Genomic DNA, 55,266 nt, shown 5'->3' on the forward strand with positions numbered 1-55,266 from the left:
GCGCGACAACTACCTGGTGCTGCACCGCGCGATGGGCGACGAGCCCTTCGACTCTCTGGCCCGGGCCTACATCGCCGCGCATCCGTCACCCCACCGCTCGATCCGCTGGTTCGGCGACCGGCTCGCCAAGTTCATGGCCACGCAGCCGCTGCCGCATGAGGCCCTCGTCGACCTGGCCCGCATGGACTGGGCGCTGCGCGCCGCCTTCGATGGTCCCGACGACGTACCCATCGACGCCGCCGCATTGCACGCGCTGCGGCCCGAGCAATGGCCGTCGCTGGTCTTCCGCCTGCACGGCTGCGTGCAACTGCTGCCGCTGGCCTGGGCGGTCGAGCCCGCCTGGCGGGCGCTGCGCGCACATGATCCCGAGTCGGGCGACGCTGCGCCCGAACTGCCAGCGCCCGAGGCTGCGGCCCACGCACTGCTCGTATGGCGCCAGAGTCTGGAAACGCACTGGCGCACGCTGGCGCCGCACGAGGCCGAACTGCTGGGTGCAGTGGCCGCCGGCAGCAATTTCGAAGCTATCTGCGCGCTCGCTGCCAAGTCAGCGGCCGAGGACGATCCAGCGGCCGTCGTCGTCGGTCTGCTCCAGCGCTGGCTAGCCGATGGCCTGCTGACGGCGGTGCTCGTTCAGGACCCGGCGTCGTAGCTCGCGGCCAAGCCGACGCTGCGGGTCGCCACGATCCAACCGTGCTGATTCAAGGTCGGAGCCACTGTGCCCTCCACGGTGATCACCCAGTTCAGCGTCAGCGAGCAACTGGCCACTGGCGACGTCAGCGGGTCGTTCTTGTTGGCGGCCACACTCGCGTCGTTCAGAGCCTTGTCCAGCGCCAATGTTGAGATGTGGAAGGTGCTGGCGTCAGTGGTGTCCTGCTGACGGTTCAGCCCCACGCCCTTGCTGGTGAAGTTGCTGCGATCCGAGCGCGTGCAATTGGCATCGACGGCCAGCCCGACGCTCTGCAGGTTCTCGGAGGCCAGCTTCACGTCGAACTGGCCAGTCGATCGGCGGATCTGCGGCACACCGGTCGGCGACACGATGGAGAAGGGCTTGGGCATGGTCACCACATTCGGGTACGTCTGCCCATTACGCACGAAATTGACGGTGATGCGCGGCTGCGCACTGGCATCGCTGAAATCGGTGACCCAGCTCAACCGGTTGCCGGACGCATCGCGCAACGCCACTGGCGGCACGTCGCCATCGCTGGCCGTCAGGCTGTCGCCGGGACTTGGCATTAGCGTGGTCAGCAGATTGGCGCTCTGGCCCAGCCAGGCGTCCACGTGAACCTTGCCGCTCACCTGCGTGATCGTGAAACGCGGGCTGACGTTGTCCGTTGAGACCGTGTTTGACTCCTTGCAGTTGTTCAATGCACAGGTATAGCCATCAAGGAGGGGCTCGCCTATGTCCCCGCCGCCCCCACATCCCGTCATCAGCATGGCCGTCGTCACCAAGACCCATCTTCTAAACATTTCGCTCCCCTTCATTGGTCAGTCGCTATTTGTTAAGTTTTTCTTCCGCGGCGCGATTCTGCAGAACTTTTCTAGCCGAGGCATGATGCGGGCCGGACCGTACCCAGAAAGCCCGACATGACTCGTTTCGCAAGCTTCTTCACCCTCATCGGCCTGGCGCTGGCTGCACAGCACGCCTCGGCCGCACTGGCCGTCGGCGCGACGGCACCGACCTTCACGACCGAGGCGGCCGTTGGCGGCAAGGCCTTCAAGTTCAGCCTGACCGACACCTTGAAGCAAGGCCCGGTCGTGCTGTACTTCTATCCGAAGTCCTTCACCCAGGGCTGCACGGTGGAGGCGCACAACTTCGCCGAGGCCACCGACAAGTTCAAGTCGCTGGGCGCTACCGTCATCGGCATCTCCACCGACAACATCGAGACGCAGAAGAAGTTCTCGACCGAGGAATGCCGCGACAAGTTCGCCGTGGCCGCCGATGCGGACGGCAAGGTCGTCAAGGAATACGACTCGGCGCTGAAGATCATGCCGGGCCATGCCGACCGCGTGTCCTACCTGATAGGCCAGGACGGCAAGGTCGCCGCTGTTTTCTCCAGCCTCAGCCCGGACGGTCACGTCGAGACGATGCTGAAGGCCGTCGAGCAACTGCGCGACACCAAGAAGCGCTGATCAAAAAGGCTACGAAACCTTAGCCGGCGCGGCTTTGCCGCCACGCCGGCCGACCTGATCCGCGCCAAAATGCCACCGACACAAGGTGGGAGTGGCTTCAACGATGATGGTCGAACAGGAATCCGCGCTGCCGGCACGGACGAAGCTCGTGGACGAGGTGGCGCGCGTGCTGCGCCAGCGCATCTACGGCGGCGTCTATCCACCCGGCGAACTGCTGCGCCAGGTGCAGCTCTCGCAGGACCTGAACGTCAGCCGCACACCGCTGCGCGAGGCCCTGCGCCTGCTGCAGAGCGAAGGCCTGGTGGCGGCCGAGGGCGCCCGTGGCGTCAGCGTCGCCCGCGCCGATCGCGGCCGGCTGATCAACGCCTATTCGCTGCGCGAGATGCTCGATGGCCTGGCCGCCCGCCAGGCGGCCGAGAAGAACCCCGGCCGCGCCCGCGAGCGCCTGGAGCCGCTGCTCGAGCAGCAGTTCGCCACGCTCTCGCCCTGGTCGCCTGCGGACTACGTGCGCTTCAACGTCGACTTCCACATGGCCGTCATCGAGCTGGCGGAGAACGAATTCCTCGCCGCCCAGGCCGCTGTCGTGCGGCTCACGGCCACGGTGTTCGCGCCATCCGTGCTGGTCTGCAGCGAACGCGCCCGCCCGGCCGTCGACGAGCACCGGCTGGTCCTCGAGGCCATCGCCAGCGGCGACGGCGACGCTGCCGAGCGGGTCAGCCGCGCCCACATCCGCGCGACCATCGAGTGCCTGAAGGCGGACCACCGGGAGCGATGAATCCCATCTTCCTGGCGCGGCGTCTGCTGACCCTGCTGCTGACCCTGTTCGTCGCCTCGCTGCTGATCTTCGGTGTGCTGGAGCTGCTGCCCGGCAACGCCGCGCAAGTGCTGATGGGCCCCGACGCGGCGCCCGAGGCCGTGGCGGCGCTGACCGAGAAGCTGGGGCTCAACGACGCCGCTATCACGCGTTACTTTCATTGGCTCTCCGGCATGCTGCGCGGCGACCTGGGCGAGAGCTACGCCTATGGCTCGCCGGTGGCGACCTTGATCGCAGAGCGGCTGGCGCTGACGGTGCCGCTGGCGCTGCTGTCGATGGCCTTGGCCGCGCTGCTGGCGCTGGTGGCTGGCGTGTTCGCCGCCTCGCGCCACAACCGCCTGGGCGACTGGCTCGTGTCCGCGCTGAGCCAGCTGGGCATCGCGCTGCCGAACTTCTGGTTCGCGATCCTGCTGATCCTCGTCTTCTCGGTGGGCCTGCAATGGGTGCCGGCCGGTGGCTTTCCCGGCTGGAGCGAAGGCATGGTCCCGGCGCTGCAGGCGCTGGCGCTGCCGGCCGTGTCGCTGGCCGTCGTGCAGGCGGCGATCCTGGCCCGCGTGACGCGCGGTGCCGTGCTGGAGCAGCTGCATGAGGACTATGTGCGCACCGCGCGCGCCAAGGGCCTGTCGCGCCGCGGCGCGCTGTGGGGCCACGTCTTGCGCAATGCGATGGTGCCGGTGACGACGGTGATGGGCCTGCAGTTCGCCAACCTGCTGGCCGGCACGATCGTGATCGAGAACGTGTTCTACCTGCCGGGCCTGGGTCGGCTGATCTTCCAGGCCATCGCCAACCGCGACCTGACGGTCGTGCGCGACTGCGTGATGCTGCTGGCGGCCATGGTTGTGGCCGTCAACTTCGTCGTCGACCTGCTGGCCGCCTGGATCGATCCGCGGCTGCAGCAGCAGGGGGCCGGCGCATGAGGCGTATCCGCACCAACACCAAGCTGAGCCTCGGCTTCGTGCTGACGGCCGTGCTCTTGCTGACCGCGCTGCTGTCCACCGTCTGGACGCCCTGGCCGACCGGCGAACTCGACGTGCTCGACAAGCTGCAGCCCCCCGGCGAGGCGCATTGGCTGGGCACCGACAGCCTGGGCCGCGACGTCGCCAGCCTGCTGATGGCCGGCGCGCGCGTGTCGATCGAGGTCGGCGTGATCGCCGTGGCGATCGGCCTGGGCCTGGGCACGGCGCTGGGCCTGCTGGCGGCGGCGCGCGGCGGCTGGATCGACGAGCTGCTGATGCGCGGCGCCGACCTCGGCTTTGCCTTCCCGGCCATCCTGACCGCGCTGCTGTTCACGGCGGTGTTCGGCCCCGGGATCGAGATCGCCATCGCGGCGATCGGCCTGCATGCGGTGCCCACCTTTGCCCGCGTCACGCGCGCCTCGGCCCGCGAGGTCTGGTCGCGCGACTACTGCCTGGCGGCGCGCGCCTGCGGCCGCGGCGCCTGGGACATCACCCGGCGCCACGTGCTGCCCAATGTGCTGCCGGTGCTGATCGTGCAGGGCACGATCCAGTTCGCGCTGGCGATCCTGGCGGAGGCCGCGCTGTCCTACCTGGGTCTCGGCACCCAGGCGCCGCAGCCCTCCTGGGGCCGCATGCTGGCCGAGGCGCAGACCTTTCTGTTCAGCGCGCCGCTGCTGGCGGTGTTCCCCGGTCTGGCGGTGATGCTGGCCGTGCTGGGCCTGAACCTGCTGGGCGACGGTCTGCGCGACCTGGTCGATCCACGGCTGGCGAGGGTGCGCTGATGCTGGAGGTGGACGACCTGCGCATCCGGCTGCATGGCACCGAGCTGGTCCGTGGCCTCTCGTTCACGCTGGCCGCCGGCGAGACGCTGGGCCTGATCGGGGAATCGGGCAGCGGCAAGACGCTCACCGCGCTGGCGCTGATGGGCCTGCTGCCCGAGGGCGCGGAGCTGAGCGGCAGCATCCGCTTCAAGGGTCAGGACTTGACGGGACTCAAGGACAAGGCCTGGGGCGCGCTGCGCGGCCGGCACATCGCGATGGTGTTCCAGGAGCCGATGACGGCGCTGAACCCGTTGCACCGCGTCGGCGACCAGGTGGCGGAGCCGCGCCGGCTGCACCTCGCACGCCGCGCGGGCGAGGCGCGGCAGGAAGCCGTCGAGCTGCTGCGTTATGTGGGCCTGGGCGATCCCGGGCGGATCGCCGACTCGTACCCGCACCAGCTCTCCGGTGGCCAGCGGCAGCGGGTCGGCATCGCGATGGCGCTGGCCTGCGGGCCGGAGCTGCTGATCGCCGACGAGCCCAGCACCGCGCTGGATGCCAGCCAGCAGGCCCACGTGCTCGCCACGCTGGCCGCGATGGCGGCCGAGCGCGGCATGGCGCTGCTGCTGATCTCGCACGACCTGGCCCTGGTCGCGCGGCAGGCGCAGCGCCTGCTGGTGATGTATGCCGGCCAGGGCGTAGAGCAGGGGCCGGCCGCGGCGCTGCTGGGCGGCGGCGCCGCCCATCCGTACACGCAGGGCCTGCTGGCCGCGCGACCGCGCATCGGCGTCGGCCGGGGCGAGCGCCTGCCGGCCCTGCCCGGCGCGGCGCCGGAGCTGGCCGAACTGCGCGGCGGCTGCGCCTTCCGCGAGCGCTGCCGGCTGGCGCAGGAGGCCTGCCGCAAGAGCCCGCCGGTCTTCGCCCTCGATCCGGCCCATTGGTCGCGCTGCCTGCGCGTCGAGGAGGCGCTGCGTGAGCACTGACCCGTCGACCCTGCTGCGCGTCGAGGCGCTGTCCTGCAGCTACGCCCTGCCGCGCCGCCTGCCCTGGCGGCCCGCGGGCCGCGTGCAGGCGCTGCGCGACATGAGCTTCGAGATCGCCTCGGGCGCCTCGCTGGGCATCGTCGGCGAATCGGGCTCGGGCAAGAGCACCTTGGCGCGCACGGTGATGGCGCTGCAGGCGCCCGACGCCGGCCGCGTGCTGCTGAAGGGCCGCGACCTGCACCAGCTCGACGCGGCCGCGCTGCGCAAGGCGCGCTCTGACATGCAGATGGTGTTCCAGGACCCGTATGGCTCGCTCGATCCGCGCATGAGCATCGCCGAGATCGTCGCCGAGCCCATCCTCACGCGCAGCGGCTTCACCAAGGCCGAACTGCACCAGCGCGTGCGCGAGGCGCTGGAGGCGGTGAGCCTGCGCGTGGCCGACATGAAGCGCCGCCCGCACGAGTTCTCCGGCGGCCAGCGCCAGCGCATCGCCATCGCCCGCGCGCTGGTCACGCGGCCGCGGCTGATCGTGATGGATGAACCGGTCAGCGCGCTCGATGTTTCGGTCCAGGCCCAGGTGTTGAACCTGCTGCAGGAACTGGCCAAGTGGCAGGGCCTGTCCTACCTGATCATCAGCCACGACCTGGCCGTGGTGGACCACCTGTGCGGCGAGGTGCTGGTGCTGCGCGAGGGTCAGGTCGTCGAGCGCGGCACGCCGGACGCGGTGTTCGGCCGCCCGCAGCACGCCTACACGCAGGAGCTGGTCGCCGCGCTCCCTAGGTGATTCCTCGCGTGTCCCCATGCCAACCTGAGTGGACACTGACGCCACAACAGGAGACAAGCAGCATGCGGACAAATACGGTCGTCAGAAACCTCGCCGCCGCGTTCGCCGTGGCCCTTGCCATGGCCGGCGCGCAGGCCGCCGACTACATCGGCGTGCTGACCGGCGGCACCAGCGGCGTCTACTACCCGATGGGCGTGGCGCTGAGCCAGGTCTATTCGAAGGCGATGCCCGATGCCAAGGTCTCGGTGCAGGCCACCAAGGCCTCGGCCGAGAACCTGAACCTGCTGCAGTCCGGCCGCGGCGAAGTCGGCTTCACCTTGGGCGATGCGCTGTCCGACGCCTGGAAGGGCGATGCCGAGGCCGGCTTCGCCACGCCGTTGAAGAAGCTGCGGGGCCTGGCGGGCATCTATCCGAACTACATCCAGATCGTGGCCAGCGCCGAATCCGGCATCCGCACGCTCGCCGACCTGAAGGGCAAGCGCATCTCGGTCGGCGCGCCCAAGTCCGGCACCGAGCTGAACGCGCGTGCGGTGCTGAAGGCCGCGGGCCTCTCGTACAAGGATTTCGCCAAGGTCGAGTACCTGCCCTTTGGCGAATCGGTGGAGCTGATGAAGAACCGCCAGCTCGACGTGACCCTGCAGTCCGCCGGCCTGGGCGTGTCCTCGCTGCGCGACCTCGCGGTGTCCACCAAGGTCGTCGTCGTCGAGATCCCGGCCGACGTGGTGGCCAAGATTGGCGACCCGGCCTACCAGAGCGCGACCATCCCGGCCAACACCTACGAGGGTCAGGTCAAGGACGTGCCCGCCATCGCGATCACCAACTTCCTCGTCACCCACAGCGGCGTCAGCGATGACACGGTCTACAAGATGACCAAGTCGATGTGGGAGAACCTAGACGCGCTGGTGGCCGCGCACGCCTCGGGCAAGCAGGTCAAGCGCGAGAACGCGCTGAAGGGCATGCCCTTGCCGCTGCACCCGGGCGCAGAAAAGTACTACCGCGAAATCGGCCTGCTCAAGTGAGCTCGGATCACGATCTGGTACCGGGCCTGGCCCCGGAAGGCCCGGCCGACATTCCCGATGAGTTCCAGGAGCACGGCGCGCAGCGCAGCCTGAGCGGTTGGGCCGCGACGCTGCTGGCCGGCTCGGCGCTCACTTTCTCAGCCTACCAGCTGCTGGTCGCCGCCTTCGCGCCGCTGTCCAGCCTGGTGACGCGTTCCTTGCACGTCGGCTTCCTGCTGCTCTTGATCTTCTTGCTGTACCCGCTGGTCAAGCGCGGCGCGGCGATGACGAAGATCCCATGGTACGACGCGCTGCTGGCCGTCGGCAGCTTCGCGCTGGGCTGCTACCAGTGGGTGTTCGAGGCGGCGCTGATCCAGCGCTCGGGCGACCCGACGACGACCGATCTCGTCGTCGGCGCGCTGACGATCGTGCTGGTCTTCGAGGGCGCGCGTCGTGTGCTGGGCTGGGAGCTGCCGGCGCTGTGCGGCGCCTTCCTGCTCTACGGCCTGTTCGGCGAATACCTGCCCGACGCGATCGCGCACCGGCCCTATGCCTGGTCGCAGGTCATCGACCAGGTGGGCTTCGGCACCGAGGGCATCTACGGCATCCCGACGCTGGTCTCGGCCACCTACATCTTCCTGTTCATCCTGTTCGGCGCCTTCCTCGAACACGCGGGGATGATCCGCCTGTTCAACTCGCTGGCGCTGGGGCTCGTCGGCACCGCGCAGGGCGGGCCGGCCAAGGTGGCGGTGATCTCCTCGGGCCTGATGGGCATGATCTCCGGCTCCGGCGTGGCCAATGTGCTGACCGTCGGCCAGTTCACGATCCCGCTGATGAAGCGCTTCGGCTATTCCTCGGTGTTCGCCGGTGCCGTCGAGGCCACGGCCAGCATGGGCGGGCAGATCATGCCGCCGGTGATGGGGGCGGTGGCCTTCATCATGGCCGAGACGCTGAACGTGCCCTACGCCACCATCGTCAAGGCCGCGGTGATCCCGGCGCTGCTGTACTACTTCACCGCCTTCGTGATGGTGCACCTGGAGGCGGGCCGCGCCGGCCTCGTCGGCCTGCGGCGCGACCAGGTGCCCAACCCCTGGCACGCGCTGCGCGACAACTGGTACCTGGCGCTGCCGCTGGCCGCCCTGGTCTACATGCTGTTCGATGGCTTCACGCCGATGTTCGCCGGCATGGTGGGCCTGGCGCTGACGGCGATCATGATCCTGGGTGTCGCCATCGCCGCGCGCACCTCGGTCACGGCCTTCCGCTACGTGTTCTGGATCGCCGTGGGCCTGGGTGCCTCCACCTTCGCCAAATGGGGCATCCAGCCGGTGCTGCTGATGATCGCGGTGATGGTGGCCGTCTGCTTCTTCATGCCCGACGGCAAGAAGACCCTGGCCACGCTGAAGAGCAGCCTGGTCGAGGGCGCCAAGCAGGCGCTGGGTGTGGGCATCGCCTGCGCGGTGGTGGGCGTCATCATCGGCGTGCTGTCGCTGACCGGTGCGGCCACCACCTTCGCCGGCTTCATCCTGCAGGTGGGCGAGAAGAGCCTGTTCCTGTCGCTGCTGCTGACGATGATCGTCTGCCTGATCCTGGGCACCGGCATCCCGACGATCCCGAACTACATCATCACCGCCTCGATCGCCGCACCGGCGCTCTTGAAGCTGGGCGTGCCGCTGATCGTCAGCCACATGTTCGTCTTCTACTTCGGCATCATGGCTGACCTGACCCCGCCGGTGGCGCTGGCGGCCTTCGCGGCCTCGTCCATCTCCAAAGGCTCGCCCACGGCGACCGGCTGGAAGGCCACGCAGATCGCCATCGCCGGCTACGTCGTGCCCTTCATGGCGGTCTACGACCCGGCGCTGATGCAGCAGGGCGACGCGAGCCTGCTGGACGTGGCGCTGGTCACCTTCAAGGCCGTCGTGGCGATCACGCTGTGGGCGGTAGCCGTGGTCGGCCACCTGCGCGGGCCGGCATCCGGGGTCGAGCGCGTGCTCGCCTTCGTCGCCGCCGCGCTGCTGGTTGCGGCCGTGCCGCTGACCGATGGTGCCGGCTACGTGCTGGGCTTCGGCGTGATCGCCTGGAACTATTGGAAGGCGCGCCGCTGATGCCGCTGTGCCTGGCAGCCAGCACGCTCGCCGCGGTGCTGGCTGCCGATCACTTCACCTTGGCCTGGACCCATTCGATCGAGAAGATCCGCTGGGAAGAGGACTACCTTGTCGAGGGCCAGGCCTTGCGCCTGACCGAGGCACGCATCCGCGGCAGCGGCGCTGGCATGGAGCCGCCGGACGGCGCTGTGCTGGACGCGCACGGCGTCTGGCACTACACGCCCAAGCTCGCGCCGCTGGCGGTGCTGCGGATCACGCAGTCGCCGTACACCGCCGGCTACGAGCTGTGCAACGATGGGCGGTGCCGCCCGCTGGGCGAGCTGCTGCCCGGCCTGCCGGACGGCGTCGTCGAGCTGCGCGCCTGCGATTGAGCGAAGGCGAGCGGCATGCCGCCTGCTCCGTTATCGTTGCGCCCATGCTGAAGAGAATCCACCACGCCGCCATCATCTGCTCGGACTACGCGCGCTCACGGTCGTTCTACGTGGACACGCTCGGTCTCGCCGTCATCGCCGAGAACCACCGCACCGCGCGAGACTCCTGGAAGCTCGACCTGGCGCTGCCCGACGGTTCTCAGATCGAGCTGTTCTCCTTCCCGAATCCGCCGGCGCGGCCCTCGCGGCCGGAGGCGCAGGGCCTGCGCCATCTCGCGTTCTCCGTCGACGATGTGGCCGCTTGCAAGGCGCGGCTGGAAGGCGAGGGCGTCGCCGTGGAACCGATTCGCGTGGACGAATTCACCGGCCGGCGCTTCACCTTCTTCGCCGACCCGGACGGCCTGCCGCTGGAACTCTACGAGGCCTGAGGAATGATGATTGCGATGAGAGCACTTCTCGCACTGGCGCTGATCGCCATGACGATGACCGCGGCCCAGGCCGCCCGGCCCAACCTGGTGATGGGCATGACCCTGGAGCCCTCGGGCCTGGACCCCACAGCCAACGCCTCCTCGGCAATCGCCGAGATCGTCCAGTACAACGTGTTCGAGACGCTGACCAAGATCAACGCCGACGGCAAGGTCACGCCGTTGCTGGCGAGCAGCTGGGAATCGTCGCCGGACCTGAAGACCTGGACCTTCCATCTGCGCCAGGACGTGAAGTTCCAGAACGGCGAGCCCTTCAATGCGGCGGCGGTGAAGTTCTCGTTCGAGCGCGCCGCGTCGGACAAGAGCAGCAACAAGGACCGCCGCCTGTTCAGCCTGCTCGCGGTGACGACACCCGACCCCTACACCGTGGTGCTGAATGTCAAGACCATCGAGCCGGACCTGCTGTTCATGCTGGGCCAGGCCACGGCCATCATCGTCGAGCCCAAGAGCGCCGCGACGAACGCGGCACAGCCGTTCGGCACCGGCCCCTACCAGCTCGACACCTGGGCCAAGGGATCGAGCCTGAGCCTGAAGGCATGGGCCGGCTGGCGCGGCGCCGCGACGGCGAGGCTGATCCCCAGGGTCAGCTTCCGCTTCATCGGCGACCCGGCGGCGCAGGTGGCGGCCCTGCTGTCGGGCGACGTCGATGCCTTCCCGCGCGTCGCCGTCGCCCGCAGCCTCGCGCAGTTCAAGGCCGACCGCCGCTTCCAGGTGCTGACCAACCCCTCGCGGGCGAAGACTATCCTCGCGATCAACAACAAGCGCAAGCCGCTGGACGATGTGCGCGTGCGCCAGGCCATCGCTGCGGCGATCGACCGCAAGGCCGTCATCGAGGCCGCGGCCGACGGCTACGGCGTGCCCATCGGCAGTCACTACGTGCCCGGCGCGCCCGGCTACGTGGACCTGACCGGCGTCAACGCCTTCGATCCGGTGAAGGCCAAGGCGCTGCTGAAGGACGCCAGCTACGCGCTGAACTTTCCGCGCCCGCTGACCCTGACCCTGAAGCTGCCGCCGACGCCCTATGCCCGCCAGAGCGGCGAGCTGATCGCCGCCGAGCTGGGCAAGGCCGGCTTCGAGATCAAGATCGAGAACATCGAGTGGGCGCAGTGGATGTCGGGCGTCTACACCGCGCACAACTACGACCTCACGCTGATCTCGCACGTCGAGCCGCTGGACCTCGGCAACTACGCCAAGCCCGGCTACTACTGGGGCTACGACAGCCCCGAGTTCAACAAGCTCTACACGCAGCTGCAGAACACGCCCGTCGAGGCGGACCGGCTGAAGCTGCTCGGTGACGCGCAGAAGATGCTGGCCCGCGATGCGGTGGCGGCCTACCTCTACCAGCCGCTGTGGATCACCGTGGCCAACAAGTCGCTGAAGGGCCTGTGGGTGGACATGCCGATCTTCGTCAACGACCTGGCCGCCCTCCACTGGGAATGAACATGCACGAGCTGAGCGCCGCCGAGCTGCTAACGCGTTATGCCGACGGCAGCCTGTCGCCGGTCGAAGTCACGCAGGCGGTGATCCAGCACATCGAAGCCCGTGAGCCGACCCTGCACGCGCTCTACGCCTTCGACCCGGACAAGGCGCTGGCCCAGGCCCGTGCCTCCGAGGCCCGCTGGCGCCGCGGTGAGGCTTTGCCGCTGGACGGCGTGCCGCTGACCTTGAAGGAAAACATCGCCAGCGCCGGCACACCGGTGCCGCTGGGCACGGCTGCCACTCTGCTGCAGCCCGCGACTGAAGACGCGCCGCCGGCCGCCCGGATGCGCGAGGACGGCGCCGTGCTGCTCGGCAAGACGACGATGCCGGACTACGGCATGCTCAGCTCCAGCCTGTCGAGCTTCCACCCGCTCACACGCAACCCCTGGGACACGAGCAAGACGCCCGGCGGCTCCAGCGCCGGCGCCGGTGCCGCAGCCGCGGCGGGCTACGGGCCGATGCATCTGGGCACCGACATCGGCGGCTCGGTGCGCCTGCCGGCGGGCTGGTGCGGCGTGTTCGGCCTGAAGCCCAGCCTCGGCCGCATCCCCATCAAGCCGCCCTATGCCGGCCGCGTCGCCGGCCCGATGACGCGCACGGTGCAGGACGCCGCGCTGATGATGCGCACCTTGTCCCGCCCCGATTGGCGCGACACGATGAGCCTGCCGCCGCAGGCGATCGACTGGCTGGATCTGCAACGCGACGTTCGCGGTCTCCGTGTGGGTCTGTTGATGGATGCCGGCTGGGGCCTGCCCGTCGAGCCCGAGACGGCCGCCGCCGTCCAGGCCGCGGCGCGCCTGTTCGAGCAGGCCGGCGCCCGCGTCGAGCCGATGCAAGCCTTCAGCACCCGCGCGATGATCGACGGCCTGGACCGCTTCTGGCGCGTGCGCTCCTGGCTGGACATCGAGGCCCTGCCGGCCGAGCGCCGCACCAAGGTGCTGCCCTACATCCGCGCCTGGACGGCCGGCGGCGCCACCATCGGCGCCGCCGAGCTGTTCCACGGTCACGCGCAGATGGCCGCGCTGCGCGACGCAGCGGTGGCCGCCTGCCAGCCTTTCGACTTCGTGCTCTCGCCGGTCAGCCCGGTACCCGCCTTCGCCGCCGAGCTGGCCAGCCCGCTGAACGACCCCGAACGCCCCTTCGAGCACATCGCTTTCACCTTGCCCTACAACATGAGCGAGCAGCCCGCGGCCACGATCAACTGCGGCTACACCGCCGCGGGCCTGCCGATCGGCCTGCAGGTCATCGGCCATCGCTTCGACGACCTCGGCGTGCTGCAGGTCTGCGCGGCCTTCGAGCAGATGCGGCCGGCGCAGCGGGCGTGGCCGGGCTGAGACCTCTTCGATCTATCAGGGTCTTTTTGCTGATGTGACGAGCGCAGGGCGGCGGGGCACCCCAAAGCTCCGTGTCCCCCGCCCGCTTCGCGGGCTCCTCCTTTACCTGCGCTTTGGGGCACCCCACCACCCCGCTTGCGCCGCGAACGACCGCTGGTGGCAGCCCGAGGCTCCCGCCGAGCCGAGTGGGTTTCCCGGCGCTGACGCCGAATCTTCCCGATTGCACCCCTCGTCGCCGCTGGCGAGAATCGCCTGCAGTCCACCCCACGAGAGGCCCGACACAATGGAGATGACCCTCTACGGAACCCGCGGCAGCGGGTCGGCGGCGATCGAGGCGGCGCTGGTGCTGGCCGGGCAGCCTTTCACCCAGGTGGATGCGGCGTCCTGGGTGCCTGGCGCGGGGCTGGACGCACTGGCGAAGATCAATCCGCTGCGCCAGATTCCGACGCTGGTGCTGGCCGATGGCAGCGTGATGACGGAGAGCGCCGCGATCCTGATCCATTTGGGGCTCAGCTTGCCGGACGGAACGCTGCTGCCGCAGTCGCCCAGCGCCCGCGCGCAGGCGATCCGTGGCCTCGTGTTCATCGCGGCGAACTGCTACGCGGCGATCAGCGTGCTGGACTTTCCCGAGCGTTGGTCGCTCGATGCCGACAGCCCTCCCGACGTGGAGCGCTGCATCAAGCGCGGCGCGCGGCACCGGCTGCACCTGCACTGGGAGATGTTCGCCGACCAGTTCCTGGTATCGCCCGAGCCCTTCCTCAACGGGGCAGCGCCCGGTGCGCTGGACCTGCTGGCGGCCGTGGTCTCGCGTTGGTCCGGTGCACGCCAGCATCTGAAGGCGGCCCGGCCCGATTTCCATGCATTGCTGTGCCGCGTCGACACGCATCCGCCGCTGGCGGCGTTGTTTGAGCATCACTGGCCGGCGCGCGCCGCATGACCTGACTGATACTGTCGGCTTCGTCGTTTGCGCAGGGCAGGCAGTGCCGGGCAGGAACGAGGCGAGGAGAGAGTGACATGTTGAACGAGCTGTCGGACGGGCTGAGCAGCTATCTGTTGCCGTTTCTGATCGCGGTGCCGCTGGCGCTGGTGGTCTACTTCATTACCGGCCGCCGACCCGATGATGGAGAGCGCCGCGAGCGCCCGCCCGCGTCGCCGCCGGCTCCGGTGGCGCCCGCGCCCGCGCCCGTCGTGGCGGCGCCCCGTCCCGTTGCGCCTTCGGTCGCACCGCCCGTCGCGCCACCGAATGTGGCGGCGGCGCCAGCTTCGCTGCTGCTGGTGGACGATTCGGCCGTCGCCCGCGCCAAGCTGGGCAAGCTGTTCGAAGGCGCGGGCTACCGCGTCACCCTGGCCAAGGACGGCGACGACGCGCTGGAGGTGCTGTCCCGCGAACGCTTCCAGGTGCTGATCACCGACCTCGAGATGCCCAACAAGGACGGCTTCGAGCTGATCGCCGCCGTGCAGGGCAGCATCGAGACCGAAGACATGCCGGTTATCGCCATCACCGGCCACGACGAGATGTCCGCCCGCGTCCATCAGGTGCAGGGCCTCTACGGCATCTTCAAGAAGCCCTGGAACGACCGCGAGCTGCTGAAGCGCGTCGAAACGCTGGCCACCCTCCGGAAAGCCTGACGCGCCCGCGATGGCGCTTCTGAAGAGGGCGCTGCCGGGCCTCGTGGCGCTGGTGGTCATCGCCGCGCTGGGCCTGGTTTGGCATGTTCACAGCAAACGCCCTCAGCGCGATGGCGAGATCCGCCTGGACCGCCTCGCCGCGCCGGTGCAGGTCCGCTACGACGAGTTCGGCGTGCCGCACATCAGCGCGCAGAACGAGGTCGACATGTACCGCGCGCTGGGCTATGTCCATGCGCAGGACCGGCTGTTCCAGATGGAGATGCTGCGCCGCGTCGCGCGCGGCGAACTGGCCGAGGTGCTGGGCCCGAAGCTGCTGGAGACCGACCGCCTGTTCCGCACGCTGGGCATCCGCGCCCATGCTGACGAGGCCGCGGTGCGGCTCGCCGACACGCCGGCCAAACGCGCGCTGCTGGCCTACCTCGACGGCATCAACCAATACCAGGCTACGCGGCCGGCGCCGCTGGAGTTCGAGCTGCTGGGCATCCCGAAGCGGCCGTTCACGCCGGCGGACACTTTGTCGGTGGTCGGCTACCTGGCCTACAGCTTCGCCGCCGGCCTGCGCACCGATCCGCTGCTGAGCGAGGTACGCGACCGGCTCGGCCCGGCCTACCTGAAGATCTTCGACATCGACTGGCACCCGGACGGCGTGCTGCACCCCGGCCTGCGGCCCGGCGACCGCCAGGACCTCGGCCGACTCGCCGCGCTGAGCGAAGGCGTGGCCGGCCTGCCGCTGCTGGAAGGCAGCAATGCCTGGGCCGTGGCCGGCAGGCGAACGGCCTCGGGCCGGCCGCTGCTGGCCGGCGATCCGCACATCCAGTTCGCCGTGCCGGCGGTCTGGTACGAAGCGCACCTGGAATCGCCGGGCTTCGAGCTTTACGGCCACTTCCTGGCGCTGAGCCCGATGGCCCTGCTGGGCCATAACGCCCAGTTCGGCTGGAGCCTGACGATGTTCCAGAACGACGACCTGGACCTCATCGCCGAGACGACCGATGCCGCGCATCCGGACCAGGTCAAGGTCCATGGCGAATGGCTGCCGCTGCGCAGGCGCGCGGAGACGATCGCGGTCAAGGGCCAGGAACCGGTGATGCTGATCCTGCGCCAGTCGCCGCACGGCCCGATCGTCAACGACGCGCTGCCGGCCGAGATCCGCGCCGGCAGCACGCCGATCGCGATGTGGTGGGCCTGGCTCGAAACCGAAAACCCGATCGTCGATGCCTTCTATGCGCTGAACCGTGCCGACACGCTGGACAAAGCCCGCGCCGCCGCGAGCGGCATCCATGCGCCGGGGCTCAACGTCGTCTGGGCCAATGCCGCGGGCGACATCGGCTGGTGGGCGGCGGCGAAGCTGCCGGTCCGCCCGCCCGGCGTCAACCCGGCCTTCGTGCTCGACGGCGCCGGCGACGAGGCCGACAAGCCCGGCTTCCATCCGTTCGAGGACAACCCGCAGGAAGAGAACCCGGCGCGCGGCTACGTGATGTCGGCCAACCATCAGCCGATGGCGCGGGTGCCGGTGCCCGGTTACTACAACCTGTGGGACCGCGCCGAGCGGCTGGACGAGCTGCTGCGCGACCCCGGCATCCGCTGGGACAGCGCGAACAGCCGCGCGCTGCAGCTCGACGTGCAGACCGGCTACGCCGCCCGCCTGCTGCGCCCGGTGCTGCCACTGCTGCTGGCCGCTACCGTTCAGGATCCGGCCCAGGACCCGGCCGAAGACCGCGCGCTGCTGCAGGAGTTGGACGCCTGGGATGGCCGCTACACCACCGGCCAGCGCGCGCCGGTGCTGTTCCAGCAGCTGCTCTACGAGATCGCCCACGGTGCGCTGGCCGACGAACTGGGCGAGGCCGGCTTCGAGCAGATGCGGCGCACCCGCCTGCTGGATTTCGCGCTGCCGCGGTTGGTGGCCGACCCGGCTTCGCCCTGGTGGGAACGCCGCGGTGCCACGCCCGCGCACGCGACGGAGGCACAGGTCGTCCGCCAGGCCTGGCGCGACGCCCTCGCGCACCTGCGCGCCACGCTCGGCGCCGATGCCAGCGGCTGGACCTGGGGCCGCGCCCACACGCTGACGCACCCGCACCCGCTGGGCCAGCAGCCGCTGCTTGCCAAGGTCTTCAACGTCGGCCCCTTCGAGGCGCCCGGCGCGCTGGAGATGCCCAACAACCTGGCTGCGCGCATCGGCCCGGCGCCGTGGCCGGTGGTCTTCGGCCCCTCGACGCGGCGGGTGATCGACTTCGCCGCACCGGGTCAGGCGCTGGGCATCAACCCGGTGGGCCAGAGCGGCGTCTGGGGCGACCCGCATTACGCCGACCAGGCACAGATGCACGTGCGCGGCCAGTACCGCCAGGAGCACTTGGCCGAGGACGACGTGGCCGCGCACACGCGCAGCACGCTGGTGTTCACACCATGAAGTGGGCGTTGCTGCTGGCCGCGATGATGACGATGCACGCCGGCGCCGCCGAGTCCTGCCTGATCGTCTACGGCCAGGGCCGCAACCTCGGCGAGGCGCCGCAGAACGAGGCCTGGGACCGCATCAACGCGCGCTTCAACGGCGCCGTCACCGAACGTCTGCGGGGGGCCGGGCTGGACGCGCAGCCGCTGATGCTGAAGCTCGGCGAGACCGACCTGGCGGCGGCCGTCGGGCTGCTGACCGAGCGGGCCGCGGCGGCGGGCTGTTCGCGCGTCGTCGACACGGCGGTGTTCGCCGATACGGACGGCGCGCTGATCGTGCGGCTGCGCGTGCACCCGCTGCTGGGCGGGATCGGGCCGACGGCCACGGGCGAGGAGCCGCCGCGCATCGGCGCGCCGCTGTACACGGCGCAGAGTCAATTCGATTTCAACCGCCGCACCTTGGAGCGGCTCAACTTCCCGGCGCTGGCCGGCGAGATGGTCGGCGGCTACCTGGAGCAGGTCGGCGTCACACCACCGGCTGCGGCAGCTTCTCCGTCGCAATCGCGCGCTGCACCGCCGGCCGCGCCTGCATCCGCTGCAGGAAGCCGTTGATGTGCGGCAGGCTGCGCGCTGGGCGGGCGAAGTTGCGCGTCCAGCGGCACAGCATGAAGGCCATCGCGTCGGTTACCGTGTAGTCGGCGCCGAGCAGCCAGCTGGTTCCCGGGGCGCCGTGCGAGGCGAGCTGCGCCTCCAGCTGGTCCAGCAGCGGACCGACACGCAGCTCGGCATGCTTCTTCACCTGGGCGACGCCGTCGGCGTTGCCTTCGTCCACCCAGCGCTCCGGGTAGTAGTAGGCAATGGTCGTCGGCTGCAGCGTGTTGGTCAGCCAGATCAGCCATTTGTAGAACTGCGCCCGCGCGGCGGTGCCGGGGGCCGGCGCGAGCTTGGCGTCCGGGTGCGCGTCGGCCAGGTGCATCAGGATCGCGGCGGTTTCGTACATCACCATGCCGTCGCCGTCCACCATCACCGGGATCAGGCCGTTCGGGTTCAGCTTCAGGTATTCGGGCGACTTGTGCGCGCCGACATCGCGCTCGACGAGGCTGAGCCGGAACGGGACCTGCAGTTCCTCCAGCACGATGTGCGGGGCGAAGCTGGCATTGCTGGGGAAGTAGTGGAGGGTGATCATCGAACGATTATCCGCAGCGCGCCTGCTCAATAAACTTTACGGAGCCGAAATGCAGGTCGGTCAGCGCTGCGCACAATCGCGGCGTTGACCCAGCATGTTCCTCCCCCTCCGGATCGCACCATGAAGATCAAGACCCCCGCCGTCCGCGCCGTCCTCATCGCCACCGTGCTGGCCATGGGCGCCAACTTCGCCGATGCGCAGCGCCACGACCGCGACCATGAACGCGGCGGCCCGCCGCCCCGCGGCTGGGTGATCGACCACCGCTACCACCACGACCACTACTACCCGCCGGTCGGCTTCTACGCCGGTGTGCTGCCGGTCGCGGCGCTGACGATCGCCTTCGGCGCCGAACACTACTGGTACCACGGCGGCATCTGGTACCGGCCCTATGGCGGCGGCTATCGTGTCGTCGTGCCGCCGTTCGGCGCGGTGATCCCGGTGCTACCGTCGGACTACGTGACCTTGACGATGGGCGGCGTGCCCTACTACTACGCCAACGGCGTGTACTACTCGGTCTACAGCAACGGCCCCGGCTACGTGGTGGTGCAGCCGCCGGCCGGCATCGACGGCGCCCAGGTGGCCGTGGCCGCGCCCGTCGTCGCGCCGGTCGCCCCGCCGCCGCCGGCCGCCAAGCCCGACCCGATCATCTACCCGCGCAATGGCCAGAGCGCCGCGCAGACCGAGGCTGATCGCCAGGAGTGCAATCGCTGGGCGACGACGCAACCTTCGGCCATGAACTCGGCTTCCGTGTTCAGCCGTGCCGTCGAAGCCTGCATGGATGGCCGCGGCTACACGATGAAGTGAGCTGGCTCAGACCTTTCCTGCCAGCGCGTGGATCAGCGGCGGCAGCATGCCGATCCGGTGCGTGAGGCCCTTCAGGTCTTTCGCGCCGGTCTTGGCGCGCAGCGCCGACAGCTGCGAGCGCACGGTGGACAGGGCCACGCCGCGCTGGCGGGCGATTTCCTCCGGCGACTGGCCGGCCCAGAGGCCTTGCAGCACCAGGGTCTCGCGGTCGGTCAGGTTCATCGCGCGGGCGTAGCTCTGCAGGGTCAGCTCCGGGCACAGCTGCGGCTTGGCGGCGATCAGCAACACGGCGGGGTGGTCCAGCGCATCGCGTTGCGGGATCACGGCCAGCGGCGTGGGCACGGTGTCGCCGGCGGCAAGGTGCACGGTGATCAGGCTGCGGCGATTGCGCTGCAGCGCGCCGTCGATCGCTTCGGCCAGGCGGGCCCGATCCTCCGGCTGCGACTGGCCGGGCAGGGCGCTGCCCAGCCGGGCCTGCGCGGCCTTGTTCGCGTACACCGGCACGAGGCTCCGCGACAGCAGGATCAGCGGGTAGTCGATCTCGTTGAGGACCGCTGCCCCCAGCGCGGCATCCAGCGCGCGCAGCACCCCGGGCTCGCCGCGCGCCGGCAATACTTCATCGGCGACCGCATCGAGCATCGCAATCTCCCCAGACGACTCATCTGATTTGTGGAAGACCGCAGTGTTGGGCAGCGCCGCTGCGCTGGGTATCGGCTGAACGGTGGAAGCGCGCCGGGATCAGTCGGTGCTAAACCGCACAGCCGGATTCCAATTCGGCCCCGGGGCTGACGCCGTAGCGCTCGGCCGTCATGTGGGCGAGGATCGCCAGCGCGATCTCCGGCGGCGTGCGCGCGCCGATGTTCAGGCCCACCGGGCCGTGCAGGCGCGCGAGCTGTTCGGCCGTCATGCCGAAGTGTTCGGCCAGGCGCGCCTTGCGCTTGGCCTGGTTGACGCGCGAGCCGATCGCGCCGACGTAGAAGGCCGGGCTCTTCAGCGCCTCCATCAGCGCCAGGTCGTCGAGCTTGGGGTCGTGCGTCAGGGCGATCACCGCACAGTGACCGTCCGGCGCGAAGGAGAGCACGACGTCGTCGGGCATCTCGCGCGTCAAGGTGGCGCCGGGCACGGTGAAGGTGTCGGCGTATTCCTCGCGCGGGTCGCAGATCAGCACCTGGTAGTCGAGGCCCAGCGCCATCGTTGCGAGGTACTGCGTCATCTGCCCGGCGCCGATGATCAGCAGCCGCCACTGCGGGCCGTGGTGCGTCGTCAGCGTCGTCTCGGTGAGCTTGACGACGTCAGCATTCGCCTGCGGCGGGTCCAGCCGCACGGCGCCGCTGCGCAGGTCCAGCGTGCGCTGCACGCGTTCACCGTTGTCGAGCTTCGCCAGCAGTGCGTCGATCTGCGAGGCGGCGGAGAGCGGCTCCAGCATCAGCTCCAGGGTGCCGCCGCAGGGCAGGCCGAAGCGGGTCGCCTCCTCGGCGCCGACGCCGTAGCGCAGCAATTCGGGCGACTGCAGGTTCAGCGCGCCCTCGCGCACCTTGGCGATCAGGTCGTCCTCGATGCAGCCGCCGGAAACCGAGCCGGCGATCTGCCCGTCGTCTCGCACGGCCACCACCGAGCCCACCGGCCGCGGCGCGGAGCCCCAGGTGCGCGTGATCGTGCCCAGCACGACGCGGCGTTTCTCTTCGAGCCAGCTTGACACCTGGCGCAAGACGTTGAGATCGACGTTGTCCATCGGCGCGAACATACCTTGTTTCGCAAAGCCTTGCAGACTGTGCCAACTCGATTCGAACGCCCGCTCATGTATGGGCATCCATGAGGGTTAGCGCAGATTGCGGGAACGGGTCAGGGGGTCAGGATCGTGAGGTTCGAACAAAAAGGAGACAAGCGATGAGCAGCAAGCTAACGCTCAAGGTGAACGGCAAGTCCGTGAGCCGCGAGGTCGAACCGGACCGCCTGCTGGTCCAGTTCCTGCGCGAAGAACTGGGCCTCACCGGCACCCATGTGGGCTGTGACACCAGCCAGTGCGGCGCCTGCACCGTGCACCTGAACGGCCACGCGGTGAAGAGCTGCTCGATGCTGGCCGTGCAGGCCGCGGGCAGCGAGGTCACGACGATCGAAGGCCTGGCGGCGAAGAACGGCGACCTGCACCCGATGCAGGCAGCCTTCAAGGAATGCCACGGCCTGCAATGCGGCTTCTGCACGCCGGGCATGGTGATGAGCGCCGTCGATCTGGTTCAGCACCACCGCTGTAGCTCGGAGACCGAGATCCGCGAGGGGCTCGAAGGCAATCTCTGCCGCTGCACCGGTTATCACAACATCGTGCGCGCCGTGCAGGCGGGCGCCGCCGGCATGAAGGGAGCGTGAGCATGAACGCACCCCAACCGGGCTTCATCGGTCAATCCGTCAAGCGCCGCGAGGACGCTCGCTTCCTCACCGGCCGCGGCCAGTACACCGACGACATCGTCCTGCCGCGCCAGACCTACGCCTTCTTCCTGCGCTCGCCCTACGCGAACGCGAAGATCAAGGGCCTCGACATCGCCGCGGCCGAAGCCGCCGAAGGCGTGCTCGGCATCTACACCGGCGAGCACTTCCGCGCCGTCGGCGGCCTGCCCTGCGGCTGGCTGATCACCAGCATCGACGGCACGCCGATGAAGGAGCCCAAGCACCCGGTGCTGGCCGACGGCAAGGCGCGCTACGTGGGTGACCCGGTGGCCCTGGTCGTCGCCGAGACCTATGCCCAGGCCAAGGCCGCAGCGATGCTGATCGACGTCGACTACGAAGACCTGGCCCCGGTCGTCGACACCGGCTCCGCCAAGGGCCATGCGGCCGCCGTCCACGACGAGGCGCCCGACAACGTCTGCTACACCTGGGGCTGCGGCGACAAGGCCGCCACCGACACGGCCATGGCCGGCGCCGCCCACATCACCAAGCTCGAGTTCCGCAACAACCGCCTGGTGCCCAACGCGATCGAGCCGCGCGCCGCGAACGCCAGCTACAACCCCAGCGACGAGAGCTACACGCTCTACACGACCAGCCAGAACCCGCACGTCGCGCGGCTCTTGATGTGCGCCTTCGTGCTGGGCATCCCCGAGCACAAGATGCGCGTCGTGGCGCCCGACGTCGGCGGCGGCTTCGGCTCGAAAATCTTTCTCTACAACGAGGAGACGGCGCTCACCTGGGCCAGCAAGCAGATCGGCCGGCCGATCAAGTGGACGGCCGACCGCAGCGAGGCTTTCCTGACCGATGCGCATGGCCGCGACCATGTGACGACCGCCGAGCTGGGCATGGACGCCAACGGCAAGTTCGTCGGCCTGCGCGTGCACACGACGGCCAACCTCGGCGCCTACCTGTCGACTTTCGCCTCCAGCGTGCCGACCATCCTCTACGCGACGCTGCTGGCTGGCCAGTACACGACGCCGGCGATCTACGCGGAGGTAACCGGCGTGTTCACCAACACCACGCCGGTCGACGCCTACCGCGGCGCTGGCCGGCCCGAGGCCACCTACGTGATCGAGCGCCTGGTGGACACGGCCGCGCACGAGCTGAAGATCGACCCGGCCGAGCTGCGCCGCCGCAACTTCATCAAGACCTTCCCCTACGCCACGCCGGTGGGCCTGACCTACGACACCGGCGACTACGAGGCCACGCTCTCTGGCGTGATCGAGCTGGCCGACGTGGCCGGCTACGCGGCGCGCAAGGCGGCCTCCGAGGCCAAGGGCCTGAAGCGCGGCATCGGCTACTCGACCTACATCGAGGCCTGCGGCCTGGCGCCGTCCAACATCGCCGGCGCGCTCGGCGCCCGCGCGGGCCTGTTCGAGGCCGGCGAGGTGCGCGTGCACCCGACCGGCAAGGTGACCATCTTCACCGGCTCGCACTCGCACGGCCAGGGCCACGAGACGACCTTCGCGCAGGTGGTGGCCGACCGGCTGGGCATCGCGCTGGACGATGTGAGCATCGAGCACGGCGACACCGGCAAGGTACTGTTCGGCATGGGCACCTACGGCAGCCGCTCGCTCTCGGTCGGCGGCACGGCCATCGTGAAGGCGGTGGACAAGGTCATCGCCAAGGGCAAGAAGATCGCCGCCCATCTGCTGGAGGCCGCGGACACCGACATCGAATTCGAGAACGGTGTCTTCAAGGTGGCCGGCACGGACAGGAACGTGCCCTTCGCCTCGGTGGCGCTGACGGCCTACGTGCCGCACAACTACCCGCTGGACAAGCTGGAACCAGGCCTCAACGAGAACGCCTTCTACGACCCGACCAACTTCACCTATCCGGCCGGCAGCTATGTCTGCGAGGTTGAGGTGGACCCGCTCACCGGCCGCGTGCGGGTGGACCGCTTCAGCGCGGTGGACGACTTCGGCAACGTCGTCAACCCGATGATCGTCGAGGGCCAGGTGCAGGGCGGCTTGGCCCAGGGCATCGGGCAAGCGCTGCTGGAGCACGGCGTGTACGACGTCGACAGCGGTCAGCTGCTCAGCGGCAGCTACATGGACTACGCGATGCCGCGCGCCGACGACCTGCCCAGCTTCAACGTGAAGACGGCCAAGGGCACGCCCTGCACGCACAACCCGCTGGGCGTGAAGGGCTGCGGCGAGGCCGGCGCGATCGGTTCGCCACCGGCGGTGATCAATGCGATCTGCGATGCGATCGGCGTGAAGGACGTGCCGATGCCCGCGACCCCGCACACCGTTTGGCAAGCCATGCAGGCCGCCCGCTGAGGAAAGGAACAAGCACCATGACATTCGCATACCAAACCGCCGCCTCGGTCGCCGAGGCGTCCAAGGCCTCGCTGGCGCCGGATGCCAAGCTGATCGCCGGCGGCCAGTCGCTGCTGGGCACGATCAAGCTGGGCCTGGCGATGCCGGAAGCGCTGATCGATCTGGGCGCCATCGCCGACCTGAAGGGCATCAAGGTCGAGCCCGGCAAGATCACGATCGGCGCGATGACGACGCACGCCGAAGTCGCCGCCTCGGCCGAGGTGCAGAAGGCCATCCCCGCGCTGGCCGAGCTGGCCGGCCACATCGGCGACCGCCAGGTGCGCAACCGCGGCACCATCGGCGGCAGCCTGGCCAACAACGATCCGGCCGCCTGCTACCCGGCCGGCGCGCTGGGCCTGGGCGCCACGATCCATACCGACCGCCGCAGCATCGCCGCGGACGACTTCTTCGTCGGCATCTACACGACCGCGCTGGAAGAGGGCGAGATCATCACCTCGGTGAGCTTCCCGGTGCCGGCCAAGGCCGGCTGGCAGAAGTTCAAGCAGCCGGCCTCGCGCTTCTCGCTGGTGGGCGTGTTCGTCAGCAAGTCACCGTCTGGTGAGGTGCGCGTGGCGGTGACCGGTGCCGGCGCCGGCGGCGTGTTCCGCGCGACGGTGGTGGAGCAGGCACTGGCGGCGAACTGGAGCCAGGCCGCGACCAGCGGCGTCACGGTCGATGCCGATGGACTGAACACCGACCTGCACGGCTCCGCCGAGTACCGCGCCGCGCTGATCCCGGTGCTCGCGGGGCGCGCGGTGGCCGGGTCTTGATGCCCGGTTCCATCGACGAGACGGCCGCCGGCCTGCTCGCGCAGGGCTACGTGGCCCAGCGCGAGCTGGCGACGGCGGCCTTCCTCGCGCTGCGCCTGCAGCGGCCGCTGTTCCTGGAAGGCGAGCCCGGCACCGGCAAGACCGAGATCGCCAAGAGCCTGTCCGCGCTGCTGGGCAAGCCGCTGGTGCGCCTGCAGTGCTACGAAGGCCTGGATCTGGCCGGCGCCGCCTACGAGTGGAACTACGCGCGGCAGATGCTGGAGATCAAGGCGGATGCGGGTCTCAAGGCAGAGGACCTGTTCGCGCCACGCTTCCTGATCCCCCGCGCACTGCTCCGTGCGCTGCAGTCGCCCAGCGTGCTGCTGATCGACGAGCTGGACCGGGCCGACGAACCCTTCGAGGCCTTCCTGCTCGAAGTGCTGAGTGAGTACCAGATCACCATTCCCGAGTTGGGCGTGATCCGGGCGGCCGAGCCGCCGGTCGTCGTCATCACGTCCAACCGCACGCGCGAGATCCACGACGCGGTCAAGCGCCGTTGCCTCTACCACTGGGTCGATTTCCCCGACGCCAAGCGCGAGCTGGAGATCCTGCGCCTGCGCGTGCCCGGCGCGCCGGAGGCGCTGGCGAAACAGATCGTGCTGTTCATCCAGGGCCTGAGGAAGCTGGACCTCTACAAGCTGCCCGGCGTGGCCGAGACGATCGAGTGGAGCCGCGCGCTGCTCGAATTAAATGCGCTGGAGCTGGACCCGCTGACGGTGCAGTCGACGCTGGGCGTGCTGCTGAAGTACCAGGACGACATCGCCAAGGTGCAAGGCTCGGAGGCGGCGCGATTGCTGGCGCAACTGAGGTCGGAGCTTGGCTGACCATTTGGCAAGCAACGTCATGCACTTTGCGCGGGTGCTGCGCGAGGCGGGCATGCCGGTCGGCACCGACCGCGTGCGCCTGAGCCTGCAGGCGCTGCAGGTGGCCGGCCTCGAATCGCGCGCCGATTTCAAGGCGACCCTGGCCGCCTGCATGATCGATCGCGCCGAGCACCGGCTGCTTTTCGAGCAGGCCTTCCACATCTTCTGGCGCGACCCCGAACTGCTCGCCCGCGTGATGGCGATGCTGCTGCCGCAGGCCAAGGCCCGCATGAACGCGCCACCGCCGCCCGAGAACCGTCGCCTGGCCGGCGCGCTGTTCCCGCATGCGCCTGCGGCGACGCAGCCACCGCAGGAGCAGCAGATCGAGATCGACGCGCGGCTCTCGTGGAGCGAGCAGGAGAAGCTCGCCCAGCGCGACTTCGAGACGATGACGGCCGAGGAATGGGCCGAGGCCCGCCGCGTGCTGGCGCGGATGCGGCCGCTGTTCGAGACGCGCCCGACCCGCCGCCATTCACGCGCCGCGCGCGGCCGTGTCGACTGGCGGGCTACGCTGCGCGCGCAGGGGCGCGGTGACGACATTGCGTCGATGCGCTTCCAGCAGCCGCGCGAGCGCGTCGCACCGCTGGTCGTGCTGGCCGACATCTCCGGCTCGATGAGCCGCTACTCGCGCATGCTGCTGCACCTGGCGCACGGTCTGTCCAACCCGGCCGAGAAGCGCCATGCGCCCAAGGTCTGGAGCTTCGTCTTCGGCACGCGGCTGACGCCGATCACACGCCTGCTGAAGCAGCGCGACCCGGACCTCGCCGTGGCCTCGGTCTCGCGCCGCGTGGCCGACTGGTCCGGCGGCACGCGCCTGGCCGCCTGCCTGCACGAGTTCAACCGCTTGTGGGCACGCCGCGTGCTGACGAGCGACGCCACCGTGCTGCTGGTGACCGACGGGCTGGAGCACGGCGACGCCGAGGCGCTGGCCTTCGAGGCGCAGCGCCTGCGGCTGGCCTGCCGGCGCGTGATCTGGTTGAATCCGCTTCTGAGGTTCGAAGGCTTCGAGCCCAAGGCTGCTGGCATCCGTGCGCTGCTGCCGCAGGTGACGTTGCACCTGCCGGCGCACAACCTGGCGAGCCTCGAACAACTGGCGGCGCTGCTGTCGTCGCCGGCAAAAACATCAGGAGACACACGACCATGATGAAGAAAGCCCTGTCCGCCCTGGCGCTGCTGGCCGCCGCCGCTGCACCGAACGTTCACGCCGCCGCCGATGGCGCCGACACCCAGCCCGGCTGGACCGTCATGGGCCGCCAGGGCATCGTGCTGATGGTGCTGGTGCCCATGGCCGAGGCTCGCGACGAAGCCGCCTACGAGCGCGAGATCAAGCTGATCTGCAAGGACGAGATCAACTGCTTCCTGAACTTCTACACGAACTCGAAGAACGCCGAGGTGGCCGTGCCGCTGCCCGACGAGATCTCGCATGAGGTGACGGCCACCTACCGCAAGACCTACAAGAAGGGCGTGCCGCTGTTCACGTGGAGCTGCCGGATGCAGATGATCACGGACAGTTGTTTCTAGCGGCGCGCCATCCGGAAACGTCGCAGCAAGGTTTGTTGCGAACGAATATCATTGCCGGCCTCGGATGAGGGCGCTCCCGCCTTCTCCCGTCAGCCAGCCAAGCTCCCTGTCTCGACCGGCGTCGCGCAGTGGCAGTCCAGCCAGCGAACACGCCCTGCCGACCCCGTTCCGACCGATCGAGACCCCGAGATGTACCGTTCCTGCCCGCGCGGCGCCACCTGGCGCCTGTCCGCTCTTGCCTCTTCCGTCCTGACCCTGCTGGCCTCGGCCCCTGCCGTCCACGCCCAGCAGCAGGAGGCCGACGCCGCGAGCACCCAGCTCGAGACCGTCCAGGTCAGCGGCAACTGGCTCGGCACGGGCTTGCAGGGCAGCGTCAAGAACTTCGCCGGCGCGCGCACCGTGGTGGACCGTGACGAGGTGGAGGCCAGTGGTGCCGTCAGCATCGGCGACCTGATGCGCCGCATCCCGGGCGTGCAGGCCAGCGAGAACTCCGGCACCGCCGGCAGCGCCATCTCGATGAACATCGGCGTGCGCGGCCTGACCGGTCGCTACTCGCCCCGCTCGACCGTGCTGCTGGACGGCATCCCGATGGCGGTGGCGCCCTACGGCCAGCCGCAACTCTCGTTCGCGCCGGTGAGCCTGGCGAATATCGAATCGGTGGACGTCGTGCGCGGCGGTGGCGCCGTGCGCTACGGCCCGCAGAACGTCGGCGGCATCATCAACTTCAACACCCGCGCGATCCCCAACGATCCGGGCTTCGTCGGCAGCGTCACCTTGCGCCGCAACGAGTACAGCGAGGGCGGCAGCGGCAACACGCAGGCCAGCCTGTTCCTGGGCCAGCAGCTCGATTCGGGCCTCGGCGTGGCGCTGCTCTACTCGGGACTGCGCGGCAGCGACTGGCGCGCCGGCAGCGACGAGCATCTGGACGATCTGGCGCTGAAGTTCCGCTACGAGATCGGCGCCGGCGCCGAGGTCTACGGCAAGCTGTCCTACTTCGAGGTCAAGTCGATGACGCCGGGCGGCCTCACCGTCGCCCAGTACAACGCCGACCCCTTCCAGAACACGCGGCCCACCGACTTCTGGAACGGCCGCCGCCAGGGCCTGGACCTGGGCTACCTGAACACCCTGTCGGCCACGCAGGAATTCGAGATCCGCACCTACTACAACGAGAGCACGCGCCAGAGCTCGCTGATCAACGCGGCGCGCACGCAGAACGCCATCCAGCCGCGCGACTATGAAGTGCTGGGCATCGAGCCGCGCTACACGCAGCGCCTCACCTTCGGCGCCACGACGCATGATCTGACCCTGGGCTACCGCTTCGTGCGCGAACGCGGCAGCGACAACAGCTACAACCAGACGATCGCCACGGGCGCAAATTCGGCCGTCACCCGCTTCCGCAACTCCACTGACGCGCAGGCCGTCTACCTGGACGACAAGATCGCCGTGGGCGCCTGGCGCATCACGCCGGGCCTGCGCTACGAGCACATCGTTTCCAGTCGCGACGACCTCGCCGCCGGCCAGACTTTCGATGTCCGCAACAACAAGCCGCTGCCCTCGCTGAACGTCGCCTACCTGCTGAGCCGCGAGCTGACGGTGTTCGGCAACTTCAGCACCTCGTTCGGCCCGGTGCAGAACCTGCAGCTGAACTCGCAGACGCCCGCCAATCCGCTGAAGCCCGAACTGGCCCGCACCTTCGAGCTGGGCGGCCGCTGGCAGGGCCGCGGCCTCAGCGCCGAGCTGACCGCCTTCCGGCTGAAGTTCGATAACCAGATCCAGCAGGTGCCCGGCGTCACGCCGACGCTGTTCCAGAACATCGGCGAGACCAAGCACGAGGGCATCGAATCCGCGTTGAGCTACGCCTTCGACCGCGCCGGCCCGCTCGCGGGCCTGGAGGCCTACGCGAACTACACCTTCACCCGCGCGCTGCAGGAGTCCGGCGCCACGGCCGGCCGCGACGTGCCCTTCTACTCGCGCAACACCGACACCGTCGGTACTCGCTATGCGCTCGGCGACTGGACGCTGAACCTCTCCAGCACGCACCAGAGCGCCCAGTATTCGGACAACGCCAACACCATCGCCGAGGCGGCCAATGCCAGCGTCGGCCGCATCCCCGGCTACCGGCTGTGGAACGTGCAGGCCAGCTGGAAGCCGGGCAAGCGTTTCGACGTGGACGTCGGCGTCAACAACCTCGCCGACAAGCGCTACTACACGCGCAACGTGGACGGCAACGCGGGCCGCATGGTCGGCGCGCCGCGCACGGTCTACGTGCAGGGCCGCCTGAACTTCTGATGGCGACCGTGTCGCTGCGCCGCCTCTGGCTGCGCCTGCACCGCTGGGTCGCGCTGGGCCTGGGCTGGCTGCTGATCCTCGCCGGCATCACCGGTGCGATGCTGATCGTCACCCGGCCACTGGACCGTGTGCTCCATCCCGAGCTGTTCGTGGCGCGCAGCACCGCGGGTGCGCCAGCGGTGCCGCTGGAAGCCCTGCGCCAGCGCGTGACCGCCGAGTTCGGACCGAAGACCCAGTTCGTCATGCGGCCGCCGCGCGAGCCCGGCGAGACGCTGCAGATCAATGTCCGCGGCACCTGGAGCGGCACGCTCTACATCGACCCGGCCGACGGCCGCGAGCAGGCCCGCCGCGGCGAGACCGAAGGTTTCCTCGGCACGCTGTTCAAGCTGCACAGCACCTTGCTGCTGAAGGACACCGGCAAGATCGTGCTGGCCTGGGCGGCGCTGGCCTACCTGTTGATGCTGGCGACCGGCCTCGTGCTTTGGTGGCCGCGGCGCTGGCCGCCGAGCCTCAGGATCGAGCTGAAGCGCGGCCTGTTGCGTGGCATGTTCGACCTGCACCGCACCGGCGGCGCGCTGCTGGGCCTGGTCATCGCCGTCTCGGTGGCCAGCGGCGCCTACATGGCCTGGCGGCCACTGGGCGAATTCGTCAGCGCCCTGGCCGGGCGGCAGGCCGTCAAGCCGCCGGCGCTGCCGAAGGTGGCTGCCGATGCCGATGCACCCCGCCCGACGCTGGACGCGCTGGCCGCCACCGCCCGCGCACGCTTCGACAACGCACCGATCGGTTACATCCACCTGTCGGCCTTGCCGGACCGACCCGTCCGTGTGCGCCTGCTGCTGCCCGACGACCCGCACCCGAACGGCATCAGCTCCGTCTGGCTCGACCCGCGCGACGGCCACGTCCTCGGCGTGAAGCGCTGGAGCGAACTCGACCCCGGCGCGGCGGCGGTGGCCTACGTCTATCCGCTGCACACCGGCGAGTTGGGCGGGCCGCTGCATGAGACGCTCAACACGCTGGCAGGGCTGATGCTGGCGGGGCTCGGCGTGACGGGCCTGTGGTTGTGGTGGAAGAGGCGGCGGGGCTGATGCGGGGCCGTATTTCCGCCAATCTCAACCGAGTCCGAGGATCGCGCTCACGCTGCGTTCCAGTTCCTCGACCAACTCGGGGTCCATGTACTTGTACTCGTCCGGAATGTCGAGAACATGGATCGCCTTTTGCTCAAGCACAGGTCCGTACTCCGCCAGCAAGCGGGACTTGTGTTTCTCTTCCATCACGAAGATTGCATCGGCCCAGTGAAGGTCTTGTTCCGAGACGCGACGACGCGCGTTCGGACTGGTTCCGCCCGACCTGACCGACAGTGCCGGATGCCTACGCCAGATTTGCTCGGCCGTCGGGCTGCGCCATTGGTTCCTGCTGCAGACGAACAGCACCTTGAGCGGGGATTTTTCTTGCGCGGGATTCAGCAAAGCATGACCTGAACTTTTGACCAACGCGCAGCGTAGCGCTTCTGCTCAACGCGCTGGCGGTAGGTATCGACGCTGACTCGGATCGGATTGCGCCGCACGACGCAAGCAAACAAGTCTTCGAGCCCGTGCGGCGCAATGACAGTGATGGAGTCATCGGCTTCTAGTCGGATCCCGACGGAGGTGGCGTACTCGGGCCAGGAGCCCACGGCTTCCTCAAGCGATCCGAGCGGCGGAACGGCGTGGCCGAAGTGCTGCTCGAACCACTGATGGACGGCGGCCTGGTTGGTGACTTCCCAAGGGACGTCGGGTAAAGCGGCCGTCAACTTGGCCTGCAGCTCTCGGTCCTGCTGCGGATCGAGGCATTCAGCATCAAAGTACGTGACGTCGACATCCGCCAGCTCTGAGGGTTCCGACTTGTCGTGCAGCTCGTCCCACACCAGATTGCGGATGGCCCCCGCGCCTATGCACCACGAGGAAAGACCCAAGCTGCGGACGGCGACAAGAGCGTCCATGATCCACTTTGATTGACGAACAACAGCGATCAGTCGATCGATGCGTTCGGACTCTGTTTCGAAGGACATTTGAGATCTGGACAAGATGGCTGTCAGTTGATGATCGCGCCCATACCCGCCGCCACCCGACTGCGCAGGTTCTCAATGAACTCCGACTCATACGGTTCCCAGGTGTCGAGTTCGCCGACGACCCTGAGTGGTTGCGAACTGCGATACGAGCGCGTGGGGTTGCCGGGAAACTTCTTGTCCGTGACGTTCGGGTCGTCCTCAAAGTCGCCTACAGGTTCGACCACATAGACCCTCGGCCTGCCGCTGCCCTTGGCCATCTCCGCTGCCAGCCCGGCGCCTTTGGGCAGGCTCGTGAAATAGATGTGGTTCATCACTACGCTGGCGTCGTAGTTGGACCTGAATCCGGCCGTGAGCAGATCGCCCACTTGCAAATCGGCCTTCGTGCCATGAAAGAACGGTCCTGCATCCAAAGCCGCCATGAGGCCTCCGTCAAAGGCGGAAGTCTATGGCGAGTGCAGGTGCAAACGCCGCAGCTCCTGTCCATCAAACCTGGCCAGCTCTAGGGCCTCGATGTTCGTCGCGCGAGCTCTCTCCTGCGGCTGCGAGCCTTGATGACTACGCCAGCCAGCGCAGCAACCAGCAGCACACCGAATGCGGCCGCCGTTGATGTATTTCCGGTCTGGATGGCCAGGAGCATTGCCGCGGTGCCGAGCGCCAACGCCGAAACCTTTGAAGTCCACCAGACGGGCGCAGAGGGTATGCCCTTTGCTCGCTGACGCAAACCGATGACCGTCGAAACAATCTTGGCCAAAAGGCTCAAGATAAAAATCCACGAGAGGTAGGCTTGGGCAGAGCTGGTGAAGAACTCCAAGTTCAGAGTCGGATTGGTCGAGAAGGGCATCGGCGGCGCGATCTAATGACGTTACCTGGCGGCGAAGCAGCTCAGCAAGGGAGATCGGCCAGCGTTCTACGACAGAGGAAGCCAGCCGGTAGAGCCTTTCCGAAGGAGGAACGCCAAGCTGCCACGAATGGATGTGCTTGCATTTCAGCGCTTGCCATTCGTGTGAACCTTGTCGAACTCAACGTATTCAGCCGCTACAGGATCGAACCAATCGATCCTTGAGGACTGCTTGAAGACTCTGAATCGATCAACGACTGGGCCGGTGTTGGGATCGCCTCCGCACTGGTCAGAGTGCAGCTCGCGGATTGCAAGCTCTACGACCGCGTTGTCGCAGTGCTCTGGATAGAACGACAGGCATTGCTCTTTCGCCCAGGAGGAGTACAGACGTTCGGACCGGACCTTGACGCGAAGAGCCTCGATGGCCTGCATGTCCGAAACGTCCTTGCATGATGCGTCGCCCATCGACCATGAGGCAGGACAAGACAAACCAAGCACCGTTGCCGCAACTGCGGGGAAAAGATGCGGCTTCATCCTCAGACAAGCTTGGTGCTCATTCAGGCAGCCGTTTGGACAGCGAATAGCGGGCGGGTAGAGAGCATGCCTCTCGGGCGACGTAGAACATCGCCCAAGCTGTGAACATCGTTTGCAAGGGCATCTGCATATGCGCGAATGCGGCGGCCGACGGGAGCCCAATTCCCGTGAGCAAAGTGAGAGCGATCGAGGCCCGACCGGAAAGCGACTGTTCCAGAGCGCGATGAGCCTCTGGGTTGGACATCGCGGCCAGGGATTCGATGGGCAGGCGGTTCAGCGCTCGGGCTTGCAAGCCCCCGGCAACGAGCCCGCCCAGCCCGCACAGAGCGACGGCCATCCACCAGTCAGAGATGCCATCGACGACGCCGAGAACGAGAACCAGGAGCCAAAAGGCGATCCACTTCAGGTTCCAGGCAACGGTGAGGGTGGCGGGCATGACGGCTAGTTTGCCGCGTCTGCCTTCTGTTCATGCCGTGCGTATTCCCCAGGCCCTATTACTCAATCCCAAGCCGGCGCCAAGCCCTGCGGATCTACCAGCCGTTCCGCGCGATCCAGCGTGGCGATCTGTGCCATCTCTTCGGCCGTCAGGGTCAGCTCTTGCGCCCGCAGGTTCGACGCCAGGTTCTCGCGCTTCGTCGACGACGGGATCACCGCATAGCCCAGCTGCATCGCCCAGGCCAGCGCCACCTGTGCTGGCGTTGCGCCGTGCGTCACCGCGATGCGCACCAGCACCGGGTCCGACAGCACCTTGCCGTAGCCCAGGGTCATGTACGAGGTCACGGCGATGCCCTGGCCTTGTGCGAATTCGGCTACCGCGCGGTTCTGCAAGTAGGGGTGCAGTTCGATCTGGTTCGTCGCGATGTTCTCAGCGCCCACCGCGGCGATCGCCTCGCGCAGCAGGGCGGTCGTGAAGTTCGAGACGCCGATCTGTTGCGTGAGCCCGAGCCGGCGGGCTTCCATCAGTGCTTCGAGTGATTCGGCCAGCGGCACGGCGCCGCCGGGCGAGGGCCAGTGGATCAGGGTCAGTTCTACCTGCTCGCTGCGCAGCTTCTGCAGGCTCTCCTTCAGGCTGGCGATCAGGCGTTCGCCGCCGAGGTTCTCGGTCCAGATCTTGGTGGTCAGGAAGAGCTCGCGTCGCGGCACGCTGCTGGCGGCGATGGCCTGGCCGATCTCGGCTTCATTGCCGTAGATCTGCGCGGTGTCGATGGCGCGGTAGCCGAGATCCAGCGCCTTGGTGGTGGAGTCGATGACGGCTTGGCCGGTCAGGCGGAAGGTGCCGAGGCCGAAGCGGGGGAGGATAGGGTTTTGCATGGCGATCAAGGTTATTGGGAGAACGAAAGGGAGGACGCGGTGCGGCGGTCGAGCCGCCCGCTCCAGGCGATCAGCGCCAGTGCGACGAGGACCACCGCCGCGCCGATCCACGGCGTGTGCATCAGCCCGAGCCGGCTGACGATCAGGCCGCCGGCCCAGGCGGCGCCGGCGATACCGACGTTGAAGGCGGCGATGTTCAGGCCCGAGGCCACATCCACCGCACCGGGTGCATGCCGCTCTGCCTGCTTGACGACGTAGACCTGCAGGCCCGGCACGTTGCCGAAGGCGACGGCGCCCCACAGCAGCACGGTGCCCAGCGCCAGCCACGGATGCGGCGCGGTGAAGTTCAGCACCAGCAGCACGGCGGCCAGCCCGGCGAAGATCAGCTTCAGTGCCGGCACGGCGCCGACCCGGTCGGCCAGTCGGCCGCCCCACACATTGCCGACCGCGACCGACACGCCGTAGACCAGCATCACGCCGCCCACCGCACCGGCGCTGAAGCCGCTGACCTCGGTCAGGATCGCCGCCAGGAAGGTGAAGGGGATGAAGGAGCCGCCGTAGCCGACGGCTGTGGTCGCGTAGACCAGCAGCAGCCGCGGCTCGGTCAGCACCTGCAGCTGCTGGCGCAGCGAGGCCGGCGGCGCGTCGGAGCGCAGCCCGCGCGGCACGAACACGGCACTGGCGACGAAGGCGACGATGCCCAGCGCGGCGACGGCCAGGAAGGTCTCGCGCCAGCCGAAGTGCTGGCCGATGAAGGTGCCCAGCGGCACGCCGGTGACCAGGGCCACGGTGAGGCCGCTGAACATGGTGGCGATGGCGCTGGCGGCCTTGTCCTTGGGCACGAGGCCGGTGGCGATCGTCGAGCCGATCGAGAAGAACACGCCGTGGGCGAGGCCCGTCAGCACGCGCGCCGCTACCAGGGTGCCGTAGCCGGGCGCGGCCCAGGCGATCAGGTTGCCGGCGCTGAACAGCGCCATCAGCGCCAGCAGCAGGGTTTTGCGCGGCAGGCGCGCGGTGAGGGCGGTCAGCAGCGGCGCGCCGATGGCCACGCCAAGCGCGTAGAGGCTGACCAGCAGGCCCGCCGAGGGCAGGCTGACCTGGAGGTCCGCCGCCAGCGTGGGCAGCAGGCCGACGATGACGAACTCGGTCGTCCCGATGGCGAAGGCGCTGATCGTCAGCGCCAGCAAGGCGAGTGGCATGGTGTGAGGACTCCTGGATAGAGAGGCTCGCACTGTGCGCCGATGTGGCTTGCAGAAAAAGCCGTCAATTGGCAGAAATTTCTTGACTTGAAGTCAACAATAAAATCGGCACGATGAAGACGACGCTCGACGAAATGCTGGTGTTCGCTGCCGTGGTCGACACCGGCTCGATCACCGCCGCCGCGGCGCAGCTCGTGCAGACGGTCTCGGCAATCAGCCGCACGCTCGGCCGGCTGGAGAAGAAGCTGGACACGACGTTGCTGCGCCGCACGACGCGGCGGCTGGAGCTGACCGAGGAGGGTCAGGTCTTTCTCGCCCATGCCCGCGCGATCCTCGCCTCGGTCGATGCGGCCGAGGAACAGATGGCGCTGCGCCGTCGCCAGCTGCCGGCCGGGCGGCTGCGCGTCAACGCGGCCTCGCCCTACATGCTGCATGCGATCGCGCCGCTGGCACCCGAATTCATGCGCCGCTATCCGCAGATCGAGCTGCTGCTGGACACTGACGACCTGAACATCGACCTGCTGGCCCGCCGCACCGACGTGGCGATCCGCATCGGGCCCTTGAGCGATTCCACGCTGCATGCGCGGCCGCTGGGCAGCCACCGCCTGCGCGTGCTGGCCAGCCCCGTCTACCTGGCCGAGCGCGGCACGCCGCGTAGCGTCGAGGCGCTGGCCGGTGGCGGCCACCTGCTGCTGGGCTTCACCCAGCCCGAATCGCTGAACCACTGGCCGCTGCGAGGCGCCCATGGCGACGCCTTGCCGATCCGCCCGGCGCTGACGGCCTCCAGCGGCGAGACCCTGCGCCGCCTGGCGCTGGAAGGGGCGGGCATCGTCTGCCTGTCGGACTTCATGACCGCGGCGGACCGCAGCGCCGGTGCACTGGTCCAGGTCTTGCCTCGCGCGACCGTCGAACAGCGCCAGCCGGTGCATGCGGTCTACTATCGCAACACGCAGCTGGCCGCGCGCATCGCCTGCTTTCTGGACTTTCTGGTGGAGAGACTGACCGGCGACTGACAGCCCTGTCAGCCCCGGGGCGGAGCGCGCCCGCGTTGCGTCTTGCAACAGCCGGATCCGCGCAGCGCCGCCTACAATCCGCACCGTTTCGCCGCGTCGGCGGGCCTGCAGGCCCCGTGGCGCACACCCCCCGAACAACAGCAATGCGCCCAGCCGCAAGGAGGCCGGGCGCGGGGTCCATGAGTTCTGCCGAAATCCTTGCCCGTTCCGCCGTCCTGCCGTCCCGCCGCCTGCCGCATGTCGATGCGCTGAAGGCCTGCGCCGCGCAGATGATCGTGCTGCACCACCTCGCTGCCTACGGCCCCATCGCCGACGCGGTGCAATCGCTGCTGCCCGAGATGATCAGCTGGCTCTATCGCTATGCGCGCATGGCGGTGCAGGTGTTCCTGGTCGTCGGCGGCTTCCTCAGCGCGCGGGCGCTCTGCGAGCGGGGCCAGGTCTTGCGCGGTGCGGTGCCGGAGCTGCTGTGGCGCCGCTACCTGCGGCTGGCGCCGGCCTTCATGGCAGCCGTGCTGCTGACCTTGCTGTGCTCCTCGCTGGTGGCGCCCTGGCTGCCCGAGCTGGCGCCGGAATCGGTGAGCTTCGGGCAACTGCTGTCGCACGGCCTGCTGCTGCACGACGTGCTGGGCCATGAGGCGTTGACGGTCGGTGCCTGGTACGTGGCCGTGGACTTCCAGCTGTTCGCGATGCTGGTGGGCCTGCTGTGGCTGGCGCGCAGCTTCCGCCGCGCCAGCGCCGTGCTGCTGGTGCTCGCCGCCGGTGTCGGCTCGCTGTTCGTCTTCAACCGCATGCCCGAGCTGGATGCCTGGGCGCCGTACTTCTTCGGCAGCTACAGCCTGGGCGTGCTGGTGCAGTGGCTGAGCCGCCTGCGCTCGGGCTGGCTGCGCCGCATGGGCCTGATGCTGCTGGCGCTGACGGTGCTGCTGGCGCTGGCGCTAGAGTTCCGCGAGCGCATCGTCGTGGCCGGCGTCACGGCGCTAGTGCTGGCCGTGCTGCAGCAGCGGCACCTGGCCGGCCGCGTCTTCCTGGCCACGCGCCGCCGCAGCACTGAGCTGGCCGGGCGGCTCGGCACGCGCTCCTACTCGCTTTTCCTGGTGCACTTCCCGGTGTGCCTGCTGGTGAACGGCCTGTTCGCTGCGCTGGGCCTGCACGGCGCTGCCATCGGCATCGCGCTGATGGCTACGGCCTTGGGCCTCAGCAACGTGGCCTCGGTGCCCTTCCACCGCTATGTCGAGCAGCCCGCAGGGCGCATTCGCCTCAGCGGGCTGCTGCCGCGCTCGCTACGCGACCTCGTGGCCTGAGCCGGCTTCCCAGATCGACCACCAGGTCTCGGCGTCCATCCGCCAGTCCAGTGCAGCCAGTGCTTCGTCCAGCGCCTGCAGGCGCTGCGAGCCGACGATCGGGATCGGGCGGCTCGGGTGGCGCAGCAGCCAGGCATAGGCCGCGGTGGCGATGCTGGCGCCGCGTGATGCACCGGCCGCTTCCAGCGCCGCACGCACGCGCTTCGCGTCGTCCTCGTTGCCGGTGAACAGGCGTCCGCCGGCCAGCGGCGACCAGATCATCGGCCTCAGCTTCAGATGCTGCGCTTGATCCAGCGTGCCGTCGTGCAGCGGCTCGCGCTGCAGCGGGTGCAGCTCGATCTGGTTGGTCGCGAGCGGCGTGCGCGCGTTCAGCAGCTCGAACTGTGCCGGCGTGTAGTTGCTGACGCCGAAGCTCAGCACCTTGCCCGCGCGCTTGAGCATGTCGAAGGCCTCGGCCACCTCGTCGGCGTCCAGCAGCGCATCGGGGCGGTGCAGCAGCAGCAGGTCCAGGCGGTCGGTGTTCAGCTGCTTCAGCGAGTTCTCGACGCTGGCGATGATGTGCTCGCGCGAGCTGTCGTAGCTCTTGATCCGGTGGCCGGGCCGTGCCGGGCTGATCAGCTTGATGCCGCATTTGCTGACGAGCTGCATCTTCTCGCGCAGTGCGGGCTTCAGAGCCAGCGCCTCGCCGAACAGTACCTCGACGGTGTAACCGCCGTAGATGTCGGCGTGGTCGAAGCTGGTGGCGCCGCGCTCGATATTGGCCTCGATCCAGGCCAGGCGCTGCTGGGGCGTCCAGCCCCATTCGCTCATGCGCCAGCAGCCCGCAACAATGTTTGAAAGTGTCGTAGTCATGGGCCGGAATCATAGGTCGGCATCGCCTACATTCCGTGACGATGAAATCGCTGCGCGCCCTCCTTCTGGCCTGCCTGCTGACGCTGATCTTCGGCGTTACGCCCGCACAGCCGCAGGGCCTGCGCGAGGTCCGCTCGCTCGGTGGCATCACCGAGTACGCGCTCGACGCCAACGGCCTGCAAGTGCTGCTGATGCCGGTGTCCGGTGCGCCCCGCCTCACCGTGACGGTGACCTACCGCGTCGGCAGCCGCCAGGAGACGGCGGCCGAGGCGGGCATGGCGCACCTGCTGGAACACCTGAGCTTCCACGATGCCGAGGGCGTGGACGGCGACATCAGCGCCGCGCTACAGGCGCTCGGCGCCCGCTACAACGGCACCACCAGCTTCGACCGCACGAACTACCTCGCCAGCCTCCCGGCCGACGCCGGCGCCCTGGCCCTGCGCCGCGTGCTGCAGCTCGAAGCCGCACGGATGAGCGGCGCGCACCTCAGCGAGCAGGCGCTGGCCCGGGAGACGCCCATCGTGCTGAACGAGCTGGGCCTGCGTGGCCAGGCGCTGGCGCCGCAGATGCAGCAGGCGCTGTCGGCCGCAGCCTTCCGCCAGCATCCCTACGGCCGGCCGGTGATCGGCTATGCCACCGGGCTGGAGCAGCTCTCGCTGCCGGCGCTGCGCGCGTTCTACGCCAGGCACTACCGGCCGGACCGCGCGGTGCTGATGATCGCCGGCGGCTTCGACACGACCCAGGCGCTGGCCGCCGTCACCGAAGTCTTCGGCGCGCTGCCCCGGCCGGCAGCGCAGCCGCCTGAGGAGGCCGGCGAGCCTTCGCCCGAGCCCGACCAGACCGTGCCGCGCGTGACCACGCTGCGCACCCGCAGCACGGCACTGGCCGTCGGCTGGCGCGTGCCCGGCATGGCGCACCGCCATGCACCGGCGCTGGCGATGCTTAGCCAGGTGCTCGCGAGCGCCGGTGGGCCGGAGTCGCAGGCGCTGGCCGGCGTCGCGGCCACGCGTGATCCCTACCTGATCGGTCGCACCTTGCCGCTCCCCGCGGTGCCCAGCGGCACGGCCAGCGATCGCGCTGCGTTGGAAATGCGCGAGCAGCGCTGGATCGACGGCCTGCAGGACCTGCGCATCGACCGCAGCAACGCGGGCTGGCTGCGCAGCGCCACGGCTGAGTACGCGCGCCAGTGGCAGGCCGCGTTGCGCGACCCCGAGCGGGCCTCGTCGCTCATCAGCGATGCGATCGGCGCCGGCGACTGGCGGCTCGTCTTCAAGCAGCTCGAAGGCCTGCAGCGGCTGCAGCCGGACGACATCGCCGAGGTCGCGCGCCTCTACCTGCGCAGCGAGAACCGCAGCGTGGCCCGCGGCGTCACCGATCCGGCCGTTACCGCGACGCAGTTCGAGGAACAGCCGCTGGGCTTCCTGTCGGGTCTGTTCTCGAAGCCGGTGCAGGTGCAGCGCGTGGACGACCCCTCGCAGGCGGCGGGCCAGTTGAACGAGCCCGCCCCGGCGCCGCTGGCCGGCGGCCAGGCCTTTGAGACCGACGCCGCGGCGCTGGACCGCGCGACCCAGCGCTACCAGCTGCCCAGCGGCATGCGCATCGCGCTGCTGCCGCGCGAGACAGCCGGTGAGCGCGTCGCCCTGCTGCTGCAGCTGCGCTGGGGCGCGCCGCGCGAGATGGCGAAGTGGCAGGGCTGGCGCGCGCTGGCCCCGCTGCTGGACGAGGGCACGGCCCAGCATACGGCCGACCAGGTCCGCGAGATCCGGATGAAGCTCGGTGCCGAGATCCACATGCAGGCCGGCCCGCAGGGCTTGAGCATCCGCGTGGCCGCGAGCCGTGCCACCTTGGTGCCGACCCTGGTGCTGCTGCGCGAGATGCTGGCCGAGCCGCTGCTGCCGGAGCCGGCCTTCCGCCGCCTGCAGGCCGCGCAGCTTTCGCGCTTGCCCGCTGCCAACGCCCGCGTCGACACCGGCCCCGACGAGCGCGAGCGTCGCTTCCACATGATCCATGTGGGGCTCAACCGCGGCGAGCCGGGCTACCAGCCCTCGGCGGCCGAGCTGGCGGCGATCTGGCGCGAGCTGCGCGTGGAGGACGTGCGCGAGTTCCACCGCCGCTTCTGCTCGGCCAACGATGCAATCGCTGCCGTCGTCGGCGCGCTTCCCGACAAGCTGCCCGGCGTGCTGGAGGAACTGATCGGCCGCTGGAAGAAGCCCGGCGCGCCGGCCTTCGAGCATTACGTGCAGCACCATTTCGACGAGCACGCCGAGCGCTTCGTCAGCCAGGCGCCGGCCGATGCGCCGGCTGGCAGCGTGGCCACGGTGGTGCTGCACCAGGAATTCGCGCTGAACCGCGACGACCCGGACTTCTACCCGCTGCTCGCCGGCGTGCGCGTGCTGGCCGGCGGTGCGGGTGAGCCCGGCGGCAGCCGCCTGGCCGACCGGCTGCGCAGCCGCGAGGCGATCAGCTACGCGATCCAGCAGACCTTGCAGGTACCGGCCGAGGGCGACCGCGCCTTCCTGCGCTTGCAGGCCGGTAGCGCGCCGCGCGACGCGGGGCGGCTGGAGGCGGGGATGCGCGAGGAGATCGCCCGGCTGCTCGCCGATGGCGTCGGCAGCGAGGAGTTGGAAGCCGCCCGCGGCCGGCTCGCCACCGAGCTGCGCCAGCCCCTGCTCAGCGACGCCGGCCTGGCCGCCTCGCTGATGGGCCAGCTCGAGCGCGGCAGCAGCTTCTCCGCTGACCGGCAGAAGCAGGACCAGGGCATGGCCGCGCTGACGGCCGAGCGGGTCGACGCCGCGCTGCGCCGGCTGCTGCGGCCCGAGGGCTGGGTCGCCGTGGTGCGCGACACGGCCGGCGACTGAGCGGCCGGCGCCCGTTCTAACGCCGAACTTCGACGGTTTATCGCCCGTTTCTGCGCTTGGCGCCGCAGCGCCTGCGCTTCGTCGTAAGCGCCTGGGAAAGCCCCGGACCGACTCCGATACTGAATCCATCGAAACAGCAATTCCGCTGATTCAGACACCCAAGGAGCCGATCATGAGCAAGTTTTCCACCCTCTCCGCTATTGTTGCTGTTGCCCTGTCGCTGGTCGCTGTCGGCACCCACGCCGCCCCGTCGGCCAAGCAAGGCGTCGTCACGCTGCCCACCGTCGTCGTGACCGGCAAGGCCGTCAAGCAACTGCCCACCGTCGTCGTCACCGGCTACAGCATCGAAGGCCAGCTGCGCCGCCAGATGCTCGCCCAGGCCGCCGCCAAGCCGGCCCGCCGTGGCTGATCGGGGCAGCGCATCGATGATGGCTGTTCCTTTTTCTTGCCAGGACCGCTGACGAATCGAACCCCGGACGCACCCCGCGTGTGCTTCCCGGTTTCGGTTCCAAAGCCGTATCAGTTCAGTCCAGGCCCATCATGCCGTCGCGGCGGTTCATGTCCGCCAGCGTGCGGCCAGGCTCGTCGCGGAAGCGCTCGTCCAGGGTCGTCAGCGCCTGGATGCGGTCGATGCGGAAGCTGCGAAAGTCCTCGCGCAGCTCGCACCAGGCCGCCACCGTCCACACCGGTCCCCAGAACATGCAGGCCAGCGGGCGGATCGTCCGCTCGCTGCGCGTGTCGCCCAGGTCCAGGTAGTCCAGCTTCAGCTTGCTGCGGCTCTCGGTCGCCTCCCGCAGCCGCGCCAGGTGCTCGCTGGTCCGTGCCGTCATGCGGCTGCCCGGCGCGAAGATCGCCAGGCCCTCGGCCGCGGCGCGCGCGCTGGGCGGCAGCACGGCGAGGATCTTCGACAGCGCGTTCTCCGCGTCGCCACCCAGCGCGGCGTCGAGCTGCGGCTTGGCCAGCCGCACCGCCGCCACCAGGGCCTGCGCCTCCTGGCGCGTGAACATCAGCGGCGGCAGGTCGAAGCCGGCGCGCATGCGGTAGCCCACGCCGGCCTCGCCGTCGATCGGCACGCCCTGCTGCTGCAGCGCCGCCACGTCGCGGTAGACCGTGCGCGGCGACACCTCCAGGCGCTGGGCCAGGAATTCGGCAGTGGACAGTCGGCGTCCACGAATCAGCTGGACGATCTGGAAGAGGCGGTCGGCGCGGCGCATGGTGCGGCATTTTGCGTGAGCGACGATGACTGTGCCGGGACGTTCACAATGGGCCCATGCAAGCGACCGAAGAACATCACGTCCTGATCATCGGCTGCGGCTTCGGCGGCCTCGAGGCGGCGCGCGCGCTGGCCGACGAGGACGGCGTGCGCATCACGCTGGTGGACCGCAGCAACCATCACCTGTTCCAGCCGCTGCTGTACCAGGTGGCGACCGGCGGGCTTTCCGCGCCGTCGATCGCCGCGCCGATCCGCCACATGCTGCGCAAGCAGCGCAACGCGACGGTGCTGATGGCCGAGGTCGTCAGCATCGACAAGGACGCGCGCTGCGTGCTGCTGGCCGACGGCCAGCGCATCGACTACGACTCGCTGATCGTCGCCAGCGGCGCCACGCACAGCTACTTCGGCAATGACCAGTGGGCCGAGCACGCGCCGGGGCTGAAGACCCTGGACGACGCGTTCAAGCTGCGCGCCAAGGTGTTGCTGGCCTTCGAGCAGGCGGAACTCGCGGCCGATGCGGCGGCACGCGAACCCTGGCTCACCTTCGTCGTCATCGGCGCCGGCCCCACCGGCGTGGAGATGGCCGGCACGATGGCCGAGATCGCCCGCCACACCTTGAAGAACGAATTCCGCCGCATCGATCCGGCCCGCGCGCAGGTGCTGCTGCTGGAGGGCTCGGATCGCGTGCTGCAGGCCTTCAAGCCCGACCTGTCGCAAAAGGCCGCGCAGCAGCTGGCCGCGCTGGGCGTGCAGGTGCGCTGCGGCGCCAAGGTGGTGGCGATCGACGCCGAGGGCGTCGAGGTGGAGGAGGCCGGGCAACGCCTGTGCATCCCTTCGCGCACGGTGGTGTGGGCCGCCGGCGTGGCCGCCTCGCCGCTGGGCCGTTGCCTCGGCGTGCCGGTGGACCGCGCCGGCCGCGTGATCGTCGGGCCGGACCTGAGCATCCCCGGGCATCCGGAGGTCTGCGTCGTCGGCGACCTGGCCGCGGCGCAGAGCCACGAGCGCGACGGCACGACGAAGCCGGTGCCCGGCGTCAGCCCCGGCGCCAAGCAGATGGGGCGACTGGCCGCGGCCAATATCGTCGCCCGGCTGCACGGCAAGCCGCCCGAAGCCTTCCGCTACACCGACTACGGCGCGCTCGCCACGATCGGCCGCAGCGCCGCGGTGGCGGACCTGGGCGCCGTGCGCTTCTCAGGGCTGCCCGCCTGGCTGTTCTGGCTCTTCGTCCACATCTACTTCCTGATCGGCTTCCGCAACCGCTTCGTCGTGATGATGGACTGGGCCACGTCCTACTTCAGCTTCCAGCGCCATGCGCGGGTGATCGCGGAGCAGGCGCGGCAGGGTCAGGACATCGGGGTGCAGAGTTCGACCAAGGTGCCGTCCGGGCAGCGCACGTAGGCGACGGTCTGGCCCCAGGGCTTGGTGACGGGCGCCTTGAGCGCTGTCGCGCCAGCCTGCACGGCACGCTCGTACGCCGCCGGCACATCCGCCGTGGCCAGGCCGATCTCCATGCCCAAGGGCGCCTCGCTGAGCGCCGCCACCACGTAGTCGTGGCCGACGCTGTCGCGCGCCGTGGTGTGGTCGACGAAAGCCAGCGCCGTGCCGCCGGTGTCCAGCTCGCCGTAGGCGCCGGACTCGTGCAGGAAGCGGCGCTGCAGGCCGAAGGCTTGCTCGAAGAAGGCGAGCGAGGCGGCGACGTCGGCGACGTAGACGATGGTGTAGGCGAACTGCATGGCGCGGCTCCGATGGATGGGATGCCGGCGATGCTATCGGCGGGGTGTGCGTGAAACTGTCAGCAGAGCGGCTTCGTAGGCCGTCTTGATGCGCGCGTCCTCCGGCGCCAGTTCGCGCGCGACCTTCAGCGGCACCAGCGCCTCGGTGAGCCGGTGCTGCCGCAGCAGCGACAGGCCCAGCGCGAAGCGGGCCGCGGCCAGCCGGGGCTCGCGGCGCACCAGGGCCTCGAGCAGCGCCTGCGCCTCCGGCTCGCGGGCGGGCTGCAGGCGGATCAGGTCGGCCAGGTTCAAGGTGGACGGGGCGAAGCCCGGCGCCAGCGACAGCGCCTCGCGGAACGCGGCCTCGGCGCGCGCCGGCTGGCCGCGGTCGGCCCACAGGGTGCCGAGGTTGTCCCAGGCCTCGGGGCGATCGGCATTGAGTTGCTGGGCGGTGACGTACTCGTCCAGCACGCGGGTGAGGCGTAGGCCGGGCGGGCGCTGGTCGGCCAGCCAGCGGGCGGCTTCGAGGCGCACGTCGCGCACAGGGTCGTCCAGCAGCGGCAGCAGCAGGCGCGCGCGGGTCGGTGCGTCGGCATCGCGCAGGGCCGTGGCGGCGGCGCGGCGCACCAGCGGGTCGGGATCGGCCAGCGAAGGGAGGGCCGCGCCGGCGAGGCCTGCCGGCAGCCTCGCGAGCACGCTGGCGCGGGCGACCGGCGATTCCTTCGCGTCGCCGATCACGGCGGAGAGCCGGGCGACCACGTCCAGGTCCTCATGGTCCAGCGCGTTCAGGGCCGCGGCCATCTTCGAGGCGCGCTCTTCCAGGTGCGGGTACCAGCGCTGCGTCCATTGCACGGCCCAGGACTGCGGCTTGTCGCGGTGGCACTGGGTGCAGGCATCGGGGCTACCGCTGCGCTGCGATTGGGCCGGCTGCGGCACGCGGATGAAATGGTCGTGACGCCGATCGATGGCCATGAAGGTGCTGGCGGGCATGTGGCAGTTGATGCACTGCGTGCCGGTCGAGCCGAGCTTGTGGAAGTGGTGGGTGGGCGCCTCGTACTTGGGCGCGGCGTGGCACTGCAGGCAGACGCCGTTGCCCGGCGCGCGGAGCTGCTGCGTGTGCGGCTCGTGGCAGTCGCTGCAGGTGACGCCCTTGGCATGCATGCGGTTCTGCAGGAAGCCGGCGTGGTTGTAGACCTCGGCGCGCATCTGGCCATCGTTCCAGTAGAGCCCCGGCTCGACCAGCGAGAGGTGGAAGGCGTCGCCGGGCGGCGTGCCGGGGCCCGCGTCCTCGCCGATGCGGCTGCGGTGCGCGTGGCAGCGCGCGCAGACGTCCGCCTCCTTCGTGCTGCGGGCCGGCGCATCGGGCGTGCGGCGCGCATTGCCGCTGGCCGGGTCGATGCGCCACTGCGCGCCGCGGCGCTGGTCGAACAGGATCTGTAGGCCCTTGCGCAGCTCACCCGCCGGTGCGCCGCGGCGGGCCCAGTCGACGTGGGCGGAGCCCGCGCCGTGGCAGGCCTCGCAGGCCACATTGCCCTCGGCCCAGCGGCTGGCGTAGCGGCGCACGGGCGGGTCGTAGTTCTTCGCGAAGCCGGTGGTGTGGCATTCGATGCACATGAAGTTCGCGTTCGCCTGTCGGCCGGTCCAGTGCAATTCGTCCGTCGGCGGCACGGCGGGGGTCAGGCGGAACCAGCGCTGGCCGCCCTCGGCCCTGGGCCGCGTGTCCCAGGCCTGCGGCAGCGCGTGCAGCGAGCCGTCGGGCAGCTTCGCCAGGTACTGCTGCAGCGGCGCGATGCCCAGCACGGCGGCGATCTCGTAGTCGCGCAGCTTGCCGTCGGGGCCGTCGGTGTTGACGAAGAAGCGGCCCTGGCGCTCGCTGAAGGTGGCGCCGGAGAAGCGCTCGCCCTTGAAGGGCGCGAGGATGCCCGGCCGCGCGGCCGGCTGCATCGCGCGCTGGTGCTGCGAGGCCTGCCAGGCCGCGGCTTCCTTGGCATGGCAGCTCGCGCAGGTGGCGGAGCCGACGAAGCGCAGCGCGGGTTCGGCCTGCGCGAGCGCGCCGGCCGTCAGCAGTGCAAGTACCCAGAGCCAGCGCATCAAGGTCAGCGTCGGCGCCGCAGCCACCAGGTCAGCAGCAGCGCCGGCACGCCCAGCACGATCAGCAGCAGCGCGGCGACGATGCCGCCGAGCTGCGAGACCAGCACACCGGCGTTGTTCTTCAGCAGCTGCACCAGCGGGTTGTAGCCGGGGCCGGGCAGGATCACGCCGTTGGTCTTGTTGTAGCGGAGCACCTCGGCCAGCATCTTCTGCACCCGTTCGGGTTGCTGGGCAGCGAGGTCGTTCGTCTCGGTCCAGTCCTTCGCCGTGTCGTAGAGCTGCCAGCGGTTGCCGTCGACGGTGCCGTTGCGCATCAGCTTGTAGCCGCCCTGGAACAGCGCCTGGCCGCCGGTGCCCTCGAAGCCGATTGCCTCCGTCGCGTCATGGACCGGTGCGGAGGCCGCGCCTTCGATCAGCGGCAGCAGGCTTTTTCCGGTGAGCGGGAACAGCTTGTCGCTGGCCGGAGGCCGTGGCACGCCCGCGATGTCCAGCACCGTGGGCAGGAAATCGGTGGCGTAGGCGAACTGGTCGGTGATACGGCCCGGCTGTGCGCTTCCAGGCGAGTTCGCAGGCATTTGCACGATGAAGGGCACGCGCATGCCGCCCTCGGCCGAGGTGCCCTTGAACAGGCGTAGCGGCGTGTTCGAGACCTCGGCCCAGTCCTGGCCGTAGTGCACGTAGCTGCCCTTCAGGCCCATCTGCTCGTAGCCCAGCGCGTTGTTGGCGCGGTACCAGATGCGGAACGGCAGATTGAGCTGCGACAGGTCGTAGGCATCGGCGCCGTTGTCGGACATGACGATGAAGACCGTGTTGTCCAGCTCGCCGATGTCCTTCAGGTGCTGGCGCAGCCGGCCCAGCTCCTCGTCGGCCGCCTCCAGCATGCCGGCGAACACGGCCATCTTCTTGGCTTGCGTGCGGCGCTCGTCGGGGCTCAGCTTGTTCCAGTCGCGCGCGCCGTCGTTGGCCGGCATCGTCAGGCCGGCCGGCACCAGGCCCATCTTCACCTGGCGCTGGTAGCGCTCCTCGCGCACGGCGGCCCAGCCCTCGTCGTAGCGCTTCAGGTATTTGTCGGTGTAGCGCGCCGGCACCTGCAGCGGCGAGTGCACGGCCTGGAAGGCCAGCATCGCCATGAAGGGGCGCTTGTCGGCCTTCTTGCGGCCCTCGTCCACGTACTGCACGAGCTTGCTCACGTAGTCGTGGCTGGAATAGAAGTCGGGCGGCAGCGCCGCCTTCTTGCCGTCTTCCCACCAGACGGCCTCGCGGTTGAAGGGCGCGTAGACGCGCGCCTCGTAGTTGTCGGCACCGGTGTTCTCCAGCGCGAAGTAGCGCTCCCAGCCGCGCGCGCCCGGTGCGCGCTCGGCCCCCTGGCCGAGGTTCCACTTGCCGGAGTAGTAGGTGGCGTAGCCGGCGTCGTGCAGCAGCTGGCCGAGGCTGTGCACGCGGTCGGACAGGTAGCCCTCGTAGCCGGGCTGGCCGCGCTGGTTGTCGGCGATGACGACCTGCAAGGTGCCGGCGCCGCCGCGGTGGTGGTCCACGCCGGACTGCAGCATCGTGCGGCTCGACTCGCAGGTGGAGGCCGTGTGGAAGTTCGTGAAGCGCACGCCCTGCTGGGCGATCGCGTCGATATTGGGCGTGGCGATCTCGCTGCCGTAGGCGCCGAAGTCGCTGAAGCCGGCATCGTCCAGCAGCACGAAGACGATGTTGGGCCGGCGCGGGGCGGCGGCTTCATCGGCAGCGCCGGCGCCGAGGGCCAGCAGCAGCGCGGGGAGGGCGAGAAGAGCGGGGGCGAGCTTCATGCGGGCGATCATCCGCATCGGCCAGAATTGTGTCCATCGCAAAGAATGCACGCTCGCATTGCGTTCGGCGCAATCGATGCAGGAGACACCGCATGGACATCCGCCGCCTGAGCCACTTCATCGCGCTGGCCGAGGAGGGCCGCTTCGCCGCTGCGGCGCAGCGCGTGCACTTGAGCCAGGCGGCGTTCAGCCGCAGCATCCAGACGCTGGAGCAGCGGCTGGGCCTGCAGCTCGTGGACCGCGCCAGCGACGGCGCGCGGCTGACGGCGGCCGGCGCCGTGGTGCTGGAGCGCGCGCGGGCACTGGTGTTCGACAGCGGCTGCCTGGAGCGCGACGTGGCGCTGATGCGCAGCGGTGAGGCGGGCGAGCTGGTCATCGGCGTGGCGCCGATCCCGGCGGCCACCGTCGTGCCCGCGCTGCTGGCGCGGCTGCAGCGCGAGCGGCCGCAGGTGGCGGTGCGGCTGCACTTCGGCAACCTGCCGCAGCTGCTGCAGCAGCTGGAGGCGCAGCAGCTGGACTTCTGCCTGGGCGACCCGCGGCTGGTGGCGGCGAGCGAGCGTCTGGCCACCGCAGAGGTGGCGCGCACCCGCGCCGCGTTGCACTGCCGCGCCGGCCATCCGGCAGCGCGGCGGCGCGGCGAACCGGGGCCGGCGCTGCTGACGCAGTACGGTCTCGGCACGATCTCGATCACGCCCGAGTTGCTGGCGCCGCTGGCCCGCGCGCTGGGCTTCGCGGCGCCGGCCGACTTTCCGGTGCGGGTGCAGTGCGATGACATCGCGATGCTGCAGCAGCTGGCGCGGGAGACGGACCTGATCGTCATCGCGCCGGAGCCGGCCGGCACCGCGCTACCGCCGGGCCTGCACCAGCTGCGCGGTCCGGAGCCGCGACCGCGCTTCGCCAATCTGCATGCGCTGTGGCTGCAGGGCCGCACCCTGTCGCCGGCGGCGCGCTTCGCGATCGACGCGGCGCGGGAGCTGGGGCGTGCCTACCGGTGAGCGGCCGTGCCTGCACTTATGCTTGAGCGCAAGGAGGGATGAAGTCATGACCTATCCACAATTCGCGCGCCTGCCGCGGCGGCGCGTGTTGCAGTACGGCGCAGGCCTGGGCGCCGTGCTGGGCCTGTCGCCGCTGTGGGCGCAGCAGCCGCCACAGGCCACCGCACCGCTGGCCATCGCCCCGCTGCCGCTGGCCCGCCGCATCCTGCCCAACGGTTTGGAGCTGATCGCCGTGCCGCAGGCCGGCTACTCGGTCAGTGTCCAGGTCTGGTACCGCGTCGGCGGCAAGGACGACCCGGCCGGCCGCTCGGGCTTCGCGCACCTGTTCGAGCACATGATGTTCAAGCGCACGCGCTACATGGCGGACGAGCAGTTCGACCGCATGACCGAGGACGTCGGCGGCAGCAACAACGCCTTCACCGCGGACGACGTGACCGCCTTCCACAGCGTCGTGCCGGCCAACCACCTGGAGCCGCTGCTGTGGGCCGAGGCCGAGCGGATGAGCAATCTGCAGGTCGACCAGGCGAACTTCGACAGCGAGCGCGAGGTCGTCAAGGAGGAGTACCGCCAGCGCGTGCTGGCCGAGCCCTACGGCCAGCTGTTCAACGCCATCTCCAGCTACGGCTACCAGAAGCACCCGTACCGCCGCCCGGTGATCGGCAGCATGGCCGACCTGGACGCCGCGACCTTGCAGGACGTGCAGCGCTTCCACGACACCTACTACCGGCCCGACAACGCGGTGCTGATCGTCGCCGGCGCCTTCGATCCGCTGCAGCTGGACCGCTGGGTGGACCACTACTTCGGCAGCATCCGCCAGCCGCGCGAGCCGGTGCCGCGCGTGGACACGGTGGAACCGCGCCGCGCGGCCGATGCCCAGTTCAAGCTCAGCGGCGCCAACGTGCCGCTGCCCGCCGCGCTGCTGATCTGGCAGGCGCCGCGTGCTGGTAGCGCCGATGCACCGGCGCTGCAGGTGGCACAGGGCCTGCTTTCGCTGGGCGATTCGTCGCGGCTCAACGAAAGCCTGGTCTACCGGATGCAGATCGCGCAGAGCGCCGGCTTCGACGCGATGCTCAATGCCGATGCCGGCCTGCTCGTCGCCAACGCGATCGCCGCCGGCTCGCAGAGCGCGCAGGACCTGGTCGAGCCGCTGGCCCACGAGGTGCAGCGCCTGGCCGAGGAGCCGATCGCGCCGGCCGAGCTGGACAAGGTGAAGGCGCAGTTGCTCACCACGGCGCTGGTGCGTCGGCAGACGCCGCTGGGCATCGCCGAGGCCGTGGGCCAGGCGGCGCTGCTGCGCGGCGATGCCACGGCCGTGAACCGCGAGCTGGCGCAGCTGCAGGCGGTGACGGTGGCCGACGTGCAGCGCGTGATGCGCCGCGAGGTGCTGCAGGGCAAGCGGGTGACCGTGCTGTACGAGAGCAGCGACGGTGACAAGGGCACGCCGCCGCCGTCCGAGGGCAAGGCTTCAGGAGCGACCGCATGAACGCGCCGACCGACACCACTCCCCCGCGCGGCTTCGACCGCCCGCCGCTGCCCGCGCCGGCCCAGGCGCTCGCGGTGCCGACGATGGCCGACGCGGCGCTGCCCAACGGCCTGCGCTTCGCCGCTGCCGAGCGTCGCGCGCTGCCGCTGGTGACGGCGATGCTGCTCGTCGAGGCGGGCAGCCTGCTCGATCCGCCGGGCAAGGCGGGCCTGGCCTCGCTGGCCTTCACCTTGATGGGCAAGGGCAGCCAGTTGCCCGGCCGCCCGGCGCGCGATGCCGCGACCCTGGCCATCGCCGCCGAGAGCCTGGGCGGCAGCCTGGAGATCGACACCGGTGCACGCGCGAGCCGCATCGCGATGACGGTGCCCGTCAACCGGCTCGACGAGGCGCTGGCGTTGATGGCCGAGGTGCTGCGCGCGCCGACCTTCCCGGCCGAGGAGCTGGAGCGCAGCCGCGCGCAGAGCCTGGACGCGATCAAGCTGAACCTGTCCGACCCCGGCGCGCTGGCCGGCCTGCTGGCGCGGCGCCTCTACTGGGGCGACACGCCCAACGGCGTCGTCACCACGCCGGCCAGCCTGCAGCGCATCCGGCGGGAAGACCTTGTCGCCTTCCACCGGGTCCAGGTCTTGCGCCCCGAGCGCACGACGCTGGTGCTGGCTGGCGACGTGGACCTGGCGGGCACCCAGGCACTGGCGCGCAAGCACTTCGGCGACTGGAAGCAGAACCGCATGGCCGCGCCGCCCACGCCCAGCGTGGTGCCGCGGCCCCTGGCGCCGCCGGCCCTGCTGCTGGACCTGCCCGGTGCAGGGCAGGGCGCGGTCGTCGTCGTCGCGCCCTACGCGGGCTTCGGCAATGCGCCGGCTCAGCGGGCCGCGCTGCGTGCCGGCGCGGTGGCCAACGCGGTGCTGGGCGGCGGCTACTCGTCGCGCATCAACCAGGAGGTGCGCATCAAGCGCGGCCTCAGCTACGGCGCCAACAGCGGCATCGAATCACTGGCCGGCGGCGGCATGCTGACCGCCTTCGCGCAGACCAAGAACGGCAGCGTCGGCGAGGTCGCCACCTTGCTGCGCGGCGAGATCCTGAAGCTCGCGCGCGAGGACGTGCCCGCGCCCGAACTGGCGGCGCGCGAGGCCGTGCTCGTCGGCGACTTCGGCCGCGGCCTGGAGACCACGGCCGGCCTGGCGGGCGCGGTCTCCGAGCAGCTGCTGCGCCGCCGCGCGCTGGCCGACCTGCAGCGCGTGCCGGAGGAACTGCTGGCCGTCGACGCCACGCGCCTGCGCGCCTTCGCCGGCGAGTTCTGGCAGGCCGACGCGCTGCGCACGGTAATCGTGGCCGACCTGAAAGCGGCCGGCGCCGAGCTACCCGCGCAGTTCCCGGGTGCATGGACGATCCGAGCCGCCGACCTGGACCTGGGCAGCGCGAGCTTGCGGAAGGCCGGCCACCGTTAGCGTGGCCGCGCTGATGGGGGAAGGGCCGGCGGCCTGCCGGGGCGGGGCGATGCCCACGAACTCGCGCAGGACCGGCACGCGGCGCAGCAGCGCATAGAGCGCCAGGCAGATCGCGAAGGTCAGCGCGATCAGCAGCGGCCCTTCAGCCACCGGCGGCAGGCCCAGCGGCAGCAGGGCGCGGGTCAGCAGCACGATCACGGTTTGGTGGAAGACGTAGAGGCAGAAGATGGCCGGCGTGAGCCAGCGGCGCGCGGCGTTGTCGAAGTCCAGGCACTGCCGGGCGTGGCCGCAGGCGGCGACGATGGCCGACCATTCGAAGGCGCCCCACAGCAGGCGCTGGCCGTAGAGCATGGCTGTCGACGGGTCCTGCGAGGCGTAGTGCTTGAAGTAGGCCAGCAGCAGTGCCCAGGCCAGCACGGCGAAGCCAAGCGCCTGCCAGCGCCAGCGCTGCATCAGCACCCACAGCCCGCTGCGCGCGCCGAGCAGGCCCAGCAGGAACAGGTAGAAGTACTGCAGGTGGTTGTACCAATCGGCAGTGAGGTTGTGCGTGGAGGGGAACAGCGTGAGCGTGAGCCGCGCGGCCATCAGCGGCACGGCCAGCAGCAGTAGCGTCCGGCCATCACCGATCAATCGCTCGAACTTCTCACGGCCATCCGGCCACAGCTTCCACAGCGCCCAGCCGAGCATCGTGTACGCCCACAGATAGGGCAGGAACCAGAGGTGGTTCCAGGTCGGCAGCGAGAGGCAATCGGTGCCGCGGCAGAAGCCGTGATAGCCGCGGAGGTAGAGCGGCAGGAAGTCGGCGTAGCTGCCGCCGTAAGCGAGCTTGGTGACGACCTCGTAGTAGGACTGCGGCGGCACGACCACCAGCATGCCGAACAGCAGCGGCCACAGCAGCCGGCGCGAACGCGGGCGCACGAAGCGGCCGGCGCGGCCCAGCATGAACTGCGTGGCTGCGCCCGAGATCAGGAACAGCAGACCCATGCGCCAGGGCGCGGTGATCAGCATCAGCGGTTCGATCGTCGACGAGGCCGCGGCGCTCTTCACATGCCAGTCCCAGGTCACGTAGTACATGCCGACGTGATAGGGCACGAGCAGGCCGAAGGCGATGATGCGTAGCCAGTCGAGGAAATGGTGTCGAGACGGTGTCGTGGTGTCCATGCCGCCAGCTTCGCGCGGGCCGGCGCACGAGGCCAGCGGATTGGGGCGAGGCGCTCAGCTCACGGGGCGAGTTGCTGGCGCTGGCTGCGCGACACGCGCACCTGGTGGCCGCCGGTGAGGGTCAGCAGTGCCTCGCCAGTGGGCAGGCTGGCGATCGACTGGATGTGCGCCGGATTCACCGCATGGCTGCGATGCACGCGCAGGAAGCGGCCCGCCACGGTCGGGTGCGCGAGGAAGGCGTTCAGCGTGCGGCGCTCCAGGAAGGTGTCGGGCGGCGCATGCAGCTCGATGTAGTTGCCTGCGGCGCTGACGCATTGCACGGCGTCCAGCGCCAGCTTGTGCAGGGCGCCGCGCCGCTCCACCAGCCAGTGGCCGCCGAGCGGCTGGGCCGACTGCAGCGCGCCGAGCAGGCGGGTGCGTGCCTGCTCCTTGCCCGCCAGCCGCTCGCGCAGGCGGTCGATCGTCTGCGCCAGTCGCTCGGGCGTGTAGGGCTTCAGCAGGTAGTCGACCGCGTTGAGATCGAAGGCGCGCACGGCATGTTCGTCATAGGCCGTGCAGAAGGCGCAGAGCAGGCCGGGCGGCAGCTGCAGCGCCAGCTCCAGGCCGCTGATGCCGGGCATCTGGATGTCCAGCAGCACCGCATCCGCCGCGGCCGTGGGCAGCTTGGCCAGTGCTTCGATGGCGTCGCCCGCCTCGCCGGCCAGTTCAACGCCGGGCAGGCCGCCCAGCAGGCGGCGCAGCTTGGCGCGTGCCGGCGGTTCGTCGTCGACGATGAAGATTCTCATGCGGCGGCCGGCAGATGGATGGCGAGACGGCTGCCGCCCTGGGCCAACGCCTCCAGCGTGACGGCGGCCCGGTCGCCGTGCAGCGTGGCCACGCGCTGGCGCAGATTGGCCAGACCGATGGCGCCCTCGCGCGCATCGCGCTCGGGCGCCATGCCGCTGTTCTCCACCGCCAGCTGCAGTTCACCCCCACTGACCTTGCCGCGCACGCGCACCTCCACCGCCGCGCTGCTCAGCGCCACGTCATGCTTGATCGCGTTTTCCACCGGCGAGATCAACAGCAGCGTCGGCACCTGGCAGCGCTTCGCTTCCTCGCTCACCTCGATGCGCACGGCCAGCCGCTCGCCGAAGCGTGCCTGCATCAGCGCCAAATACGGCTCCACCAGCCGCAGCTCCTCGCCCAGGCTGTGCTGCTGCGTGCCTTGCGCGGCGAGCTGCTGGCGCAGCAGCTCGGCCAGGTCGCACAGCTGCCGGTCGGCACGCGCCACGTCCTCGTACATCGTGGCGGAGATCAGGTTGAGCGTGTTGAACAGGAAGTGCGGCTGGACCTGCTCGGCCAGGCGGGCCAGCTTGGCCTCGGCCAGCTCGCCGCGCAGCGCCTGCAACTCGCGCTCGCGCTGCTGGCCCTCCAGCCACAGCTGCAGGCCATGGCAGATGGCAACGATCAGCGCATAGCTGACCAGGTCCTTGCCGATCTCGTAGCCCAGCACGTCCAGCCAGCCGCCCGGCTCGTAGCGCACGCCCGCCAGGGCGTAGACGGCGAAGCGCAGGCCGAACATGCCGGCCACGTGGGCAAGCGAGAACAGCAGCCAACCCGCCAGGTGCCGACCGATGAAGATGGGCCACGGCCGCGTGCGCGTTCTCTTGTGCCAGCGGTACACGAGTGGGATCAGCACGCCGACGACCGCGGCCGAGCTGAACTCCCACAGGAAGGGCTCCCAGGGATGCTGCCCCGTGTAGTGCTGGTATTCCGCCAGGCCCAGCAGCGTGCCGTTGGCGAGCATCAGGGCGATCAGGGCCCAGGTCGGGAACCGGGAGCGTGGCGGGGATGGGGTTGTGGTCACGCCCGGGACCATACACCGGGGCTCATCGCTTGCCGCTGCGGTTCGCCCCGTGGGAGCCGCAACTCAGCCCTTCTGCCAGGCATCGATGCATTGCGCCAAACGCGCGCCAAAGTGTCAGGTCGTCGTGG

At 69.7% G+C, this 55,266-nt stretch carries 55 protein-coding genes (2 of these 55 cut by a window edge); 34 read left to right on the plus strand and 21 right to left on the minus strand.

Features of this window, described 5'->3' with window-relative positions; translation table 11 throughout:
* Nucleotides 1–649 carry the 3' portion of a DNA-binding domain-containing protein gene (locus SNE35_RS10195; protein ID WP_320422790.1) on the plus strand. Its footprint begins 128 nt before the window's first position, so 649 of the gene's 777 nt are visible here — the last part of the coding sequence; the start codon falls outside the window, past its left edge; it ends in the stop codon at nt 647–649.
* On the opposite strand, the gene SNE35_RS10200 is transcribed toward SNE35_RS10195, so the two are convergent.
* Nucleotides 631–1,449, minus strand: a complete 819-nt coding sequence (locus SNE35_RS10200; RefSeq protein ID WP_320422791.1) for a hypothetical protein — start codon at nt 1,447–1,449, stop codon at nt 631–633. The genes SNE35_RS10195 and SNE35_RS10200 overlap by 19 nt on opposite strands.
* 135 nt (nt 1,450–1,584) lie before the next feature.
* On the opposite strand from SNE35_RS10200, the gene SNE35_RS10205 reads away from it, so the two are divergent.
* The 16 genes from SNE35_RS10205 to SNE35_RS10280 all read left to right on the plus strand — a co-directional run bounded on the left by SNE35_RS10205 (nt 1,585) and on the right by SNE35_RS10280 (nt 17,820).
* Nucleotides 1,585–2,130 (plus strand): peroxiredoxin, encoded by a 546-nt coding sequence (locus tag SNE35_RS10205; protein ID WP_320422792.1) that lies wholly within the window; start codon nt 1,585–1,587, stop codon nt 2,128–2,130.
* Nucleotides 2,131–2,233: 103 nt separating this feature from the next.
* Nucleotides 2,234–2,905 (plus strand): GntR family transcriptional regulator, encoded by a 672-nt coding sequence (locus tag SNE35_RS10210; RefSeq protein WP_320422793.1) that lies wholly within the window; start codon nt 2,234–2,236, stop codon nt 2,903–2,905.
* Nucleotides 2,902–3,861, plus strand: coding sequence for an ABC transporter permease (locus SNE35_RS10215; RefSeq protein WP_320422794.1), 960 nt, complete (start codon nt 2,902–2,904; stop codon nt 3,859–3,861). Before SNE35_RS10210 ends, SNE35_RS10215 begins: the two co-directional genes overlap by 4 nt.
* The gene (locus SNE35_RS10220) at nt 3,858–4,682 is read left to right on the plus strand and encodes an ABC transporter permease (protein ID WP_320422795.1); all 825 of its coding nucleotides are present in this window, start codon (nt 3,858–3,860) and stop codon (nt 4,680–4,682) included. The genes SNE35_RS10215 and SNE35_RS10220 overlap by 4 nt, the downstream gene beginning before the upstream one ends.
* Nucleotides 4,682–5,641, plus strand: a complete 960-nt coding sequence (locus tag SNE35_RS10225; protein WP_320422796.1) for an ABC transporter ATP-binding protein — start codon at nt 4,682–4,684, stop codon at nt 5,639–5,641. Before SNE35_RS10220 ends, SNE35_RS10225 begins: the two co-directional genes overlap by 1 nt.
* Complete coding sequence (locus SNE35_RS10230) at nt 5,631–6,425, plus strand: ATP-binding cassette domain-containing protein (RefSeq protein ID WP_320422797.1); 795 nt, start codon at nt 5,631–5,633, stop codon at nt 6,423–6,425. The genes SNE35_RS10225 and SNE35_RS10230 overlap by 11 nt, the downstream gene beginning before the upstream one ends.
* 62 nt (nt 6,426–6,487) lie before the next feature.
* Nucleotides 6,488–7,444, plus strand: a complete 957-nt coding sequence (locus SNE35_RS10235; protein ID WP_320422798.1) for a TAXI family TRAP transporter solute-binding subunit — start codon at nt 6,488–6,490, stop codon at nt 7,442–7,444.
* Entirely contained in the window at nt 7,441–9,525 is a 2,085-nt protein-coding gene (locus SNE35_RS10240) for a TRAP transporter permease (protein WP_320422799.1), read from the plus strand. Before SNE35_RS10235 ends, SNE35_RS10240 begins: the two co-directional genes overlap by 4 nt.
* Nucleotides 9,525–9,896, plus strand: a complete 372-nt coding sequence (locus tag SNE35_RS10245) for a DUF1850 domain-containing protein (protein WP_320422800.1) — start codon at nt 9,525–9,527, stop codon at nt 9,894–9,896. Before SNE35_RS10240 ends, SNE35_RS10245 begins: the two co-directional genes overlap by 1 nt.
* Before the next feature lie 44 nt (nt 9,897–9,940).
* Entirely contained in the window at nt 9,941–10,324 is a 384-nt protein-coding gene (gloA2, locus tag SNE35_RS10250) for an SMU1112c/YaeR family gloxylase I-like metalloprotein (RefSeq protein WP_320422801.1), read from the plus strand.
* Between the two features lie 6 nt (nt 10,325–10,330).
* Entirely contained in the window at nt 10,331–11,821 is a 1,491-nt protein-coding gene (locus tag SNE35_RS10255; protein ID WP_431312736.1) for an ABC transporter substrate-binding protein, read from the plus strand.
* Between the two features lie 2 nt (nt 11,822–11,823).
* Entirely contained in the window at nt 11,824–13,194 is a 1,371-nt protein-coding gene (locus SNE35_RS10260) for an amidase (protein ID WP_431312737.1), read from the plus strand.
* 283 nt (nt 13,195–13,477) lie between these two features.
* Nucleotides 13,478–14,131, plus strand: coding sequence for a glutathione S-transferase (locus SNE35_RS10265; RefSeq protein WP_320422803.1), 654 nt, complete (start codon nt 13,478–13,480; stop codon nt 14,129–14,131).
* Between the two features lie 77 nt (nt 14,132–14,208).
* Nucleotides 14,209–14,823 (plus strand): response regulator, encoded by a 615-nt coding sequence (locus SNE35_RS10270; RefSeq protein ID WP_320422804.1) that lies wholly within the window; start codon nt 14,209–14,211, stop codon nt 14,821–14,823.
* A gap of 10 nt (nt 14,824–14,833) precedes the next feature.
* Nucleotides 14,834–17,227, plus strand: coding sequence for a penicillin acylase family protein (locus SNE35_RS10275; protein ID WP_320422805.1), 2,394 nt, complete (start codon nt 14,834–14,836; stop codon nt 17,225–17,227).
* Nucleotides 17,224–17,820: a hypothetical protein gene (locus tag SNE35_RS10280; RefSeq protein WP_320422806.1), complete on the plus strand. Its 597-nt coding sequence runs from the start codon at nt 17,224–17,226 to the stop codon at nt 17,818–17,820. Before SNE35_RS10275 ends, SNE35_RS10280 begins: the two co-directional genes overlap by 4 nt.
* Here SNE35_RS10280 and SNE35_RS10285 read toward each other — a convergent pair.
* The gene (locus SNE35_RS10285; RefSeq protein ID WP_320422807.1) at nt 17,735–18,394 is read right to left on the minus strand and encodes a glutathione S-transferase family protein; all 660 of its coding nucleotides are present in this window, start codon (nt 18,392–18,394) and stop codon (nt 17,735–17,737) included. The genes SNE35_RS10280 and SNE35_RS10285 overlap by 86 nt on opposite strands.
* A gap of 120 nt (nt 18,395–18,514) precedes the next feature.
* On the opposite strand from SNE35_RS10285, the gene SNE35_RS10290 reads away from it, so the two are divergent.
* Nucleotides 18,515–19,198, plus strand: a complete 684-nt coding sequence (locus SNE35_RS10290; RefSeq protein WP_320422808.1) for a DUF6515 family protein — start codon at nt 18,515–18,517, stop codon at nt 19,196–19,198.
* A gap of 6 nt (nt 19,199–19,204) precedes the next feature.
* Here the strand turns inward: SNE35_RS10290 and SNE35_RS10295 are convergent, their stop codons facing one another.
* Together SNE35_RS10295 and SNE35_RS10300 are read right to left on the minus strand one after the other, a co-directional pair.
* A complete protein-coding gene (locus SNE35_RS10295) occupies nt 19,205–19,837 on the minus strand; it encodes a helix-turn-helix transcriptional regulator (RefSeq protein ID WP_320422809.1) in 633 nt (210 codons plus the stop codon).
* 109 nt (nt 19,838–19,946) lie between these two features.
* Nucleotides 19,947–20,930: an XdhC family protein gene (locus SNE35_RS10300; RefSeq protein ID WP_320422810.1), complete on the minus strand. Its 984-nt coding sequence runs from the start codon at nt 20,928–20,930 to the stop codon at nt 19,947–19,949.
* 155 nt (nt 20,931–21,085) lie between these two features.
* Between SNE35_RS10300 and SNE35_RS10305 the strand changes: the two genes are divergently transcribed.
* The 8 genes from SNE35_RS10305 to SNE35_RS10340 all read left to right on the plus strand — a co-directional run bounded on the left by SNE35_RS10305 (nt 21,086) and on the right by SNE35_RS10340 (nt 30,525).
* Entirely contained in the window at nt 21,086–21,562 is a 477-nt protein-coding gene (locus tag SNE35_RS10305) for a (2Fe-2S)-binding protein (protein WP_320422811.1), read from the plus strand.
* Nucleotides 21,563–21,564: 2 nt separating this feature from the next.
* Nucleotides 21,565–23,919, plus strand: a complete 2,355-nt coding sequence (locus SNE35_RS10310; protein WP_320422812.1) for a xanthine dehydrogenase family protein molybdopterin-binding subunit — start codon at nt 21,565–21,567, stop codon at nt 23,917–23,919.
* Between the two features lie 17 nt (nt 23,920–23,936).
* On the plus strand, nt 23,937–24,728 hold the full coding sequence (locus SNE35_RS10315; RefSeq protein ID WP_320422813.1) for an FAD binding domain-containing protein: 792 nt from the start codon (nt 23,937–23,939) through the stop codon (nt 24,726–24,728).
* Nucleotides 24,725–25,591 (plus strand): AAA family ATPase, encoded by an 867-nt coding sequence (locus SNE35_RS10320; RefSeq protein WP_320422814.1) that lies wholly within the window; start codon nt 24,725–24,727, stop codon nt 25,589–25,591. Before SNE35_RS10315 ends, SNE35_RS10320 begins: the two co-directional genes overlap by 4 nt.
* Nucleotides 25,584–26,774: a vWA domain-containing protein gene (locus tag SNE35_RS10325; protein WP_320422815.1), complete on the plus strand. Its 1,191-nt coding sequence runs from the start codon at nt 25,584–25,586 to the stop codon at nt 26,772–26,774. The genes SNE35_RS10320 and SNE35_RS10325 overlap by 8 nt, the downstream gene beginning before the upstream one ends.
* Nucleotides 26,771–27,151, plus strand: a complete 381-nt coding sequence (locus SNE35_RS10330; protein ID WP_320422816.1) for a hypothetical protein — start codon at nt 26,771–26,773, stop codon at nt 27,149–27,151. The genes SNE35_RS10325 and SNE35_RS10330 overlap by 4 nt, the downstream gene beginning before the upstream one ends.
* Before the next feature lie 189 nt (nt 27,152–27,340).
* A complete protein-coding gene (locus SNE35_RS10335) occupies nt 27,341–29,440 on the plus strand; it encodes a TonB-dependent receptor family protein (RefSeq protein WP_320422817.1) in 2,100 nt (699 codons plus the stop codon).
* The gene (locus SNE35_RS10340; RefSeq protein WP_320422818.1) at nt 29,440–30,525 is read left to right on the plus strand and encodes a PepSY-associated TM helix domain-containing protein; all 1,086 of its coding nucleotides are present in this window, start codon (nt 29,440–29,442) and stop codon (nt 30,523–30,525) included. The genes SNE35_RS10335 and SNE35_RS10340 overlap by 1 nt, the downstream gene beginning before the upstream one ends.
* Before the next feature lie 24 nt (nt 30,526–30,549).
* On the opposite strand, the gene SNE35_RS10345 is transcribed toward SNE35_RS10340, so the two are convergent.
* From SNE35_RS10345 to SNE35_RS10380, 8 genes are all read right to left on the minus strand, one after another.
* The gene (locus SNE35_RS10345; RefSeq protein ID WP_320422819.1) at nt 30,550–30,906 is read right to left on the minus strand and encodes a low molecular weight protein tyrosine phosphatase family protein; all 357 of its coding nucleotides are present in this window, start codon (nt 30,904–30,906) and stop codon (nt 30,550–30,552) included.
* Nucleotides 30,900–31,487, minus strand: a complete 588-nt coding sequence (locus SNE35_RS10350) for a nucleotidyltransferase family protein (protein WP_320422820.1) — start codon at nt 31,485–31,487, stop codon at nt 30,900–30,902. Before SNE35_RS10350 ends, SNE35_RS10345 begins: the two co-directional genes overlap by 7 nt.
* 23 nt (nt 31,488–31,510) lie before the next feature.
* On the minus strand, nt 31,511–31,906 hold the full coding sequence (arr, locus tag SNE35_RS10355; protein ID WP_320422821.1) for an NAD(+)--rifampin ADP-ribosyltransferase: 396 nt from the start codon (nt 31,904–31,906) through the stop codon (nt 31,511–31,513).
* An 80-nt stretch (nt 31,907–31,986) separates the two neighbouring features.
* Complete coding sequence (locus tag SNE35_RS10360) at nt 31,987–32,298, minus strand: hypothetical protein (RefSeq protein ID WP_320422822.1); 312 nt, start codon at nt 32,296–32,298, stop codon at nt 31,987–31,989.
* Between the two features lie 174 nt (nt 32,299–32,472).
* Nucleotides 32,473–32,859, minus strand: a complete 387-nt coding sequence (locus SNE35_RS10365) for a hypothetical protein (RefSeq protein ID WP_320422823.1) — start codon at nt 32,857–32,859, stop codon at nt 32,473–32,475.
* A gap of 19 nt (nt 32,860–32,878) precedes the next feature.
* Nucleotides 32,879–33,295, minus strand: a complete 417-nt coding sequence (locus SNE35_RS10370; RefSeq protein ID WP_320422824.1) for a hypothetical protein — start codon at nt 33,293–33,295, stop codon at nt 32,879–32,881.
* A gap of 62 nt (nt 33,296–33,357) precedes the next feature.
* A complete protein-coding gene (dkgB, locus tag SNE35_RS10375) occupies nt 33,358–34,170 on the minus strand; it encodes a 2,5-didehydrogluconate reductase DkgB (protein WP_320422825.1) in 813 nt (270 codons plus the stop codon).
* 11 nt (nt 34,171–34,181) lie between these two features.
* Nucleotides 34,182–35,369, minus strand: a complete 1,188-nt coding sequence (locus SNE35_RS10380; protein ID WP_320422826.1) for an MFS transporter — start codon at nt 35,367–35,369, stop codon at nt 34,182–34,184.
* 113 nt (nt 35,370–35,482) lie between these two features.
* On the opposite strand from SNE35_RS10380, the gene SNE35_RS10385 reads away from it, so the two are divergent.
* Nucleotides 35,483–36,382: a LysR substrate-binding domain-containing protein gene (locus SNE35_RS10385; protein ID WP_320422827.1), complete on the plus strand. Its 900-nt coding sequence runs from the start codon at nt 35,483–35,485 to the stop codon at nt 36,380–36,382.
* A gap of 179 nt (nt 36,383–36,561) precedes the next feature.
* Nucleotides 36,562–37,683 carry an acyltransferase family protein gene (locus SNE35_RS10390; protein ID WP_320422828.1) on the plus strand — a complete coding sequence of 374 codons (1,122 nt, stop codon included), beginning with the start codon at nt 36,562–36,564 and terminating at the stop codon, nt 37,681–37,683.
* On the opposite strand, the gene SNE35_RS10395 is transcribed toward SNE35_RS10390, so the two are convergent.
* Nucleotides 37,663–38,535, minus strand: a complete 873-nt coding sequence (locus SNE35_RS10395) for an aldo/keto reductase (protein WP_320422829.1) — start codon at nt 38,533–38,535, stop codon at nt 37,663–37,665. The genes SNE35_RS10390 and SNE35_RS10395 overlap by 21 nt on opposite strands.
* A gap of 41 nt (nt 38,536–38,576) precedes the next feature.
* Between SNE35_RS10395 and SNE35_RS10400 the strand changes: the two genes are divergently transcribed.
* Together SNE35_RS10400 and SNE35_RS10405 are read left to right on the plus strand one after the other, a co-directional pair.
* A complete protein-coding gene (locus tag SNE35_RS10400; protein WP_320422830.1) occupies nt 38,577–41,393 on the plus strand; it encodes a M16 family metallopeptidase in 2,817 nt (938 codons plus the stop codon).
* A gap of 172 nt (nt 41,394–41,565) precedes the next feature.
* A complete protein-coding gene (locus SNE35_RS10405) occupies nt 41,566–41,802 on the plus strand; it encodes a hypothetical protein (RefSeq protein ID WP_320422831.1) in 237 nt (78 codons plus the stop codon).
* Nucleotides 41,803–41,917: 115 nt separating this feature from the next.
* Here SNE35_RS10405 and SNE35_RS10410 read toward each other — a convergent pair whose 3' ends face one another.
* A complete protein-coding gene (locus SNE35_RS10410; RefSeq protein WP_320422832.1) occupies nt 41,918–42,607 on the minus strand; it encodes a helix-turn-helix transcriptional regulator in 690 nt (229 codons plus the stop codon).
* Between the two features lie 56 nt (nt 42,608–42,663).
* Here SNE35_RS10410 and SNE35_RS10415 point away from each other — a divergent pair, with 56 nt between their 5' ends.
* On the plus strand, nt 42,664–44,004 hold the full coding sequence (locus SNE35_RS10415) for an NAD(P)/FAD-dependent oxidoreductase (protein ID WP_320422833.1): 1,341 nt from the start codon (nt 42,664–42,666) through the stop codon (nt 44,002–44,004).
* Here the strand turns inward: SNE35_RS10415 and SNE35_RS10420 are convergent.
* From SNE35_RS10420 to SNE35_RS10430, 3 genes are read right to left on the minus strand one after another with little or no spacing between them, the layout of a single operon-like run.
* The gene (locus SNE35_RS10420; protein WP_320422834.1) at nt 43,950–44,339 is read right to left on the minus strand and encodes a VOC family protein; all 390 of its coding nucleotides are present in this window, start codon (nt 44,337–44,339) and stop codon (nt 43,950–43,952) included. The two genes, SNE35_RS10415 and SNE35_RS10420, sit on opposite strands and share 55 nt — an antisense overlap.
* Nucleotides 44,340–44,372: 33 nt before the next feature.
* Complete coding sequence (locus SNE35_RS10425) at nt 44,373–46,436, minus strand: multiheme c-type cytochrome (protein WP_320422835.1); 2,064 nt, start codon at nt 46,434–46,436, stop codon at nt 44,373–44,375.
* The gene (locus SNE35_RS10430) at nt 46,415–48,205 is read right to left on the minus strand and encodes an arylsulfatase (protein ID WP_320422836.1); all 1,791 of its coding nucleotides are present in this window, start codon (nt 48,203–48,205) and stop codon (nt 46,415–46,417) included. Before SNE35_RS10430 ends, SNE35_RS10425 begins: the two co-directional genes overlap by 22 nt.
* A 92-nt stretch (nt 48,206–48,297) precedes the next feature.
* On the opposite strand from SNE35_RS10430, the gene SNE35_RS10435 reads away from it, so the two are divergent.
* Genes SNE35_RS10435 through SNE35_RS10445 form a run of 3 tightly spaced genes read left to right on the plus strand, consistent with a single transcriptional unit; the run spans nt 48,298 to nt 52,131 of the window.
* The gene (locus SNE35_RS10435; protein WP_320422837.1) at nt 48,298–49,200 is read left to right on the plus strand and encodes a LysR family transcriptional regulator; all 903 of its coding nucleotides are present in this window, start codon (nt 48,298–48,300) and stop codon (nt 49,198–49,200) included.
* 46 nt (nt 49,201–49,246) lie between these two features.
* Nucleotides 49,247–50,683: a M16 family metallopeptidase gene (locus SNE35_RS10440; protein WP_320422838.1), complete on the plus strand. Its 1,437-nt coding sequence runs from the start codon at nt 49,247–49,249 to the stop codon at nt 50,681–50,683.
* Nucleotides 50,680–52,131 (plus strand): M16 family metallopeptidase, encoded by a 1,452-nt coding sequence (locus tag SNE35_RS10445; protein ID WP_320422839.1) that lies wholly within the window; start codon nt 50,680–50,682, stop codon nt 52,129–52,131. The genes SNE35_RS10440 and SNE35_RS10445 overlap by 4 nt, the downstream gene beginning before the upstream one ends.
* Here SNE35_RS10445 and SNE35_RS10450 read toward each other — a convergent pair.
* The 4 genes from SNE35_RS10450 to glpK form a co-directional block, all read right to left on the minus strand.
* Nucleotides 52,042–53,292, minus strand: a complete 1,251-nt coding sequence (locus SNE35_RS10450; protein ID WP_320422840.1) for an acyltransferase family protein — start codon at nt 53,290–53,292, stop codon at nt 52,042–52,044. The genes SNE35_RS10445 and SNE35_RS10450 overlap by 90 nt on opposite strands.
* A 59-nt stretch (nt 53,293–53,351) precedes the next feature.
* On the minus strand, nt 53,352–54,077 hold the full coding sequence (locus tag SNE35_RS10455; RefSeq protein ID WP_320422841.1) for a LytR/AlgR family response regulator transcription factor: 726 nt from the start codon (nt 54,075–54,077) through the stop codon (nt 53,352–53,354).
* A complete protein-coding gene (locus tag SNE35_RS10460) occupies nt 54,074–55,138 on the minus strand; it encodes a sensor histidine kinase (protein WP_320422842.1) in 1,065 nt (354 codons plus the stop codon). The genes SNE35_RS10455 and SNE35_RS10460 overlap by 4 nt, the downstream gene beginning before the upstream one ends.
* 114 nt (nt 55,139–55,252) lie before the next feature.
* Nucleotides 55,253–55,266 carry the 3' portion of a glycerol kinase GlpK gene (gene glpK / locus SNE35_RS10465; RefSeq protein WP_320422843.1) on the minus strand. The gene runs 1,483 nt beyond the window's last position, so only the last 14 of its 1,497 coding nucleotides appear in the window; its start codon lies beyond the right edge, outside the window; it ends in the stop codon at nt 55,253–55,255.

Origin of the sequence: Roseateles agri, assembly GCF_034043675.1 — a bacterium.
In the GTDB taxonomy this organism is placed as follows: Bacteria; Pseudomonadota; Gammaproteobacteria; order Burkholderiales; family Burkholderiaceae_C; genus KK5.

Excerpts from the sequence above, each read along its gene's own strand:
- SNE35_RS10205 (WP_320422792.1), top strand. The coding sequence starts at position 1,585 with ATGACTCGTTTCGCAAGCTTCTTCACCCTCATCGGCCTGGCGCTGGCT.
- SNE35_RS10210 (WP_320422793.1), top strand. The coding sequence starts at position 2,234 with ATGATGGTCGAACAGGAATCCGCGCTGCCGGCACGGACGAAGCTCGTG.
- SNE35_RS10215 (WP_320422794.1), top strand. The coding sequence starts at position 2,902 with ATGAATCCCATCTTCCTGGCGCGGCGTCTGCTGACCCTGCTGCTGACC.
- SNE35_RS10220 (WP_320422795.1), top strand. The coding sequence starts at position 3,858 with ATGAGGCGTATCCGCACCAACACCAAGCTGAGCCTCGGCTTCGTGCTG.
- SNE35_RS10225 (WP_320422796.1), top strand. The coding sequence starts at position 4,682 with ATGCTGGAGGTGGACGACCTGCGCATCCGGCTGCATGGCACCGAGCTG.
- SNE35_RS10235 (WP_320422798.1), top strand. The coding sequence starts at position 6,488 with ATGCGGACAAATACGGTCGTCAGAAACCTCGCCGCCGCGTTCGCCGTG.
- SNE35_RS10245 (WP_320422800.1), top strand. The coding sequence starts at position 9,525 with ATGCCGCTGTGCCTGGCAGCCAGCACGCTCGCCGCGGTGCTGGCTGCC.
- gloA2 (WP_320422801.1), top strand. The coding sequence starts at position 9,941 with ATGCTGAAGAGAATCCACCACGCCGCCATCATCTGCTCGGACTACGCG.
- SNE35_RS10255 (WP_431312736.1), top strand. The coding sequence starts at position 10,331 with ATGATTGCGATGAGAGCACTTCTCGCACTGGCGCTGATCGCCATGACG.
- SNE35_RS10260 (WP_431312737.1), top strand. The coding sequence starts at position 11,824 with ATGCACGAGCTGAGCGCCGCCGAGCTGCTAACGCGTTATGCCGACGGC.
- SNE35_RS10265 (WP_320422803.1), top strand. The coding sequence starts at position 13,478 with ATGGAGATGACCCTCTACGGAACCCGCGGCAGCGGGTCGGCGGCGATC.
- SNE35_RS10270 (WP_320422804.1), top strand. The coding sequence starts at position 14,209 with ATGTTGAACGAGCTGTCGGACGGGCTGAGCAGCTATCTGTTGCCGTTT.
- SNE35_RS10275 (WP_320422805.1), top strand. The coding sequence starts at position 14,834 with ATGGCGCTTCTGAAGAGGGCGCTGCCGGGCCTCGTGGCGCTGGTGGTC.
- SNE35_RS10280 (WP_320422806.1), top strand. The coding sequence starts at position 17,224 with ATGAAGTGGGCGTTGCTGCTGGCCGCGATGATGACGATGCACGCCGGC.
- SNE35_RS10285 (WP_320422807.1), bottom strand. The coding sequence starts at position 18,394 with ATGATCACCCTCCACTACTTCCCCAGCAATGCCAGCTTCGCCCCGCAC.
- SNE35_RS10290 (WP_320422808.1), top strand. The coding sequence starts at position 18,515 with ATGAAGATCAAGACCCCCGCCGTCCGCGCCGTCCTCATCGCCACCGTG.
- SNE35_RS10295 (WP_320422809.1), bottom strand. The coding sequence starts at position 19,837 with ATGCTCGATGCGGTCGCCGATGAAGTATTGCCGGCGCGCGGCGAGCCC.
- SNE35_RS10300 (WP_320422810.1), bottom strand. The coding sequence starts at position 20,930 with ATGGACAACGTCGATCTCAACGTCTTGCGCCAGGTGTCAAGCTGGCTC.
- SNE35_RS10305 (WP_320422811.1), top strand. The coding sequence starts at position 21,086 with ATGAGCAGCAAGCTAACGCTCAAGGTGAACGGCAAGTCCGTGAGCCGC.
- SNE35_RS10310 (WP_320422812.1), top strand. The coding sequence starts at position 21,565 with ATGAACGCACCCCAACCGGGCTTCATCGGTCAATCCGTCAAGCGCCGC.
- SNE35_RS10315 (WP_320422813.1), top strand. The coding sequence starts at position 23,937 with ATGACATTCGCATACCAAACCGCCGCCTCGGTCGCCGAGGCGTCCAAG.
- SNE35_RS10330 (WP_320422816.1), top strand. The coding sequence starts at position 26,771 with ATGATGAAGAAAGCCCTGTCCGCCCTGGCGCTGCTGGCCGCCGCCGCT.
- SNE35_RS10335 (WP_320422817.1), top strand. The coding sequence starts at position 27,341 with ATGTACCGTTCCTGCCCGCGCGGCGCCACCTGGCGCCTGTCCGCTCTT.
- SNE35_RS10340 (WP_320422818.1), top strand. The coding sequence starts at position 29,440 with ATGGCGACCGTGTCGCTGCGCCGCCTCTGGCTGCGCCTGCACCGCTGG.
- SNE35_RS10350 (WP_320422820.1), bottom strand. The coding sequence starts at position 31,487 with ATGTCCTTCGAAACAGAGTCCGAACGCATCGATCGACTGATCGCTGTT.
- arr (WP_320422821.1), bottom strand. The coding sequence starts at position 31,906 with ATGGCGGCTTTGGATGCAGGACCGTTCTTTCATGGCACGAAGGCCGAT.
- SNE35_RS10365 (WP_320422823.1), bottom strand. The coding sequence starts at position 32,859 with ATGAAGCCGCATCTTTTCCCCGCAGTTGCGGCAACGGTGCTTGGTTTG.
- SNE35_RS10370 (WP_320422824.1), bottom strand. The coding sequence starts at position 33,295 with ATGCCCGCCACCCTCACCGTTGCCTGGAACCTGAAGTGGATCGCCTTT.
- dkgB (WP_320422825.1), bottom strand. The coding sequence starts at position 34,170 with ATGCAAAACCCTATCCTCCCCCGCTTCGGCCTCGGCACCTTCCGCCTG.
- SNE35_RS10380 (WP_320422826.1), bottom strand. The coding sequence starts at position 35,369 with ATGCCACTCGCCTTGCTGGCGCTGACGATCAGCGCCTTCGCCATCGGG.
- SNE35_RS10385 (WP_320422827.1), top strand. The coding sequence starts at position 35,483 with ATGAAGACGACGCTCGACGAAATGCTGGTGTTCGCTGCCGTGGTCGAC.
- SNE35_RS10390 (WP_320422828.1), top strand. The coding sequence starts at position 36,562 with ATGAGTTCTGCCGAAATCCTTGCCCGTTCCGCCGTCCTGCCGTCCCGC.
- SNE35_RS10395 (WP_320422829.1), bottom strand. The coding sequence starts at position 38,535 with ATGACTACGACACTTTCAAACATTGTTGCGGGCTGCTGGCGCATGAGC.
- SNE35_RS10400 (WP_320422830.1), top strand. The coding sequence starts at position 38,577 with ATGAAATCGCTGCGCGCCCTCCTTCTGGCCTGCCTGCTGACGCTGATC.
- SNE35_RS10405 (WP_320422831.1), top strand. The coding sequence starts at position 41,566 with ATGAGCAAGTTTTCCACCCTCTCCGCTATTGTTGCTGTTGCCCTGTCG.
- SNE35_RS10410 (WP_320422832.1), bottom strand. The coding sequence starts at position 42,607 with ATGCGCCGCGCCGACCGCCTCTTCCAGATCGTCCAGCTGATTCGTGGA.
- SNE35_RS10415 (WP_320422833.1), top strand. The coding sequence starts at position 42,664 with ATGCAAGCGACCGAAGAACATCACGTCCTGATCATCGGCTGCGGCTTC.
- SNE35_RS10420 (WP_320422834.1), bottom strand. The coding sequence starts at position 44,339 with ATGCAGTTCGCCTACACCATCGTCTACGTCGCCGACGTCGCCGCCTCG.
- SNE35_RS10430 (WP_320422836.1), bottom strand. The coding sequence starts at position 48,205 with ATGAAGCTCGCCCCCGCTCTTCTCGCCCTCCCCGCGCTGCTGCTGGCC.
- SNE35_RS10435 (WP_320422837.1), top strand. The coding sequence starts at position 48,298 with ATGGACATCCGCCGCCTGAGCCACTTCATCGCGCTGGCCGAGGAGGGC.
- SNE35_RS10440 (WP_320422838.1), top strand. The coding sequence starts at position 49,247 with ATGACCTATCCACAATTCGCGCGCCTGCCGCGGCGGCGCGTGTTGCAG.
- SNE35_RS10445 (WP_320422839.1), top strand. The coding sequence starts at position 50,680 with ATGAACGCGCCGACCGACACCACTCCCCCGCGCGGCTTCGACCGCCCG.
- SNE35_RS10450 (WP_320422840.1), bottom strand. The coding sequence starts at position 53,292 with ATGGACACCACGACACCGTCTCGACACCATTTCCTCGACTGGCTACGC.
- SNE35_RS10455 (WP_320422841.1), bottom strand. The coding sequence starts at position 54,077 with ATGAGAATCTTCATCGTCGACGACGAACCGCCGGCACGCGCCAAGCTG.